The organism is Variovorax boronicumulans (assembly GCF_019352895.1).
GTDB classification, from domain to species: Bacteria; Pseudomonadota; Gammaproteobacteria; order Burkholderiales; family Burkholderiaceae_C; genus Variovorax; species Variovorax boronicumulans_A.
Window position 1 is genome coordinate 1,613,976 of sequence record NZ_JAAAFX010000004.1, and the last position, 53,714, is coordinate 1,667,689.

At 69.2% G+C, this 53,714-nt stretch carries 58 protein-coding genes and 1 riboswitch (2 of these 59 cut by a window edge); of the genes, 10 read left to right on the forward strand and 48 right to left on the reverse strand.

Going from position 1 to position 53,714, the window contains the following annotated elements; all coding sequences use genetic code 11:
* The 11 genes in view from secY to rplN are tightly spaced (at most 24 nt apart) and all read right to left on the reverse strand, a layout consistent with a single transcriptional unit that may run on beyond the window.
* Positions 1 to 1,218 carry the 5' portion of a preprotein translocase subunit SecY gene (gene secY, locus K0H49_RS08970; RefSeq protein WP_140840883.1) on the reverse strand. It extends 93 nt beyond the left edge of the window, so the window shows 1,218 of its 1,311 coding nt (coding positions 1–1,218); it begins with the start codon at positions 1,216 to 1,218; its stop codon lies off the left edge, out of view.
* Between the two features lie 23 nt (positions 1,219 to 1,241).
* Positions 1,242 to 1,673 carry a 50S ribosomal protein L15 gene (gene rplO / locus K0H49_RS08975; RefSeq protein ID WP_219211267.1) on the reverse strand — a complete coding sequence of 144 codons (432 nt, stop codon included), beginning with the start codon at positions 1,671 to 1,673 and terminating at the stop codon, positions 1,242 to 1,244.
* Between the two features lie 11 nt (positions 1,674 to 1,684).
* Positions 1,685 to 1,870: a 50S ribosomal protein L30 gene (rpmD, locus tag K0H49_RS08980; RefSeq protein ID WP_219211270.1), complete on the reverse strand. Its 186-nt coding sequence runs from the start codon at positions 1,868 to 1,870 to the stop codon at positions 1,685 to 1,687.
* 14 nt (positions 1,871 to 1,884) lie between these two features.
* Positions 1,885 to 2,403 carry a 30S ribosomal protein S5 gene (gene rpsE / locus K0H49_RS08985; RefSeq protein ID WP_140840889.1) on the reverse strand — a complete coding sequence of 173 codons (519 nt, stop codon included), beginning with the start codon at positions 2,401 to 2,403 and terminating at the stop codon, positions 1,885 to 1,887.
* Between the two features lie 18 nt (positions 2,404 to 2,421).
* Positions 2,422 to 2,787, reverse strand: a complete 366-nt coding sequence (gene rplR / locus K0H49_RS08990) for a 50S ribosomal protein L18 (RefSeq protein WP_183028380.1) — start codon at positions 2,785 to 2,787, stop codon at positions 2,422 to 2,424.
* Positions 2,788 to 2,801: 14 nt separating this feature from the next.
* Positions 2,802 to 3,335, reverse strand: coding sequence for a 50S ribosomal protein L6 (rplF, locus tag K0H49_RS08995; RefSeq protein WP_219211273.1), 534 nt, complete (start codon positions 3,333 to 3,335; stop codon positions 2,802 to 2,804).
* Between the two features lie 24 nt (positions 3,336 to 3,359).
* Complete coding sequence (gene rpsH / locus K0H49_RS09000) at positions 3,360 to 3,755, reverse strand: 30S ribosomal protein S8 (RefSeq protein ID WP_183028314.1); 396 nt, start codon at positions 3,753 to 3,755, stop codon at positions 3,360 to 3,362.
* Positions 3,756 to 3,775: 20 nt separating this feature from the next.
* Complete coding sequence (gene rpsN, locus K0H49_RS09005; RefSeq protein WP_219211276.1) at positions 3,776 to 4,081, reverse strand: 30S ribosomal protein S14; 306 nt, start codon at positions 4,079 to 4,081, stop codon at positions 3,776 to 3,778.
* Positions 4,082 to 4,089: 8 nt separating this feature from the next.
* Positions 4,090 to 4,629, reverse strand: coding sequence for a 50S ribosomal protein L5 (rplE, locus tag K0H49_RS09010; RefSeq protein WP_219211277.1), 540 nt, complete (start codon positions 4,627 to 4,629; stop codon positions 4,090 to 4,092).
* Positions 4,630 to 4,640: 11 nt separating this feature from the next.
* A complete protein-coding gene (rplX, locus tag K0H49_RS09015; RefSeq protein ID WP_183028311.1) occupies positions 4,641 to 4,958 on the reverse strand; it encodes a 50S ribosomal protein L24 in 318 nt (105 codons plus the stop codon).
* A gap of 12 nt (positions 4,959 to 4,970) precedes the next feature.
* Entirely contained in the window at positions 4,971 to 5,339 is a 369-nt protein-coding gene (gene rplN / locus K0H49_RS09020) for a 50S ribosomal protein L14 (protein ID WP_068630284.1), read from the reverse strand.
* A 269-nt stretch (positions 5,340 to 5,608) separates the two neighbouring features.
* On the opposite strand from rplN, the gene proC reads away from it, so the two are divergent.
* On the forward strand, positions 5,609 to 6,448 hold the full coding sequence (gene proC, locus K0H49_RS09025) for a pyrroline-5-carboxylate reductase (RefSeq protein ID WP_219211292.1): 840 nt from the start codon (positions 5,609 to 5,611) through the stop codon (positions 6,446 to 6,448).
* Here proC and ubiA read toward each other — a convergent pair.
* The 9 genes from ubiA to K0H49_RS09070 form a co-directional block, all read right to left on the reverse strand.
* Positions 6,445 to 7,341 carry a 4-hydroxybenzoate octaprenyltransferase gene (ubiA, locus tag K0H49_RS09030; RefSeq protein WP_219211295.1) on the reverse strand — a complete coding sequence of 299 codons (897 nt, stop codon included), beginning with the start codon at positions 7,339 to 7,341 and terminating at the stop codon, positions 6,445 to 6,447. The genes proC and ubiA overlap by 4 nt on opposite strands.
* Before the next feature lie 68 nt (positions 7,342 to 7,409).
* Entirely contained in the window at positions 7,410 to 8,021 is a 612-nt protein-coding gene (locus K0H49_RS09035; RefSeq protein ID WP_307886031.1) for a Dps family protein, read from the reverse strand.
* Between the two features lie 112 nt (positions 8,022 to 8,133).
* Positions 8,134 to 9,099 (reverse strand): LysR substrate-binding domain-containing protein, encoded by a 966-nt coding sequence (locus K0H49_RS09040; protein ID WP_219211298.1) that lies wholly within the window; start codon positions 9,097 to 9,099, stop codon positions 8,134 to 8,136.
* A gap of 73 nt (positions 9,100 to 9,172) precedes the next feature.
* On the reverse strand, positions 9,173 to 10,900 hold the full coding sequence (locus K0H49_RS09045; RefSeq protein WP_219211300.1) for an acetyl/propionyl/methylcrotonyl-CoA carboxylase subunit alpha: 1,728 nt from the start codon (positions 10,898 to 10,900) through the stop codon (positions 9,173 to 9,175).
* Positions 10,901 to 10,911: 11 nt separating this feature from the next.
* Positions 10,912 to 12,474, reverse strand: coding sequence for a 5-oxoprolinase subunit B/C family protein (locus K0H49_RS09050; RefSeq protein ID WP_219213159.1), 1,563 nt, complete (start codon positions 12,472 to 12,474; stop codon positions 10,912 to 10,914).
* 2 nt (positions 12,475 to 12,476) lie between these two features.
* Positions 12,477 to 13,241 (reverse strand): LamB/YcsF family protein, encoded by a 765-nt coding sequence (locus tag K0H49_RS09055; RefSeq protein ID WP_219211302.1) that lies wholly within the window; start codon positions 13,239 to 13,241, stop codon positions 12,477 to 12,479.
* 45 nt (positions 13,242 to 13,286) lie between these two features.
* Positions 13,287 to 13,958 carry a pyroglutamyl-peptidase I gene (gene pcp / locus K0H49_RS09060; protein ID WP_219211305.1) on the reverse strand — a complete coding sequence of 224 codons (672 nt, stop codon included), beginning with the start codon at positions 13,956 to 13,958 and terminating at the stop codon, positions 13,287 to 13,289.
* A gap of 10 nt (positions 13,959 to 13,968) precedes the next feature.
* Entirely contained in the window at positions 13,969 to 14,925 is a 957-nt protein-coding gene (locus K0H49_RS09065; RefSeq protein ID WP_219211308.1) for a DUF979 domain-containing protein, read from the reverse strand.
* A gap of 2 nt (positions 14,926 to 14,927) precedes the next feature.
* Complete coding sequence (locus K0H49_RS09070; protein ID WP_219211317.1) at positions 14,928 to 15,665, reverse strand: DUF969 domain-containing protein; 738 nt, start codon at positions 15,663 to 15,665, stop codon at positions 14,928 to 14,930.
* Between the two features lie 302 nt (positions 15,666 to 15,967).
* Here K0H49_RS09070 and K0H49_RS09075 point away from each other — a divergent pair, with 302 nt between their 5' ends.
* The gene (locus K0H49_RS09075; protein WP_374122324.1) at positions 15,968 to 16,672 is read left to right on the forward strand and encodes a GntR family transcriptional regulator; all 705 of its coding nucleotides are present in this window, start codon (positions 15,968 to 15,970) and stop codon (positions 16,670 to 16,672) included.
* Between the two features lie 9 nt (positions 16,673 to 16,681).
* Here the strand turns inward: K0H49_RS09075 and K0H49_RS09080 are convergent, their stop codons facing one another.
* The 4 genes from K0H49_RS09080 to K0H49_RS09095 are packed head-to-tail and all read right to left on the reverse strand — an operon-like array spanning position 16,682 to position 20,939.
* Entirely contained in the window at positions 16,682 to 17,137 is a 456-nt protein-coding gene (locus K0H49_RS09080; RefSeq protein ID WP_219211320.1) for a GNAT family N-acetyltransferase, read from the reverse strand.
* A 43-nt stretch (positions 17,138 to 17,180) separates the two neighbouring features.
* Entirely contained in the window at positions 17,181 to 18,161 is a 981-nt protein-coding gene (locus tag K0H49_RS09085) for an ABC transporter substrate-binding protein (RefSeq protein ID WP_219211323.1), read from the reverse strand.
* Between the two features lie 19 nt (positions 18,162 to 18,180).
* Positions 18,181 to 19,827 (reverse strand): ABC transporter permease, encoded by a 1,647-nt coding sequence (locus tag K0H49_RS09090; RefSeq protein WP_219211325.1) that lies wholly within the window; start codon positions 19,825 to 19,827, stop codon positions 18,181 to 18,183.
* A 14-nt stretch (positions 19,828 to 19,841) separates the two neighbouring features.
* Positions 19,842 to 20,939 carry an ABC transporter ATP-binding protein gene (locus K0H49_RS09095; RefSeq protein ID WP_219211327.1) on the reverse strand — a complete coding sequence of 366 codons (1,098 nt, stop codon included), beginning with the start codon at positions 20,937 to 20,939 and terminating at the stop codon, positions 19,842 to 19,844.
* 211 nt (positions 20,940 to 21,150) lie between these two features.
* Between K0H49_RS09095 and K0H49_RS09100 the strand changes: the two genes are divergently transcribed.
* A complete protein-coding gene (locus K0H49_RS09100) occupies positions 21,151 to 22,047 on the forward strand; it encodes a LysR substrate-binding domain-containing protein (RefSeq protein ID WP_219211328.1) in 897 nt (298 codons plus the stop codon).
* Positions 22,044 to 22,736, forward strand: coding sequence for a phosphoserine phosphatase SerB (gene serB / locus K0H49_RS09105; protein WP_219211331.1), 693 nt, complete (start codon positions 22,044 to 22,046; stop codon positions 22,734 to 22,736). The genes K0H49_RS09100 and serB overlap by 4 nt, the downstream gene beginning before the upstream one ends.
* 6 nt (positions 22,737 to 22,742) lie before the next feature.
* Here the strand turns inward: serB and recG are convergent, their stop codons facing one another.
* The 3 genes from recG to K0H49_RS09120 are packed head-to-tail and all read right to left on the reverse strand — an operon-like array spanning position 22,743 to position 27,047.
* Positions 22,743 to 24,872: an ATP-dependent DNA helicase RecG gene (gene recG, locus K0H49_RS09110; protein WP_219211334.1), complete on the reverse strand. Its 2,130-nt coding sequence runs from the start codon at positions 24,870 to 24,872 to the stop codon at positions 22,743 to 22,745.
* 10 nt (positions 24,873 to 24,882) lie between these two features.
* Positions 24,883 to 26,376 carry a TIGR01777 family oxidoreductase gene (locus tag K0H49_RS09115; protein WP_219211336.1) on the reverse strand — a complete coding sequence of 498 codons (1,494 nt, stop codon included), beginning with the start codon at positions 26,374 to 26,376 and terminating at the stop codon, positions 24,883 to 24,885.
* Positions 26,373 to 27,047 carry a DUF4166 domain-containing protein gene (locus tag K0H49_RS09120; protein ID WP_219211337.1) on the reverse strand — a complete coding sequence of 225 codons (675 nt, stop codon included), beginning with the start codon at positions 27,045 to 27,047 and terminating at the stop codon, positions 26,373 to 26,375. The genes K0H49_RS09115 and K0H49_RS09120 overlap by 4 nt, the downstream gene beginning before the upstream one ends.
* A 138-nt stretch (positions 27,048 to 27,185) precedes the next feature.
* Here K0H49_RS09120 and queA point away from each other — a divergent pair, with 138 nt between their 5' ends.
* Positions 27,186 to 28,226 carry a tRNA preQ1(34) S-adenosylmethionine ribosyltransferase-isomerase QueA gene (gene queA / locus K0H49_RS09125; protein ID WP_219211339.1) on the forward strand — a complete coding sequence of 347 codons (1,041 nt, stop codon included), beginning with the start codon at positions 27,186 to 27,188 and terminating at the stop codon, positions 28,224 to 28,226.
* A gap of 2 nt (positions 28,227 to 28,228) precedes the next feature.
* The gene (gene tgt / locus K0H49_RS09130; protein ID WP_219211342.1) at positions 28,229 to 29,401 is read left to right on the forward strand and encodes a tRNA guanosine(34) transglycosylase Tgt; all 1,173 of its coding nucleotides are present in this window, start codon (positions 28,229 to 28,231) and stop codon (positions 29,399 to 29,401) included.
* 18 nt (positions 29,402 to 29,419) lie between these two features.
* Here tgt and K0H49_RS09135 read toward each other — a convergent pair whose 3' ends face one another.
* The 13 genes from K0H49_RS09135 to K0H49_RS09190 form a co-directional block, all read right to left on the reverse strand.
* Positions 29,420 to 31,090 carry an amidohydrolase gene (locus K0H49_RS09135; protein ID WP_219211343.1) on the reverse strand — a complete coding sequence of 557 codons (1,671 nt, stop codon included), beginning with the start codon at positions 31,088 to 31,090 and terminating at the stop codon, positions 29,420 to 29,422.
* On the reverse strand, positions 31,087 to 32,001 hold the full coding sequence (locus K0H49_RS09140; protein WP_219211346.1) for an ABC transporter permease: 915 nt from the start codon (positions 31,999 to 32,001) through the stop codon (positions 31,087 to 31,089). The genes K0H49_RS09135 and K0H49_RS09140 overlap by 4 nt, the downstream gene beginning before the upstream one ends.
* Complete coding sequence (locus K0H49_RS09145; RefSeq protein ID WP_374122325.1) at positions 31,998 to 32,795, reverse strand: ABC transporter ATP-binding protein; 798 nt, start codon at positions 32,793 to 32,795, stop codon at positions 31,998 to 32,000. The genes K0H49_RS09140 and K0H49_RS09145 overlap by 4 nt, the downstream gene beginning before the upstream one ends.
* A complete protein-coding gene (locus tag K0H49_RS30535) occupies positions 32,792 to 33,802 on the reverse strand; it encodes an ABC transporter substrate-binding protein (protein ID WP_257624639.1) in 1,011 nt (336 codons plus the stop codon). The genes K0H49_RS09145 and K0H49_RS30535 overlap by 4 nt, the downstream gene beginning before the upstream one ends.
* Before the next feature lie 46 nt (positions 33,803 to 33,848).
* Entirely contained in the window at positions 33,849 to 34,991 is a 1,143-nt protein-coding gene (locus K0H49_RS09150) for an acyl-CoA dehydrogenase family protein (RefSeq protein WP_374122326.1), read from the reverse strand.
* A 236-nt stretch (positions 34,992 to 35,227) separates the two neighbouring features.
* Positions 35,228 to 35,935, reverse strand: coding sequence for a hypothetical protein (locus K0H49_RS09155; protein ID WP_219211352.1), 708 nt, complete (start codon positions 35,933 to 35,935; stop codon positions 35,228 to 35,230).
* 159 nt (positions 35,936 to 36,094) lie between these two features.
* Positions 36,095 to 36,475, reverse strand: a complete 381-nt coding sequence (locus K0H49_RS09160) for a DUF3597 domain-containing protein (RefSeq protein WP_219211354.1) — start codon at positions 36,473 to 36,475, stop codon at positions 36,095 to 36,097.
* A gap of 66 nt (positions 36,476 to 36,541) precedes the next feature.
* The gene (locus tag K0H49_RS09165) at positions 36,542 to 37,624 is read right to left on the reverse strand and encodes a zinc ribbon domain-containing protein (RefSeq protein ID WP_219211356.1); all 1,083 of its coding nucleotides are present in this window, start codon (positions 37,622 to 37,624) and stop codon (positions 36,542 to 36,544) included.
* Positions 37,625 to 37,660: 36 nt separating this feature from the next.
* Positions 37,661 to 38,464, reverse strand: a complete 804-nt coding sequence (locus tag K0H49_RS09170; protein WP_219213165.1) for a DUF2145 domain-containing protein — start codon at positions 38,462 to 38,464, stop codon at positions 37,661 to 37,663.
* A gap of 71 nt (positions 38,465 to 38,535) precedes the next feature.
* Positions 38,536 to 38,967 (reverse strand): hypothetical protein, encoded by a 432-nt coding sequence (locus tag K0H49_RS09175; RefSeq protein WP_374122353.1) that lies wholly within the window; start codon positions 38,965 to 38,967, stop codon positions 38,536 to 38,538.
* 243 nt (positions 38,968 to 39,210) lie between these two features.
* The gene (locus tag K0H49_RS09180; RefSeq protein ID WP_219211360.1) at positions 39,211 to 39,855 is read right to left on the reverse strand and encodes a phosphatase PAP2 family protein; all 645 of its coding nucleotides are present in this window, start codon (positions 39,853 to 39,855) and stop codon (positions 39,211 to 39,213) included.
* Positions 39,855 to 41,786, reverse strand: coding sequence for an MFS transporter (locus K0H49_RS09185; RefSeq protein WP_219211363.1), 1,932 nt, complete (start codon positions 41,784 to 41,786; stop codon positions 39,855 to 39,857). Before K0H49_RS09185 ends, K0H49_RS09180 begins: the two co-directional genes overlap by 1 nt.
* Positions 41,783 to 42,625, reverse strand: coding sequence for a hypothetical protein (locus K0H49_RS09190; RefSeq protein ID WP_219211364.1), 843 nt, complete (start codon positions 42,623 to 42,625; stop codon positions 41,783 to 41,785). Before K0H49_RS09190 ends, K0H49_RS09185 begins: the two co-directional genes overlap by 4 nt.
* A gap of 101 nt (positions 42,626 to 42,726) precedes the next feature.
* Here K0H49_RS09190 and K0H49_RS09195 point away from each other — a divergent pair, with 101 nt between their 5' ends.
* Both K0H49_RS09195 and K0H49_RS09200 read left to right on the forward strand, forming a co-directional pair.
* Positions 42,727 to 43,461, forward strand: coding sequence for a helix-turn-helix domain-containing protein (locus K0H49_RS09195; RefSeq protein WP_219211366.1), 735 nt, complete (start codon positions 42,727 to 42,729; stop codon positions 43,459 to 43,461).
* Positions 43,462 to 43,654: 193 nt separating this feature from the next.
* Positions 43,655 to 43,762, forward strand: a riboswitch (glycine riboswitch).
* 85 nt (positions 43,763 to 43,847) lie between these two features.
* Entirely contained in the window at positions 43,848 to 45,071 is a 1,224-nt protein-coding gene (locus K0H49_RS09200) for an FAD-dependent oxidoreductase (RefSeq protein ID WP_219211368.1), read from the forward strand.
* A gap of 24 nt (positions 45,072 to 45,095) precedes the next feature.
* Here the strand turns inward: K0H49_RS09200 and K0H49_RS09205 are convergent, their stop codons facing one another.
* The 5 genes from K0H49_RS09205 to K0H49_RS09225 form a co-directional block, all read right to left on the reverse strand.
* Complete coding sequence (locus tag K0H49_RS09205) at positions 45,096 to 46,361, reverse strand: FIST signal transduction protein (RefSeq protein WP_219211370.1); 1,266 nt, start codon at positions 46,359 to 46,361, stop codon at positions 45,096 to 45,098.
* A gap of 42 nt (positions 46,362 to 46,403) precedes the next feature.
* A complete protein-coding gene (locus K0H49_RS09210; protein WP_219211371.1) occupies positions 46,404 to 47,078 on the reverse strand; it encodes a PhaM family polyhydroxyalkanoate granule multifunctional regulatory protein in 675 nt (224 codons plus the stop codon).
* A gap of 83 nt (positions 47,079 to 47,161) precedes the next feature.
* A complete protein-coding gene (locus tag K0H49_RS09215) occupies positions 47,162 to 47,656 on the reverse strand; it encodes a copper chaperone PCu(A)C (protein ID WP_219211374.1) in 495 nt (164 codons plus the stop codon).
* A 113-nt stretch (positions 47,657 to 47,769) separates the two neighbouring features.
* Complete coding sequence (locus K0H49_RS09220; protein ID WP_219211377.1) at positions 47,770 to 48,147, reverse strand: hypothetical protein; 378 nt, start codon at positions 48,145 to 48,147, stop codon at positions 47,770 to 47,772.
* A gap of 11 nt (positions 48,148 to 48,158) precedes the next feature.
* Positions 48,159 to 49,100 (reverse strand): TraB/GumN family protein, encoded by a 942-nt coding sequence (locus K0H49_RS09225; RefSeq protein WP_219211379.1) that lies wholly within the window; start codon positions 49,098 to 49,100, stop codon positions 48,159 to 48,161.
* Between the two features lie 119 nt (positions 49,101 to 49,219).
* Here K0H49_RS09225 and K0H49_RS09230 point away from each other — a divergent pair, with 119 nt between their 5' ends.
* Both K0H49_RS09230 and K0H49_RS09235 read left to right on the forward strand, forming a co-directional pair.
* Positions 49,220 to 49,633: a VOC family protein gene (locus tag K0H49_RS09230; RefSeq protein WP_219211381.1), complete on the forward strand. Its 414-nt coding sequence runs from the start codon at positions 49,220 to 49,222 to the stop codon at positions 49,631 to 49,633.
* A 60-nt stretch (positions 49,634 to 49,693) separates the two neighbouring features.
* A complete protein-coding gene (locus K0H49_RS09235) occupies positions 49,694 to 50,857 on the forward strand; it encodes a toxin-antitoxin system YwqK family antitoxin (RefSeq protein ID WP_219211382.1) in 1,164 nt (387 codons plus the stop codon).
* A 31-nt stretch (positions 50,858 to 50,888) separates the two neighbouring features.
* Here the strand turns inward: K0H49_RS09235 and K0H49_RS09240 are convergent, their stop codons facing one another.
* The 3 genes in view from K0H49_RS09240 to K0H49_RS09250 are tightly spaced (at most 4 nt apart) and all read right to left on the reverse strand, a layout consistent with a single transcriptional unit that may run on beyond the window.
* Positions 50,889 to 51,866 (reverse strand): Bug family tripartite tricarboxylate transporter substrate binding protein, encoded by a 978-nt coding sequence (locus K0H49_RS09240; protein WP_219211384.1) that lies wholly within the window; start codon positions 51,864 to 51,866, stop codon positions 50,889 to 50,891.
* A 4-nt stretch (positions 51,867 to 51,870) separates the two neighbouring features.
* Positions 51,871 to 52,098 carry a hypothetical protein gene (locus K0H49_RS09245; protein WP_219211386.1) on the reverse strand — a complete coding sequence of 76 codons (228 nt, stop codon included), beginning with the start codon at positions 52,096 to 52,098 and terminating at the stop codon, positions 51,871 to 51,873.
* On the reverse strand, positions 52,095 to 53,714 hold the 3' portion of the coding sequence (locus K0H49_RS09250; protein ID WP_219211387.1) for an FAD-dependent monooxygenase. 108 nt of this gene lie beyond the right edge of the window; 1,620 of the gene's 1,728 nt are visible here — the last part of the coding sequence; its start codon lies beyond the right edge, outside the window; the stop codon is at positions 52,095 to 52,097. Before K0H49_RS09250 ends, K0H49_RS09245 begins: the two co-directional genes overlap by 4 nt.

Sequence of the window (53,714 nt, forward strand, 5' to 3'; positions counted from 1 at the left end):
GACCACGATGATCAGCAAGGAGGTGCCGCCAAAATAGAACGGCACGTTGTACTTGAGGATCAGGAACTCCGGCAGCAGGCAGACGAAGGTGATGTACACCGCGCCAGCCAACGTCAGGCGAACCAGGATCTTGTCGATGTAGCGGGCCGTCTGATCACCCGGACGAATGCCCGGGATGAACGCACCGCTCTTCTTGAGGTTGTCGGCCGTTTCCTTGCTGTTGAACACGAGAGCCGTGTAGAAGAAGCAGAAGAAGACGATCGCAGCAGCATAGAGCATCACATAGATCGGCTGACCCGGTGTGAGTGCTCCGGCAATGTCCTTGATCCAGCGCATGCTGTCACCGGTACTGAACCAGCCCACGACGGTGGCCGGCAGCAGGATGATCGACGATGCGAAGATCGGCGGAATCACGCCAGCCATGTTCAGCTTCAGCGGCAGGTGCGACGACTGGCCACCATAGACCTTGTTGCCCACCTGGCGACGCGCATAGTTCACGAGGATCTTGCGCTGGCCGCGTTCGACGAACACCACGAAGTAGGTCACCAGCACCACGACTGCGATGATGAAGATGGCCACGATGGGATTCATCGCGCCGGTCGTCACCAGGGAAGCCAAGCCGCCGACGGCGCTGGGCAGACCGGCTGCGATACCCGAGAAGATCAGGATCGAGATGCCATTGCCCAGACCACGTTCGGTGATCTGCTCGCCGAGCCACATCAGGAACATCGAACCGGCCGTGAGGCTGATCATGGCGGTGAGCCGGAAGCCGAAGCCAGGTGCGATCACCAGGCCGGCCGACGATTCGAGTGCCACTGCGATGCTGAAGGACTGGAACAGCGCGAGGCCCAAAGTGCCATAACGCGTGTACTGCGTGATCTTGCGCCGCCCTGCCTCGCCTTCCTTCTTCAATTGCTCGAAGGTCGGCACCACGTAGGTCATCAGTTGCATGATGATCGACGCGGAGATGTACGGCATGATGCCCAACGCGAACACGGTGAAGCGCGACAGCGCACCGCCCGAGAACATGTTGAACAGGCTCAGGATCCCGCCCTGCTGCCCCTGGAACAACTGCGCCAGCTGGTCCGGGTTGATGCCCGGAACAGGAATGTGCGCGCCGATCCGGTACACCACGAGTGCGAGCAGCAAAAAGACCAGCCGACGACGCAGGTCGCCGAACTTGCCTGTTTTTGCGAGCGTTGCCGCGTTAGTTGCCACGAGGGATCTCTCTCAGTCCGACTTCAGGCGACGCTGCCGCCGGCAGCTTCGATGGCTGCCTTGGCGCCGGCGGTAGCGCCGATGCCCGTCAGCTTGACGGCCTTGGTCAGTTCGCCGGTCTTGATGACCTTGACGACCTTGATCATGTGACCGACGAGGCCAGCCTGCTTGAGTGCCAGCAGGTCGACTTCGGCCAGGCCGAGGGCTTCCAGCGCCGTCAGCGTGACTTCATCGTTGTACTTGAGCGTCTGCGACTTGAAGCCGCGCTTCGGCAGACGGCGCTGCAGAGGCATTTGACCGCCTTCGAAGCCCACCTTGTGGAAGCCACCTGCGCGCGACTTCTGGCCCTTGTGACCGCGACCTGCGGTCTTGCCGATGCCGGAGCCGATACCGCGACCGACGCGACGCTTTGCGTGCTTGGCGCCGGCTGCGGGCTTGATGCCATTGAGTTCCATATCAGTCTCTCTTACAGAACTTTGACCAGATAACTGATCTTGTTGATCATGCCGCGCACTGCGGGCGTGTCTTGCAGCTCGCTCACGCTGTTGATCTTGCGCAGGCCGAGGCCACGCACGGTCGCGCGATGCGATTCCTTGGTGCCGATCGGGCTCTTCACCAGCTGCACCTTGACGGTTTGTTGTTGGGTCGTCATATCGATGCTCCCGTTCAAGCGAACAGCTCTTCGACCGTCAGACCGCGCTTGGCAGCCACGGCCGACGCAGTCGTCGAGTTCTTCAGGCCGTCCAGCGTGGCGCGGACCATGTTGTAGGGGTTCGACGAACCATGGCTCTTGGCCACGATGTCGGTGATGCCCAGCACTTCGAACACGGCGCGCATCGGGCCGCCAGCGATGATGCCGGTACCCTTGGGAGCGGGGATCATGACCACCGAAGCGGCGCCATGGTGACCCGTCACGCGGTGGTGCAGCGTGCCGTTCTTGATCGAGATCTTGAACAGGTTGCGGCGGGCTTCTTCCATGGCCTTCTGCACGGCAGCAGGCACTTCCTTCGACTTGCCCTTGCCCATGCCGACCTTGCCGTCGCCGTCACCGACCACGGTCAATGCTGCGAAACCGAGGATACGACCACCCTTCACCACCTTGGTGACGCGGTTGATCGCGATCATCTTCTCGCGCAGACCGTCCTCGGGTCCTTCGTTCTGCGTTCTTGCTTGAATCTTTGCCATTTTGAATCTCGTGTCCGGTTAGAACTGCAAGCCGGCTTCGCGGGCTGCGTCGGCCAGCGCCTTGACGCGGCCGTGGTACGCGAAACCTGCGCGGTCGAAAGCAACCTTCTCGACGCCGGCAGCCTTCGCCTTTTCAGCGATGCGCTTGCCGATCGCGGTGGCGGCAGCGGCATTGCCGCCCTTGCCGGAACCGCCGAGCGTGCTGCGAACTTCGGCTTCGGCCGTCGATGCAGTCGCGATCACCTTGGTGCCGTCGCCAGAGATGACGGTGGCATAGATGTGCAGGTTGGTGCGGTTCACCGTCAGACGGGCCACGCCTTGCGTCGCGATCCGGATGCGGGTCTGACGCGAGCGGCGCAGACGCTGTGCTTTTTTGGTCAACATCATTTTGCTGCCCCTTACTTCTTCTTGGTCTCTTTGATCACGATCTTCTCGTCCGAATAACGGATGCCCTTGCCCTTGTAAGGCTCAGGCGGACGAACAGCGCGGATCTCAGCGGCGATTTGACCAACGCGCTGACGGTCAGCACCCTTGATCACGATTTCGGTCGGGGTCGCGGTGGCAACGGTGATGCCTTGCGGCATGTCGAAGTTGACCGGGTGCGAATATCCGACTTGCAGGTTCAGCTTGTTGTTCGAAGCTGCAGCCTTGTAGCCGACGCCGACGAGGTTGAGCTTCTTCTCGAAGCCCTTCGTCACACCGACCACCATGTTGTTGACCAGCTGGCGCAGCGTGCCGCTCATCGCATTCGCTTCGCGCGAATCGTTGGCGGGCTCGAAGCTCAGCTTGCCGTCGTTGTTCACGACGTTGACCAGGGGGTTGCGGGCCAGGTTGAGCGAACCGCCCGAACCCTTGACGCTGATCTGGTCTTCCTTGATCGACACATCCACGCCAGCGGGGATGGTGACGGGCATTTTTCCTACTCGGGACATTTCAGTAACTCCTTGATGTCTCGGTTAGGCGACGTAGCACAGGACTTCGCCACCGACACCGGTAGCGCGCGCCTTGCGGTCGGTCATCACGCCCTGGGGGGTCGTGACGATGGCGACGCCGAGGCCGTTCTGGACTTGCGGAATGGCTGCGCTGGCCTTGTAGACACGCAGGCCGGGACGGCTCACGCGCTCGATGCGCTCGATGACCGGGCGGCCAGCGTAGTACTTCAGCGTGATGACGAGTTCGGACTTGCCGTCTTCGGTCTTCACTTCGAAGCTGTCGATGTAGCCTTCGTCCTTGAGGACTTGTGCAATCGCGGCCTTCACCTTGGAAGACGGGATCGACACGGTCGGCTTCGCCACCATTTGCGCGTTACGGATACGCGTCAACAGGTCGGCAATGGGATCACTCATGCTCATGTTTTTTGCTCCTGCCTGGCTTACCAGCTGGCCTTGGTGACACCGGGGATGTCGCCATTGAAAGCCAGTTCGCGGATCTTGGCGCGGGCCAGACCGAATTGACGGAAGGTGCCACGCGGACGGCCGGTGATGGCGCAACGATTGCGCTGGCGCGTCGGGTTGGCGTTGCGCGGGAGCTTTTGCAGGCCCAGGCGTGCAGCAGCGCGCTCTTCGTCGCTCTTCTTGGTGTCGTTGGAAGTCGCCTTCAGTTCGGCGTGCTTCGCTGCGTACTTGGCGACCAGCTTGTCGCGCTTGATTTCGCGCTGGATCAGGGATTGTTTAGCCACGGTTCGCCTCAGTTCTTGAACGGGAAACGGAAGCCGGCGAGAAGCGCCTTGGCCTCTTCGTCGTTCTTTGCCGTCGTCGTGATGCTGATGTTGAGACCGCGCAGGGCATCGACCTTGTCGTATTCGATCTCGGGGAAAATGATCTGCTCTTTCACGCCGATGTTGTAGTTGCCACGGCCATCGAACGCACGGCCGGAGATGCCGCGGAAGTCGCGAACACGCGGCAGCGCGATGGTCACGAAACGGTCCAGGAACTCATACATCTGCACGCCGCGCAGCGTGACCATGCAGCCGATCGGTTGCATTTCGCGGATCTTGAAGCCGGCGATGGCCTTCTTCGACTTGGTCACGACAGGCTTTTGGCCAGCGATCTTGGTCAGGTCGCCGACAGCGTTGTCGAGAACCTTCTTGTCGGCAACGGCTTCACCGACACCCATGTTCAGGGTGATCTTGGTGATGCGCGGAACCTGCATCGGCGACTTGTAGCCGAACTTTTCGGTCAGGTCTTTCGCGATCTTTTCGCGGTAGATTTGTTGGAGACGTGCCATCTGAATGCTCCTTAGGCGGTCTTGATTTCGTCGCCGCTGGACTTGAAGATCCGCACGCGCTTGCCGTCGGCGATCTTGATGCCCACGCGATCGGCCTTGCCGGTCGCAGCATTGAAGATGGCCACGTTGGATTGATGGATCGGCATGGTCTTTTCGGTGATGCCACCGGTCGTACCCTTGAGGGGGTTCGGCTTGGTGTGCTTCTTGACGATGTTGATGCCGTCGACGATCAGATGCGAGTCGTCCTTGCGCAGCGAGACGGTGCCGCGCTTGCCCTTGTCACGACCGGCCAACACGATGACCTGGTCGCCTTTGCGAATCTTGTTCATGGCGTTGTGTCCTTACAGAACTTCGGGAGCCAGCGAGACGATCTTCATGAACTTCTCGGTGCGCAGTTCGCGCGTGACCGGTCCGAAGATGCGGGTGCCGATCGGCTCCAGCTTGGCGTTGAGCAAAACGGCGGCATTGCCGTCGAACTTGACGAGCGAACCGTCTGCACGACGGATGCCCTTGGCGGTACGCACCACGACGGCGCTGTAGATTTCGCCCTTCTTGACGCGACCACGGGGGGCGCATTCCTTGATGCTGACCTTGATGACGTCGCCCACGCTGGCATAACGCCGCTTGGAGCCACCGAGCACCTTGATGCACAGGACGGATTTCGCGCCCGTGTTGTCGGCCACTTCGAGCCGGGATTCAGTTTGGATCATTTCGATTGGTTCCCAACTTGTACCGAGAAACCGCCTCATGGCAGCACCGCAGTCAGTCTTGGGCCCGTCGTCAACGCCCCAAACCACTTGGAGCGCCTTCGTATGGGCGGAAAGCTTCGCCTTTTTGAAGCGAAGCCCGCGATTGTCACATGCCGAACCCCGCATGTCAACGACCTGTTTTCCAAAGCTTTGAGCGGGCCGTGGCGTCGGGGCGACAATCGGCCCGTGCCCCGCGCACGCTTCCCTCCACCTTGCCACGTCGACCTCCCATGCCCCAGCAAGACCACGCCGCCGCCCTGCCCCCCATCGCCTTCATCGGGGGCGGCAACATGGCCAGCGCCATCCTGGGCGGGCTGATCCGCCAGGGCCTGCCGCCCGAAACCTTCGAGGTGGTCGAACCTTTCGAAGCAGCCCGCGCGCGCCTGGCCGCGCAGTTCGGCCTCGCCGCCCAGGCCGAGGCCGGCGCCGCCTTGGCCCGCTGCAAGATTGTGGTCTGGGCGGTCAAGCCCCAGACCTTCGCCGAGGCCGCCCGGGCGGTCCAGCCCTGGACGCCCGACGCGCTGCACCTGAGCGTGGCCGCGGGCATCCCCTCGGACAGCATCGCCCGCTGGCTGGGCGGCGAGCGCATCGTGCGCGCGATGCCCAACACGCCCGCGCTGGTCGGCCAGGGCATGACCGGCCTGTTCGCCCGCCCGGCCGTGAGCGCCGAGGAACGGGTGCAGGTCGAGCAGCTGCTGGCCCCGACCGGCGACCTGCTGTGGGTCGACGGCGAGGCCGCGCTCGACGCGGTCACGGCCGTCTCGGGCTCGGGCCCGGCCTACGTCTTCTATTTCATCGAGGCCATGACCGAAGCCGGCATCGAGATGGGATTGCCGCCGGAACAGGCCCAGCGCCTGGCCGTCGGCACCTTCACCGGTGCCTCGGCGCTGGCCCGCGCCTCGGAAGACCCGCCGGCAGTGCTGCGCGAGCGCGTCACGTCCAAGGGCGGCACCACCTACGCCGCCCTCAGCGCGCTCGAGGCGGCCGGCGTCAAGGCGCAGTTCAAGCGCGCCATCCGCGCGGCCGAGCAGCGGGCGCGCGAACTGGCGAAGGAATTCGGCGGCGCCTAAAGACCGCGCAGTGCGAAGTCGGCCACGATGCCGGCAAAGACCGCGAAGCCCAGCCAGTGGTTCAGGCGGAAGGCCTTGAAGCAGCCTTCACGCGTGCGATCGCGGATCAGCACCCCGTGCCACAGCGCCTGCGCGGCCGCGGCGGCCAGGCCGACGAAGAAGGGCAGGCCCAGCCCCGCCCGCACGCCGACCACGCCCCAGACGACCAGAAAGACCGCGTAGCAGAGCATCACTGCCGCCACGTCGAAGCGGCCGAAGGTGATGGCCGAGGTCTTCATGCCGATCTTCAGGTCGTCGTCGCGGTCGACCATCGCGTACTCGGTGTCGTAGGCCAGCACCCAGCACAGGTTGCCGATCAGCAGCGCCCAGCCGTGGCCCGGCACACGGGAGAACGCCTCGGCGGCGGGCACATCGGCCCCGCCGGCGGCACAGAAGGCCATCGGGATGCCGATCGAGAAGGCAATGCCCAGCACCGCCTGCGGCAGCGAGACGAAGCGCTTGGCGAAGGGATAGAACAGGGTCACGCCCAGCCCGACGAAGGACCAGACGATCACCGCCGCATTGGTGGTGAGCGCCAGGCCGAAAGCCACCAGCGCCAGCACGCCGCCCAGCGCCAGCGCCTGCTTGACCGAGATCGCGCCGCTGGTGACCGGCCGCTGGGCCGTGCGCTTGACGTGGCGATCGAAGTCGCGGTCGGCCACGTCGTTGACGCAGCAGCCGGCGCTGCGCATGAGGATGGTGCCGAGCACGAACACCGCGAGCAGGTGCCAGCCCGGCCACCCGCCGGCCGCGAACCACAGCGCCCCCAGCGTGGGCCACAGCAGCAGCAGCCAGCCGGCGGGCCGGTTCCAGCGGATCAGGTCGAGGTACAGGGAGAGACGGCTGGCAGGCATGCGGCGGACAAAAAAAGAGCGGCCATTGTGCCGCTCTCGTGCGCAGGCCCCGCGGGGCCGGGGGCCGCTTACTCTTCGAGCAGCGAGCGCAGCATCCACGCGGTCTGGTCGTGCACCGTGCAGCGCGCGGTCAGCATGTCGGCGGTCGGATCGTCGCCGGCCTCTTCGGCCACGGGGATGAACTCGCGCGCGATGCGCGACACGGTTTCGTGGCCCTTGACCAGGATGCGCACCATCTCCATGGCCTTGGGCGGCGTCTGCGGCACGTCGGGCACGGTGGCGATCTTGCTGAACTCGGCATACGAGCCCGGCGCGTAGTGGCCCAGCGCGCGGATGCGCTCGGCCAGCACGTCGGTCGAGTTCCAGAGTTCGGTGTACTGGCCCATGAACATCGCGTGCAGCGAGTTGAAGTGCGGGCCGGTCACGTTCCAGTGGAAGTTGTGGGTCGTGAGGTAGAGCGTGTAGGTGTCGGCCAGCACGCGGCTCAGGCCTTCGGCGATGGCCGCGCGGTCCTGGCGTTCGATGCCGATGTTGATGATCGGTGCGTTGCGGCTGCCCGATTCCTGCGCGACCTGCGTGCCGCCCTTGGTCGGCACCTTGCCGACGCCGCTCGGCGCAGCGGCGGTGCTCAGCGGCTTGGCTTTCTTGGGGGACTTGTTGTTGCTCGGGGCTTTGGCCATGACGACTCCTCGTTGATGGTGGGATGGTGGATGCCAGCACGACTGTAGAGGCCGGTGGGCCCAGTCGCAACAGCGAGACTCTATCGCAGCCATTGGCCGCACCGCCGCGCGCTCAGGAGAGCCGCTTCACGCCGGGCAGTTCACAGGCATAGATCGCATTGCGCAAGGCCGCGATCGCCTCGTAGCGCGTGAAGCTGCGGCGCCAGGCCAGCACCACGCGGCGCGTCGGCGGCTCGCGCCCGTCGCCGTCGCGCACCGGCAGGTAGCGCACGATCTGCTCGGGCTCCTTGCGGCCCTTGGCCTTGGGCTTGAGCGCCTCGGCCGGCACCGACAGCCGCGGCACCAGCGTCACGCCCATGCCCGAGGCCACCATGTGCTTGATGGTCTCGAGCGACGAGCCCTCGAAGCTCTTGCGGATGCCTTCGGCATTGCTCGAGAAGCGCGCGAACTCGGGGCAGACCTCGAGCACGTGGTCGCGGAAGCAGTGGCCCGCGCCCAGCAGCAGCATGGTCTCGTTCTTGAGCTCGTCCGAACTGATCGACTCGTTGGCGGCCAGCGGATGGTGGACCGGCAGCACCGCGACGAAGGGCTCGTCGTAGAGCGCCGCGATGGCCAGGCCGGTGTCGGGAAAGGGCTCGGCCATGATGGCGCAGTCGATCTCGCCGGCGCGCAGCATCTCCAGCAGCTTGACGGTGAAGTTCTCCTGCAGCATCAGCGGCATCTGCGGCGTGCGCGCGATGTTCTGGCGCACCAGGTCGGGCAGCAGGTAGGGGCCGATGGTGTAGATGATGCCGAGGTTCAGCGCGCCCGCCAGCGGGTCCTTGCCGCGCTTGGCGATCTCCTTGATGCTGGCGGCCTGGTCGAGCACGCTCTGCGCCTGCTGCACGATCTGCTCGCCCAGCGGCGTGACCGTGACCTCGCCCGCGCTGCGCTCGAACAGCTTCACCTCGAGTTCGTCCTCGAGCTTCTTGATCGCGACCGACAGCGTCGGCTGGGAAACGTAGCAGGCCTCTGCCGCCTTGCCGAAGTGCCGCTCACGGGCCACTGCGACGATGTATTTGAGTTCGGTGAGAGTCATAGCTTGCGTCAATTATGCGCAAGGGGCCCGACCCGATCGGGCCGGGGGTTTCCGCGAACCCTTCGCCAGCCGCTCAGCCGATGGTCGCGAGCACCGCGCCCGCCGCCACGTAGCCCCCCGCCGCGGCCGCGAAGGCGATGCGCCCGGCGCGGTGCGCGACCACCTGCATCTCCATCTTCATCGCCTCCATCACGGCCACGATCGCGCCCTGCGCCACCGTCTCGCCGTCGGCCACCTTCCAGCCCTGCAGCGTGCCCGACACCGGCGCGGCCAGCGCCGCGGCGTCGGCCACGCGCGCCTCGGCCGGCGCGATGCCCGGCCCGCCCGCCACCGCGGCCAGGCCGCTCAGCAGCACCGCCGGCAGGCCGAGCGCCAGGCGCCGGCCGTCCACCTCGATCGCGGTGCGCAGCAGCGCGGTGTCGGGCAGCGGGTCGGGGCGCACGGCCGCGGCCTCGCCGTTGGCGAAGTCGGTCTCGATCCAGCGCGTGTGCACCTTGAAGGCGTCGGCCGACACGAAGTCCGGATGCACCATCGCCGCGCGGTGGAAAGGCAGCACCGTAGGCAGGCCCTCGATGCGGAATTCCTTGAGCGCACGGCGGGCGCGCGCAATGGCCTGTTCGCGCGTGGCGCCGCTGACGATCAACTTGGCCATCAGCGAGTCGAAGCTGCCCGGCACCTGCGAGCCGGCATCGACGCCGGTGTCCACGCGCACGCCCGGACCCGAGGGCGCATCGAAGACCTTGACCGGGCCTGGCGAGGGCAGGAAGCCGCGGCCCACGTCTTCCGCGTTGATGCGGAACTCGAAGGCATGGCCGCGCGGCACCGGCGTCTCGGTGATCGACAGCGGCAGGCCGTCGGCGATGCGCAGCTGCTCGATCACCAGGTCGATGCCCGTGGTTTCCTCGGTCACCGGATGCTCGACCTGCAGCCGTGTGTTGACCTCGAGGAAGGAGATCGCACCGCTCGCGCTCAGCATGAACTCGACCGTGCCCGCGCCGGTGTAGCCGGCCGCGGCGCAGATGTCGCGCGCCGACTGATGGATGCGCGCGCGCTGTTCGTCGCTCAGGAAGGGCGCGGGCGCCTCCTCCACCAGCTTCTGGTTGCGCCGCTGCAGCGAGCAGTCGCGCGTGCCGACCACCACCACGTGGCCGTGCATGTCGGCCAGCACCTGGGCCTCGACATGGCGTGGGCGGTCGAGGAACTGCTCGACGTAGCACTCGCCGCGGCCGAAGGCCGTCACGGCCTCGCGCACCGCCGACTCGTAGAGGCCCTCGACCTCGTCGAGCCGCCAGGCCACCTTGATGCCACGCCCGCCGCCGCCGAAGGCCGCCTTGATCGCGACCGGCAGGCCGTGCTGCTCGGCGAAGGCCAGCACCTCGGCGGCACTCGTCACCGGGTCGGCCGTGCCCGCCACCAGCGGCGCGCCGACCTGGAGCGCGAGCTTGCGCGCCTGCACCTTGTCGCCCAGCATCGCGATCGCGGCCGGCGAGGGGCCGACCCAGGTCAGGCCGGCGTCGATCACGGCCTGCGCGAAGGCCGCGCTTTCCGACAGGAAGCCGTAGCCCGGATGCACCGCATCGGCACCGCTGCGCTTCGCGACCGCCAGCAGCTTGGCGATGTTCAGGTAGGTGTCGGCGGGCTTGTCACCCTCGAGCCCGTAGGCCTCGTCGGCCATGCGCGCATGCATCGCGTTCAGGTCGGCATCGGCGTAGACCGCGACCGACTGGACGCCGTGGTCGACACAGGCGCGCACGATGCGCACCGCGATTTCGCCGCGGTTGGCGATCAGGAGTTTTTTCATCTGGAGGGCTCTCAGGAGGCGATCGGATTGAAGCGGATGCGCGCGTTCACCGGGATCTGGCCCGCGCGATCGAGGTGGTGGGTGGCGACACAGGCGATCACGGGATAGCCGCCGGTCAGCGGGTGGTCGGCCAGGAACAGCACCGGCTGGCCGCTGGGCGGTACCTGGAGCGCGCCGTAGGCCGTGCCCTCGCTGGGCAGCTCGGCGTGGTTGGCGCGTGCCAGCGGCACCTCGCCCGCGAGCCGGATGCCGACCCGGTTCGACTGCGGCGTGACGGCCCATGACTGGCTGCACAGCAGCGCGACCGCGTCGGGCGTGAACCAGTCGGTGCGCGGGCCCAGCACGATGTCGAGCACGACCTCTTCCTGCACCTTGGGCAGATCGGCGGGCGGTGCCTCGGGGGCGCCGACCAGCGCACCCGCGGCCACCGCGCGCACCGGCAGCCGATCGCCCGCGGCCACGGCCGGCGGGCCGATGCGCGCCAGCGTGTCGGTCGAGAGGCTGCCGAGCACCGGCACCAGGTCGAAGCCGCCGCGCACGGCCAGGTAGCAGCGGATGCCGGCGCGCGGCTCGCCCAGCGCGAGCACGTCGCCGTCGGCCAGGGCGATCGGCTGCCAGCGCGGCAGCGGCCCGCTGCCACCGTCGGCACGCGTCAGCGTGACGGGGCCCTCGGCACCGGTGATGGCGATCACCGCATCGCCGTGGCACGCGAGCTGGAAGCCGCCATAGGCGATCTCCAGGCAGGCTGCGTCCGATGCATTGCCCACCAGCCGGTTGGCGGCCTGCAGCGAGCGCTGGTCCATGGCGCCCGACGCGGACACGCCCTGCCCGGCCTGGCCATGGCGGCCGCGATCCTGCAGCAGGGTTTGCAGGCCGGCGGCGCGGACCTCGAGGGCGTTGCCCTTCGACGCCACAGGGCGGGCAGGCGCGGCGGCCACGGCCACAGTCGCCGCGCGCGGCTGCGCCGTGACATCCACGAAGCGCACCGTGTCGCCCGGCTGCAGCAGGGCCGGCTGCGCGCGCGACAGGTCCCACATCGGCGCATCGGTGATGCCGAGGATCTGCCAGCCGCCCGGGCTGGCCTGCGGATAGACGCCGCTGAAGCGGCCCGCCAGGCCGACCGCGCCGGCCGGGATGCGCGTGCGCGGCACCTGGCGGCGCGGCACGTCCAGGCTCGGATCGCCGCCCGAGAGGTAGGCGAAGCCGGGCGCGAAGCCGGTGAAGGCCACGGTGTAGTCGCTGCCGGTGTGGCGGCGCACCACGTCCTCGGGCGTGGTGCCCAGCAGCGCGGCGACTTCGGCGAGGTCCTCGCCGTCGTAGCGCACCGGGATCTCGATGCGCTTGTCGACGCGCGTCTCGCGGGCGTCGAGCCGGCGCTGGCCGATGCGCCGCCGGAGCTCGTCGGCCGCGATCGCCGCCGGCCGGAAGCTGACCAGCAGCGTGCGCGCCGCGGGCACCAGCTCCTCGATGCCCGCGATGGGTTCGGCGCGCAGCGAGGCCAGCAGCGCCAGCGTCTGCGGCAGGTCGTCCAGCTCGACCAGCAGCGCGTTCAGGTTGACCGGCAGGAAGCGCATCGTCATGTCGCGTCCACGAAGGATCGGATCGTCACGCCCGCCTGCGCGAGCCGCGCGCGCACCTGGCGCGCCATCTCGACCGCACCCGGGCTGTCGCCGTGCACGCAGACCGACTCGGCCTCGATGCGCACCGTGCTGCCGTCGATGGCCGTGACCACGCCCTCGGTGACCAGGCGCAGCATGCGTTCGGCCACTTCGTCGGCGTCGTGCAGCACTGCGCCGGGTTCGCGCCGCGACACCAGCGTGCCCTGCGGCGTGTAGGCCCGGTCGGCGAAGGCCTCGGCCACGGCGCGCAGGCCTTCGCCGCGCGCCCAGCCCAGCAGCGGCGAGCCCGCGAGCGCCACCAGGCACAGCGTGGGGTCGGCTTCGCGGAGGGCGGCGATCACGTCGCGCGCCTGGCGCTCGTCGTGGGCGATGGTGTTGTAGAGCGCGCCGTGCGGCTTCACGTAGCGCACGGTGGTGCCGGCCGCGGCGGCCAGGCCCTTCAACGCGCCGATCTGGTAGATCACGTCGGCGCGCAGGTCGGCGCTGTCCACGTCCATGTTGCGGCGACCGAAGCCCACGAGGTCGCGGTAGGCCACGTGCGCGCCGACCGCGACGCCGCGCGCCTTGGCCTCGCGCAGTGTGCGCAGGATGCCGGCGGGGTCGCCGGCATGGAAGCCGCAGGCCACGTTGGCGCTGCTCACCAGCGACAGCATGGCGGCGTCGTCGCCCATGCGCCACACACCCAGGCTCTCGCCCAGGTCACTGTTCAGGTCGATGTTCATCGTGTTCTCTTTTTCTCCGGCACGCACGACGCGTACCTCAGGGAATCAATGCAGACGGCCGGCGGTCTCGCGCACGTCGTTGCGCACCGTGAGTGCGGTGCGGATCGCCACGCGGAAGGCCTCGACCTGGGTGGCCAGCGCCATGCTCGCCACGCCCGGCCTGGACGCGGCCTGCTCGGGCAGGTAGGGCACATGCACGAAGCCGCCGCGCGTGTGCGCGAGCGCGGGCTGCGTCGCTAGCCGGTGCATCAGCGCATAGAAGATGTGGTTGCAGACGAAGGTGCCGGCGGTGTTGGACACCGCGGCCGGCAGGCCTGCGGCGCGCATGTCGCGCACCATGGCCTTGATCGGCAAGGTCGAGAAGTAGGCGGCCGGTCCGCCGGCCACCACCTCGACGTCGATCGGCTGCTGGCCCGCGTTGTCGGGGATGCGCGCATCGTCGACGTTCAGCGCCGCGCGCTCGAGCGAGATCTCGGTGCGCCCGCCGGCCGCGCCGAGGCACAGCACCAGGGTCGGCGCGGGGCCGGCCAGCGCCGAGTCGAGCGTGTCGATCGCGCGGCCGAACACGCAAGGCAGCTGCAGTGCCTGCACCACCGCGCCCTCGCAGGCCCAGCCGTCGAGCGCGCGGGCGATCTCCCAGGCCGGGTTGACGGGATCGTTCTCGAAGGGCTCGAAGCCCGCGACGAGCACGCGGGGTGGCGTGGCAACCGGGGTCATGGGCGGCACCTCAGCGGAACATCAGGAAGTAGAGCAGGAAGATGTTGACCACCAGCAAGGCCGCCGCGGTCGGTATCTGCACCTTGATCACCGCGTTCTTGTCGGGCAGCTCCAGCAGCGCGGCCGGCACGATGTTGAAGTTGGCGGCCATCGGCGTCATCAGCGTGCCGCAGTAGCCCGAGAACATGCCGATGGCCGCCATCACGGCCGGGTCGCCGTGGTACACGCCCACCAGCACCGGCACGCCCACGCCGCCGGTCATCACCGGGAAGGCCGCGAAGCCGTTGCCCATGATGATGGTGAACAGCGCCATGCCCAACACATACACCACCACCGCCACGAAGCGGATGTCCATGTTGATGTAGCTGGTGGTGATGTGCGCCACGGCCTTGCCCACGCCCGCGTCGGAGAACACCAGGCCCAGCATGCCGAGCATCTGCGGCAGCACCACGGCCCATCCCAGCGCGTCGGTCAGGCGGCGCGACTCGCGCAGGCCCTGCACCGGCGTCTCGCGCGTCAGCCAGCAGGCCAGCGCCAACGCGATGACGCAGCCCACGCCCAGGCTCACCAGCGTGGTGTTCTTGGGGTCGAGCAGGAAGGCGTCGCCGATCTTCACCTTGCTCATCAGCACCGTGCCGATCACGGTGACCAGCGGGATCGCCAGTGCCGGCATGAACAGCTTGTTGCCCAGGCGCGCGGCGCTGGCCTTGTATTGGGCCGGCGTGGGTTCGCGGTGCTTGCCCGCGCCGACGCCGCGCAGGCCGGCGATCACGGCCATCGCGATGGCGCCGACGCCGACCACGGCCGGCGGCAGCTTGTCGCCGATCAGGAACACGAGGGCATAGAGCGCCCAGAACAGGCCGCTGGTGTAGCGCTTGGGGTGCTGCCTGTCGGTCAGCGTCATGATGGCCGTGACCGCGAGGATCAGGCCGACCAGGATGTAGAGATGCTGGATCGAGAGAATCATGATCAGCGGCCCTCCGGCATGGCGACGGCGGGCACCACCGGTTGCGGCTCGCTCGCCATCTCGCGTGCGATCGACTGGTCGAGGCGGCGCAGACGCCATGAATGGATGACGAAGGCGGCGATCGCGGTCGGGATGCCCCACAGCGCGATGTGCAGCGGCTCCACGTCGATGCCGGCCTCATGCAGGAAGGTGCTCATCAGCACGATCGCGCCGAAGGCCACGAAGATGTCCTCGCCGAAGAACAGGCCCACGTTGTCGGTGGCCGCGGCATAGGCGCGCAGCTTGTGGCGCAGGCGGTCGGGCAGCTTGCCGTAGCGGGTCTCGGTGGCGCCCTCGGCCATCGGCGCGAGCAGCGGTCGCACCATCTGCGGGTGGCCGCCAAGGCTGGTGAGGCCGATGGCGGCGGTGAGTTCGCGCGCCGCCAGATAGACGATCAGCAGGCGCCCGGCGGTGGCCGACTTGATGCTGCTGATCCAGTTCTGCGCGTGCTGGCGCAGGCCGTGGCGCTCGAGCAGGCCGATCACCGCCAGCGGCAGAAGAATGATCAGCGGCAGGTTGCGGGTCTTGATGAAGCCGGTGCCGATGGCCGTGAGGATGGCCATCGGGCCGAAGCCCGCGGCGGCCGCCGTCACGATGGCCGTGACGATCACCACCAGCATCGGATTGAAGCGCAGGATGAAGCCCGCAATGATCACGGCCACGCCGATCAGCGGCCACAGGTGAGGGATGTCAGGGGTCATGTTGGTCTTTCGTTTTGGATTCAGCGACACCTGGCGCGGGAGCGCCGGCCACTCGGTTGATGCAAACCTCGTGCCAATGAATGAGCAATCAAATTTCTTTGATTCACTCATTTATATAAGATTGTTGAACAATTCCATGGAGTGTGCCCAACAACAGTGCCCAAGATGCCCCAGGAAAACCCTGAGTTCTTCCGCCTTTGGTGCATCGCCCGGCCGGATCGAAAGGCCACGTTCCGGGGGGCTGAAAGTGCTGCAAACTCGCGGGTCCCGCTGCGCACCCTTCTCTTCCTTCGACTCCCGGCATGACTTCAATGGCTTCCCCGACCTCCCCTGCGGCGCCCGCCGCCGGCACCCAGACGCTGAACGACCGGGTGGCCGAACGCATCCGCCAGCAGATCGTGAAGGGCGAGTTCTCGCCCGGGCAGCGGCTGTCGGAGGCCGCGCTGGCCGACAGCTTCGAGATCTCGCGCAACACCCTGCGCGAGGTGTTCCGCACACTGACCAAGGAGGGGCTGCTCAAGCACGCGCCGAACCGCGGCGTGTTCGTGGCGGTGCCGAGCATCGCGTCGATCATCGACATCTACCGCGTGCGCCGGCTCATCGAGTGCCAGGCGCTGGCGCAGGCCTATCCGCGGCACCCGGCCAAGAAGCACATGCGCGAGGCGGTCGAAATGGCCCTGCGCTGCCGCGACGCCGGCGACTGGCTGGGCGTGGGCACGGCCAACATGGAGTTCCACCAGGGCATCGTGGAACTGGCCGACAGCGAGCGGCTGAACGTGCTCTTCGCGCACATCCTGGTCGAGCTGCGGCTGGCCTTCGGCCTGCTGAAAGATCCGGAATTCCTGCACGCGCCCTACGTGGACATGAACACCAAGCTGCTCGAGCTCATCGAGGCCGGCAAGTTCGCCGAGGGCGCGGCGGCGCTCAACGACTACCTGATCCACTCCGAGCGCATCGTGCTCGCGGTGTACGCGCGGCAGATGCCCGAGAGCGGCATCGACGGCTGATCCGTCGCTTCAGTCCAGCTCGAGCTTCATGCCTTCGTGCGTGGCCTCGAAGCCCAGCCGCGCATAGAAGCGGTGCGCGTCGGTGCGGCGCTTGTCGGTCGTGAGCTGCACCAGCCGGCAGCCCGCCGCGCGCGCGGTCCCGATGGCGTGGGCGAACAGTCGCTCGCCGATCTCCTGCCCGCGGTGGGTGGAGGCCACGCGCACGCCCTCGATCTGCGCCCGCAGCGCGCCCTGGCGGGCCAGCCCCGGGATCACGATCAGCTGCAGGCAGCCGACCACGCCCTCGGGCAGCACCGCCACCCAGATGTCGTTGCCCGGCTGCGCTGAGATCTGGCGCCAGGCGGTGTCGTAGAGCGAGGCATCGCCCGGGCGCTCGCGCTGGGCGCCGAGCACGTCGTCGGCCAGCAGCGCGGCGATGGCGGGGAGGTCCGCCTGCACGGCCGGGCGGATCTGGAGAGCGGTCATGGGGCGTGTGGCGTCGGTGGAAGGCCGATCATGCCCCCATCGCTCAGCGCCCCTTCACCGCCAGGTTCCACAGCGCCACCAGCTGCTCGTACTCGGCCGAGGCCGCTTCCTGGTCGAGCGGGAAGATCTTGATCGCGCCCAGGTCGGGCAGCGAGGTCAGCTTGGACACCGGGATGTCGGTGCGCACCGGGCGGCGGAAGTTCTTGACCAGCAGTTCCTGCTGCGTCTCCTTGCTCAGCAGGCCGTTGTAGAGCGCGACGGCCGCATCCATGTTCTTCGCGCCCTTGACGATGAACATGCCTTCGGGCGCGAGGTAGCTGCCCTCGGTGGGATAGACCAGCTTGATTTCCTTCTGGCCGCCGGCCACATACTCCTGCGCCGCGTACTCGATGGTCAGGCCCACCGGGTACTCGCCCGCGGCCACGCCCTTGTAGGTGCTGCCCGAGGAGGCGGTGACGACCGCGTTGGCCGCCAGCTTGTCGAGGCCGTCGCGGCCGAACTGCTTGAGCAGGCCGTAGACCAGCATGTAGGCCGTGGCGCTCTTGCTCGGGTCGGTGATGGCGAACTTGCCCTTCCACTCGGGACGCATCAGGTCCGACCAGGTCTTGGGCGCGGGCAGGCCCTTGAGCTGGCGCTCGTTGACCATCATCACCATCACGTGCACGTTGGTGCCGACCCACAGGTCGTTCGGGCCGCGGAAGATCGCGGGCACGGCCGCCAGCTCGGGCGACTTGTAGGGCGCCATCAGGTCCTTGTAGGCGCCCAGCGTGCCGAAGCCGCCGCTCCAGAGCACGTCGCCGCGCGGGCTCTTGGCCTCGGCCTGGATGCGCTTCATCAGCGTGCCGGTGCCGCCCGTGACCTGCTGCACCGTCAGCGCAGGCGTCTTCTTCTTGACCACGCCCAGCGCGGTCTCGACGGTCTCGGTGTTGTTGGACGAATAGAGCACCACGGTCTGCGCATTCGCAGCACCCACCGTGAGGGCCAGGGCCGCGATCGCGTATTTCGCCAGGGACTTGAAGGACATGAAAACCTCGCAGGTTGAGTTATTTGCTGGAAAAGAGATTGATGCGGAAGACCTTGATCGACACGACGATGGGCAACAGGATCACGCTGACCAGCGCCGCGCCGTAAGCCGAGGCCAGGCCCAGCCGGCCGCCGTCGACCTGGCGGAAGATGGCGATGGGCATGGTCTCGAGGCCGCCCGTGTAGACCACGATGGAAGCGGACAGCTCCGAGATCGTCGTCACCCACATCAGGATGGCGGCCGAGATGATCGAGGCCTGCATCGCCGGCAGCAGCACCTTGAAGAAGGTCATCAGCGGCGACACGCCCAGGCTGATCGAGGCCTCCTCGATCGAGTCCGGGATGTTGAACAGCGTCGACGAGGCGTTGCGCACCGCGAAGGGCAGCCGGCGCACCGTGTAGCACAGCACCATGATCCCCGACGAGCCCGCGAGCACCAGCCAGCCGGTGTTGAAGGTCTGCACGAGCGCGATGCCCAGCACCGTGCCGGAGATGGTCAGCGGCAGCACCACGATGTAGTCCAGCAGCTGGGTGAAGGGATTGCGCTTCTTGATCGTCAGGTAGCTCACCAGCACCGCGAAGGCCACGCCCGTCACCGTCGCCATCGAGGCGAACTTGAGCGAGTTGAAGATCGGCTCGGGGGCGCCGCGCAGCGCGCGCTCCAGGCTCGACAGCGACCACTGGCCCCAGCGCATCACCGGCCCGCTGGTCTCGGTGAACGCGCCCACGAAGACGATCAGCAGCGGCAGCATCGACAGCACGATGATCACGCCCACGCTGAGCGTGTAGAAGAGCGCCGCGCCCGAGCGCACACGCAGCACGGCCGGTGCGCGGCCCTGCGTCATGGTGTAGACCTTGCGCTCGACCACGCGCTTCTGGAAGAACAGCACCACCGCCACGATGCCGATGGAGATCACCGACATCGCGCTCTGCAGCGCCGGACTGCCGCCCATCTCGCCGACGAAGGCGTTGTAGGTCATGACCGAGAGCAGCGGCACGCGGCTGCCCAGCACCACCGAGAGCGCGAAGTTTCCGACCACCAGCGTGAACACCACCAGCGCGTTGACCAGCACCGCCGGCAGGATCACCGGCACCAGCACGCGCAGCTTGGTCACGAAGGGCGAGGTGCCCAGGCTCAGGCCGGCTTCCTCCAGCTGGCCGTCGAAGCCGCGCAATGCGGCCAGCACGCCCAGGTAGATGTAGGTGTAGTAGACCAGCGTCATGGAGAAGACCATGCCGGTCCAGCCGTAGAAGGTCGGCAGTTCGATGCCGATGCCCGCGAACAGGTTGGTCACCAGCCCGTTGTTGCCCAGCAGCAGCAGCCACGACTGGCCCACGATGATCTCGGGGATCACGATGGTCATGATCGGCAGCACCGCCACCAGGTTCTTCAGCGGGAAGTCGTAGCGCGCAACCATGTAGGCGAAGGGCACGCCCACCGCCACCGTGCAGGCCGTGACCGACACGCCCAGCACCAGCGTGTTGCGGAAGGCCTGCAGGTACTCGCTGTCTTCGAGCAGCGTGACGAAGCCGGCCAGCGAAAACGCGCCCGACTCGTCGCGCACGCTGTTCACGAACAGCGTGCCCAAGGGATAGAACACGAAGAACAGCAGCAGGACCAGGCTCAGCAGGGTCAGGAAGCCCCAGGGCCACCATTTGATTTTCATGGCGTGCGTCCCGATCAGGCGCCGAGCGCGCGGCTGACGACCCGGCTGTCGGCCGGCACCAGCACCTGCACCGCGTCACCGGCCTGGAAGTCGGCCACCATGTTGCCCGCGTGCAGCTCGACCCGGATCTCCGAGTCGTCGTGCAGCCGGATGCGGTAGGCGGTCTTGAAGCCCAGGTACTGGCGCCGCAGCACCACGCCCGCGATCGCGTTGGGCACATGGGGCGCGGGCGCCATCAGCGACAGCGCCTCGGGGCGCGCGATCAGCGTGCCTTGCGCGCCCAGCGTGGGGCTGCCCTGGACGCCGTCGAGCTGCTGGCCGCACAGGCGGTAGCGCACGTGCGGCGGCGCGTCGCCCGCGGGCAACGCGCCCACGCGCTCGGCCGCCACGGGAATCACGTTGGCCGAGCCGATGAAGTCCGCCACGTAGGCGTTGACCGGCGTGCCGTAGAGCTCCTCGGGCGTGCCCAGTTGCGCGATGCTGCCGCGGTCCATGATGGCGATGCGGTCCGACATCGCCAGCGCCTCCTCCTGGTCGTGGGTGACGAAGACGGTGGTGATGCCGGCCTCGCGCACCAGGTCGAGGATCACGTCGCGCATCTGCAGCCGCATCTTGGCGTCGAGGTTCGACAGCGGCTCGTCCATCAGCAGCACGCGCGGGCGGATCACCAGCGCGCGGGCCAGCGCCACGCGCTGCCGCTGGCCGCCGCTCATCTGCGCCGGGTAGCGGTCGGCCAGCGGCAGCAGGCTCACCTTGTCCAGCGCCTCGTTGACGCGGCGCGTGATCTCGGCCTTGGGCACCTTGCGCGCACGCAGCCCGTAGGCCAGGTTGTCGAAGGCGGTCTTGTCGGGGAACAGCGCGTAGTCCTGGAACACCATGCCGATGTCGCGGTGGTGGGTCGACACGCGCGTCACGTCGTCCTGGTCGAACAGGATGCGGCCGCCATCGGGTTCGTTGAAGCCCGCGATGCAGCGCAGCAAGGTCGTCTTGCCGCAGCCGCTCGGGCCCAGCAGGGTGTAGAAGGCGCCATCCGGCACATGCAGCGACAGGTTCTGCAGCACCGTCTGGTTGGCGAACTGCTTCACGACGTTGTCGATGGTGATGGAAGCCATGTCTCTTGTTCAGGGTGGAAGAAGGCGCGATGCTAGGGGCGCCCCGGCCCCGCCACCAGCCGTATTTTTTGGGGCCGGCGGTTAGTTTTTCTGCAGGCTTCCCGGTCTACGATGCGCGCCGAGCCCCCGCCGAAGGCGGCAAGCAACCCCAGAACACAAGAAAACGCATCGAACGCATGAGGAAGAGCAGCCCGTCCGCCAAGGCACGCCGGTGGTGACCCGACGCCTGCCCCCGTTGAAGGCGCTGCGCGCCTTCGAGGCGGCGGCGCGCCATGCCAACTTCACCGCGGCCGCCGACGAACTCAGCATCACCCACAGTGCCGTCAGCCAGCAGATCCGCCTGCTGGAGGACTACCTGGGTCAGCCGCTGTTCGCGCGCGAAGCCCGCGGCGCGAGCCTGCTGCCGCATGCGCGCGACTACTTCAACGAGGTGCAGGCCAGCCTGGACCGCATCGCCAGCGCCACCGCCGCGCTGAAGTCGCCCCACCAGCGCAGCACCCTGCGCGTGTGCACCACGCCCTCGCTGGCCATGAAGTGGCTGATCCCGCGCCTGGCCGGCTTCCAGGCGCTGGCGCCGCAGGCCGACGTGCAGCTGTCGACGCTGGGGCGCCAGTTCTTCGACCAGGCCGAGTCCGGCAGCGACGTACTGGTGCGCCGCATGCCCATGCAGCGCCCCGACCACACCTGCGTGCGCTGCCTCGACGACCACCTGGTGCCCGTGGCCTCGCCGCGCTTCATCGAACGCCATCGCATCGCGGGCGTGGCCGACTGCCTGGGCCACCCGCTGCTGCAGGCGGCCGGCAGCCAGGAGAACTGGCCGCGCTGGTTCGAGCTGGCCGGCGTGCGCGTGCCGGCCCAGTTGCCGGGCCCGGTGTTCGACCACCATTTCCTCTGCATGCAGGCCGCCATGAACGACCTCGGCCTGGCGCTCGCGCCCTGGTGCCTGCTGCAGGAAGACATCCAGGCCGACCGGCTGCGCCTGGTGTTCCCCGAACCGCGCCTGCCGGCCTCCGGCGTCTACGCGCTGTACCGCAGCGAGGGACCGACGGCCGCACTGTCGAGGCAGTTCGTCGACTGGCTGAGCACGCAACACTGGACCGCGCCATGAACCTCCGCACGCCCCTCCCCGCCACGCTGCGCCTGTCGGACTTCCGGCTGATCGCCTTCGACATGGACTCGACGCTGATCGATATCGAGACGGTCGACGCGCTGGCCGAGATCGCGGGCTGCGGCGCCGAGGTCGCGGCCCTCACCGAGGCCGCGATGCGCGGCGAGATCGCCGACTACAAGACGAGTCTGCGCGAGCGCGTGGCCCTGTTGCGCGGCCTGCCGCTGTCGGCCCTGCAGGCCGTCTACGACCGCCTGCGCCTGAACCCCGGCGCCGAGACCCTGATCGCCACCTGCCAGCGCGCCGGCCTGCGGGTGATCCTGCTGAGCGGCGGCTTCACCTTCTTCACCGATCGCCTGCGCGACCGGCTGAAGCTCGACGACACGCGCTCCAACGTGCTCGAGATCGAGGACGGAAAGCTCACCGGCCGCATGCTGGCCCAGCCCTGGGGCGAGGTCTGCGACGGCGAGGCCAAGAAAGACAAGCTGCTCGAATGCTGCCGCGCGCTGGGCATCGCGCCGGCCCAGGCCATCGCCGTGGGCGACGGCGCCAACGACCTGCCGATGCTGGGCGCGGCTGGGCTGTCGGTGGCCTACCACGCCAAGCCCGCGGTGCGCGCCCAGGCCATGGTGCGCATCGACGAAGGCGGACTCGACCGGCTGCTCGATCTGTTCGAACACACCGACTGAGTTCGCTCAGGCTTTCAGGTATTCGGCCTTGGTCCCCAGCCATCGGTCGATGTGGCGTTGCGCCAGTTCAGGGTGCTTCTCGAGCATCACCGGCGCCAGTTCGCGCGCCCAGTCGAGCAGCAGCACGTCGGTCGTGAGGTCGGCGAAGCGCAGCAGCGGCGCACCCGACTGGCGCGCGCCGAGGAATTCGCCCGGCCCGCGGATCTCGAGGTCGCGCCGCGCGATCTCGAAGCCGTCGCTGGTCTCGGCCATGGCCTTGAGCCGCGCGCGCGCGGTCTCGCCCACGCGGCCGCTGTCGCCCGGCGCGTAGAGCAGCACGCAGGCCGAAGCCGCGGCGCCGCGCCCCACGCGGCCGCGCAGCTGGTGCAGCTGCGACAGGCCGAAGCGCTCGGCATGCTCGATCACCATCAGCGAAGCGTTGGGCACGTCGACCCCCACCTCGATCACGGTGGTGCTCACCAGCACCTGGATCTCGTTGGCGGTGAACGCCGCCATCACCGCCGCCTTCTCGGCCGTGGGCATGCGCGAATGCAGCAGGCCGACCTGGACGGCGTCGCCCAGCGTGCCGGCCAGCTCGTCGCGCGTCTCGGTGGCGTTGCGCAAGTCGACCGCCTCGCTCTCCTCGATCAGCGGACAGACCCAGTAGACCTGCCGGCCCTGCGAAATCTGCGACTGGATGCGGTCGATGACCTCGTCGCGCCGATGCTCGGCCACCAGCTTGGTCACGATGGGCGTGCGGCCCGGCGGCAGTTCGTCGAGCGTGGAGACGTCGAGGTCGGCGTAATAGCTCATCGCCAGGGTGCGCGGGATGGGCGTGGCGCTCATCATCAGCAGGTGGGGCTCGAGCTCGCCGCCGGCCTTGCCGCGCAGCGCAAGCCGCTGCGCCACGCCGAAGCGGTGCTGCTCGTCGATCAGCGCGAGCGCGAGGTTCTTGAAGCGCACCTTCTCCGAGATCACGGCATGGGTGCCGATCACCAGCGCGGCCTCGCCGCTCTCGACGGCGGCCGACATCTGGTCGCGTTCCTTCTTCTTCTGGCTGCCCGTGAGCCAGGCCACGCGCAGGCCGCGCGCGGCCAGCAGCGGATCGAGCCAGCCCACCAGCTTGCCGAAGTGCTGGGCCGCGAGGATCTCGGTGGGCGCCATCAGCGCGCACTGGAAGCCCGCGTCGATCGCGCGCGCCGCCGCCAGCGCGGCCACCACGGTCTTGCCCGAGCCCACGTCGCCCTGCAGCAGCCGGTGCATCGGGATCTCGCGGCCGAGGTCGTGCGTGATCTCCTGGCCCACGCGCTGCTGGGCGCCGGTCAGGCCAAAGGGCAGCACCGCGAGCAGCTGCGCATGCAGCGAACTCGCCAATGGTTCGGGCGAAGAAGGGAGCCTCGGCGCGCGCTGCGCCGCGCGCTCCAGCCGGGCCTGCATCTGCGAGAGCTGCTGCGCCAGCAGTTCCTCGGCCTTGATGCGCTGCCAGGCCGGGTGGCTGTGGTCCTCGAGCGCGGCCATCGACACGTCGGGCGTCGGGTAGTGCAGGAAGCTCAGCGAGGCGCGCAGGTCCCAGGCGCCGCGCAGGCCGATCTGCACCGGAATGGTCTCGTCGAGCACCGCGCGGGCCAGGCCCGAACGCACCTCGCGTCGCAACACCGGCTGCGCGAGGCCGGCCACGGTCGGGTAGACGGGTGTGAGCGCGTTGGGCAGCGCGGTGCCCGCGGCCTTGATCGTGGGATGCAGCATCTGTCGCCCGATGAAGCCGCCGCGCATCTCGCCGCGCACGCGCACCCTGGCGCCGACCGCGAGCTGCTTCTGCTGCGAGGGATAGAAGTTGAAAAAGCGCAGCTGGCAGGTGTCGCTGCCATCGTCGACCGTCACCACCAGCTGGCGGCGCGGCCTGTAGCTCACCTCGCTCTCGGTCACGACGGCCTCGAACTGGCCGAGGTCGCCCTCGCGCAGGTCGGCGATGCGCACAATGCGCGTCTCGTCCTCGTAGCGCATCGGCAGGTAGAGCGCGAAGTCGATGTCACGCACCAGGCCGAGCTTGCGCAAGGCACGCTGCACCAGGCTCAGACCGGTGCCGGGCGGACCTGCGGGCGCAGGCGCAGGCGCGCTTGCGGCGGTGGCGGGGGATGGAACTTTCTTGGCGGGCACGGAGGGGCTTCTAGCGCGGGCGGCAAAGGTCCGTCAAGGCACTGCGCGCATCGGGAAAGGTGAAGCGGAAGCCGGTCTGCATCAGGTGCGCAGGCACCACGCGCTGGCCCTCGAGCAGCAGGTCGGCCTGCTCGCCCAACAGCAGCCTGACCGGCGCGGCGGGCGTCGGCATCCAGCAGGGACGGTGCATCACGCTGGCGGCCGTGCGGGTGAACTCTTCCTGCGTGAGCGCGCCGGGCGCGGTGAAGTTGAAGGCCTGCGCGGCCGCACCGTCGCCGGCCCGTTCGGTCAGCGTCCACACGTGGGCCATGGCGCGGATCAGGTCGTGCACGTGCACCCACGACAGCCACTGCCGTCCGCTGCCCAGGCGCCCGCCCATGCCGAGCGCCACCGGCAGCAGCAGTTGCGGCAGCGAACCCTTGTGGCCCAGCACGAAGCCGAAGCGCATGCAGGCCACGTGCACGCCATGCGCCACGGCACCCCGCGCCGCCTGCTCCCATCCCTGGCACAGCGTCGACATGAAGACGGCCTGCGGCGGTGCCTCTTCGGCCAGTTCGGTGGCGTCGCCCTGCGGCTGCACGCCGTAGTAACCGATGGCCGAGCCCGACAGCAGCAGCCAGGGCTTGCGCGGGCGCGTGGCGATCCACGCGACCAGCGTGTTCGTCAGGCCGGCGCGGCTTTGCATCAGCTGGCGCTGGCGCCGCTGGCTCCAGCGCTGGCCGAGGATGCGCGCACCGGCCAGGTTGATGACCACATCGACATCGTCGGTCGCCGGGATCTGCTCGAGCGCCTGCACGCAGCGCACCGCGCCGCCGAAGCCCCAGGCGGCCGCGCGCGCATCGCGCGTCCAGACCGTCACCGCGTGGCCGTCGGCCAGCAGGTGGCGCACCAGGATCTGGCCGATGAAACCGGTGCCGCCGGTCACCAGCACGCGCTGCGCTTGGGTGCCGAAGCGCACCGGTGCGTCGACCGTGCGCTGTTCTTCCTGCGCGGTGCGGCGAAACAGCGCGCGCGCCGCCAACCCGTCGCGCAGCCCCGAAATGCCGACACCCACGCCGCACAGCGCGAGGAAGGCGCCGAGCCAGCCCTGCGGCTGCCACACCAGCGCCGTCGGCTGCGCCGCCCAGTCCACCGCGTTCATGGCCAGCAGCGCGATGAACGCGCCGGCATTGATGGCCAGCACCGTGTGCGTGACGCGCTCGGTCGGCGGCAGCAGCCGGCTGCCGTCTTCGACCACGAAGTCCCACAGCGTGAGCCCGATCTCGACGCCGAACACCGCGAGCAGCACCCCGGCCCACGCGCCGTGCCAGGCCCACGACGACAGCCCGATGAACATCGCGCAGTAGATGGCCGAGCGCAGCGCATGGATGGACAGCTCGCGCCGCGCGCTGTTGCGCTGCGCCAGCGCTTCGGTGCCTTCGTGGTGATAGAGCGTGTCGAAGGCGCCCATCACACCCTGGGCGGCCATGAGCTGCAGCGCCAGCAGGTGGGTATCGATGCTCATGCGGCCACCGCCTGCGGCGCGGCCACTTCCTCGAACACGCCGACCTGGGTGAAGGTGGTGCCCATCAGCCAGTGCCGGATCTCGATGCGGATGTTGAAGCGCTCCGGCGTCTCGTTGTGGTGCCACAAAAAGGTCTTGCCGGGCGTGAGCAGGCCGGGCAGCGGAATGCGCCAGCCGAACACGTCCCAGAAGTAGCCGTCGCTCTGGAAATGCAGGCTGCCGTTGTCTTCCACGCTCAGGACCAGCTTCATGCCCAGGCCCATGCCCACGTACTCCAGCACCTCGCCGCGCGCGCTCTCGCGCATGAAGCTGGTGAACTGGATCGGCTTGCGGCCATGGAGGCGGTAGGTGCGCTGCTTGTAGATGGCCGGGTCCTGCGGCCTGGCGTAGACCTGGATCTCGACCGGAAAGTCGGCGTCGCTGTAGGGAATCAGTGCGCCCTGGATCAGCGGCTGCGTCAGGTGGCCCAGCAGCCTGCCGAAACGCGAGCAGCGCAGCTCGCTGAGTGCGCCCCGGTAATGCAGCGCCTGACCCGGCGACGGGTTCTTGTCGAAGCGCCGCCGGATGTCGGGATGCAGGCCCTGCCACTTGCGCCCGAGGATCTTCTTGAAGAGTTCACCTTCGGAGGGGCCGGGCTGGTGTGAGAGGCGCGCGGCAAGGGAATCAGGCATGCGTCGATTCTGCCTCGGCCACCGGGCGCCATGCCCCCGTTTCGATGCCCTGTTTCCTGGCATGGGACAATTCCAGCCGCCTTCCCCTTTCCTCTCCCCATGCCTCCTTGGCACGGGCCCGTCCGGCCCTCAAGCACCATGCGCGCCTTCACGCTCTCCGATTTCGATTTCGACCTGCCGCCCGACCTGGTGGCACAACACCCGGCCACCGAACGCACCTCCTCCCGTCTGCTCGACGGCACGGACGATGCACCGGTCGACCGCATCTTCCGCGACCTGCCCGGCCTGCTGCGCAGCGGCGACCTGCTGGTCTTCAACGACACCCGCGTGGTCAAGGCCCGGCTGTTCGGCGAGAAGCCAACCGGCGGCAAGCTCGAGCTGCTGGTCGAGCGCGTGCTGACCGGCCAGGAAGTCGTGGCCCACATGAAGGTCAGCAAGAAACCGCCCGTGGGCACCGTGCTGCAGATGGTCGGCGGCTTCACCGCCACCCTGCTCGGCCGCTGGCCCGAGGAAGACGGCGCGCTGTTCCGCTTCGCCTTCGAGAGCCCGGCCGGCGAAGACCCGTATGCGCTGATGGCCCGCTGCGGCCACGTGCCGCTGCCGCCCTACATCGAACACAGCGATTCGGCCGAGGACGAGAGCCGCTACCAGACCGTGTTCGCGCGCGTGCCCGGCGCGGTGGCCGCGCCGACCGCCGCGCTGCACTTCGACGAAGGCCTGCTGGCCCAGCTCGAAGCGCGCGGCGTGCAGCGCGCCAACGTGACGCTGCATGTGGGCGCCGGCACCTTCCAGCCGGTCAAGACCGAGAACATCGCCGAGCACACGATGCACGCCGAGCGCTACGACGTGCCCGAAGCCACGCAGCGCGCCATTGCCGAATGCAAGGCCCGCGGCGGCCGCGTGGTCGCGGTCGGCACGACCACCGTGCGCACACTCGAATCGTGGGCCAAGAGCGGCGAAGCCTCGGGCGACACCCGCATCTTCATCACGCCGGGCTTCGCCTTCGCGCACGTGGACCTGCTGCTGACCAACTTCCACCTGCCCAAGAGCACGCTGATGATGCTGGTGAGCGCGCTGGCCGGCTACGAGCGCGTGATGGCGCTCTATGCGCACGCGATCGAGAACCGCTACCGCTTCTTCAGCTATGGCGATGCCATGCTGCTGGCACGACAGGACTGAACATGCTGAACTTCGACCTCCTCACCACCGACCCCGACAGCCACGCACGCCGCGGCACGCTCACGCTCAACCACGGCAAGGTGCAGACGCCGATCTTCATGCCCGTGGGCACCTACGGCACCGTCAAGGGCGTGATGCCGCGCAGCCTCGAGGAGATGGGCGCGCAGATCATCCTGGGCAACACCTTCCACCTGTGGATGCGGCCCGGCCTGGACGTGATGGCCAGCTTCGGCGGGCTGCACGGCTTCGAGAAATGGGACAAGCCCATCCTCACCGACTCGGGCGGCTTCCAGGTCTGGTCGCTGGGCGCGATGCGCAAGATCAGCGAGGAAGGCGTGAAGTTCGCCTCGCCCGTCAATGGCGACAAGCTGTTCCTCACGCCCGAGGTCTCGATGCAGATCCAGACGGTGCTCAACAGCGACATCGTCATGCAGTTCGACGAGTGCACGCCCTACGACACCAACGGCCACATCACGACCGAGGCCGAGGCCCGCACCTCGATGGAGCTCAGCCTGCGCTGGGCCAAGCGCTGCCAGGCCGAGTTCGAGAAGCTGGAGAACCCGAACGCGCTGTTCGGCATCGTGCAGGGTGGCATGTTCGAGAACCTGCGCGAGGAGTCGCTGGCCGCGCTGGTCGAGATGGACTTCCCCGGCTATGCCATCGGCGGCGTGAGCGTGGGCGAGCCCAAGGCCGAAATGCTGCACATCATGGCCCACACGCCGCACCGGCTGCCGGCCCACAAGCCGCGCTACCTGATGGGCGTGGGCACGCCCGAGGACCTGGTGCAGGGCGTGGCCGACGGCGTCGACATGTTCGACTGCGTGATGCCCACGCGCAATGCGCGCAACGGCACGATGTTCACCCGCTTCGGCGACCTCAAGATGCGCAACGCGCGCCACAAGAGCGACCCGCAGCCGGTCGACCCGAGCTGCACCTGCCATGCCTGCGCGGGAACCTCGGGCGTGTCGTGGAACGACGGTGGCCGCGAGGGCTTCAGCCGCGCCTACCTGCACCACCTCGACCGCTGCGGTGAAATGCTCGGGCCGATGCTGTGCACCATCCACAACCTGCACTACTACCTGAACCTGATGCGCGAGATCCGCGAGGCGCTCGACGCCGGGCGCTTCACCGAGTTCCGCGCGCAGTTCAAGGCCGAACGGGCGCGCGGCGTCTGAGGCGCACGGCCGCCCGGCTCAGGGCTTGACGTAGACCTCGCGCCCGGCGACGAAGGTCCGCTCGGCCTGCAGAAGGGCCAGCGCATCGTCGGTCACGGTCAACGGGTCGGCATCGAGCACGGCGAGGTCGGCCCACTTGCCCGCCTCCAGCGTGCCCTTGCGGTCTTCCTCGAAGCTCAGGAAGGCGCCATTGCGCGTGACCGTCTGCAGCGCCTGAAGGCGATCGAGCCGCTGCCCCGCGCCGAGGATGCGGCCCGTGGTGCGCTCCTGCCGCACCACCGATGCCCACACCGCGCTGAACGGACTCACCGGGATGTTGTCGCTGCCGGCCGCCACGTCGATGCCGGCCTCGAGCAGCGCGCGCTGCGGCAGGAAGCCATCGCCGTCCGTCGCTTCGTCGAGCCGCGACGCACCGTTCTTCCACAGCATGTAGAACGGGATGGTCGTGACCTGCAGACCCAGGCGCAGCAGCCGCGGAATGTCCGCCGGCTGCACGCGGCCGATGTGCTCGACCACCCAGCGCCGCCCGGCCAGCGGGAAGCGCGCGTCGATGGCATCGAAGACGTCGAGCACCTCCGAGAGGCGGTCGACCACCACGCAGTGCACGCGCAGGTCGTGCTCGGCCGCGAGCCAGGCGTAGTCGCTGAAATCCTCGATGCGGTTGGCCCACTCCACGAAGCCAGCCCAGCCGGTGTTGGGCAAGGCGCGCCGCACCGCGCGCGCGGTCGCCGGCTGGCCGCCCAGGCCGATGAAGACGCCGCCGATGGCAAGCCACGGATCGCCCGTGCCGCGGCCGCGCGCGAACGCGAGCCAGTCACGCATGGCGCGCTGCGCCTCGGCGGCGTTGTCCCAGGTCGGACTGACGCACAGGCGGGTGCGCATGCTGAGCCCGCCCTCTTCCCACAGTGCGCGATAGACCGCAATGGTCTCGGGCGCGGAGCCATGGCCTTCGTAGACGCTGGTGGTGCCGAAGGCGTGGTACAGCGGCAGCGAACGGCGCAGGCCCTCGAGCCGGTCGGCGAAGCCGAAGGCCGGCACCTGTGTGAGGATCGAGAACTCGACCAGCGGCCGCTTGTTGGTCTCGACGATCACGCCGCTGGGCGCACCGTCGGCACCCCGTTCGATGCTCAGGCCGCCGCAGTCGGGGCAGGTGTCGGCCGTGATGTGGTTGCGCTGCAGCGCCAGCGAATTGAGCGCGCTGTGGCCCGGCGGCACGCCCCAGTTGCCGAACAGGCCCGGGATGTACACGGGATGGTCGGGTGCGACCGCGTCGAGTTCGTGCCGGTCGGGCATGCGCTTCTCGGCCAGCGTCTCGGGGCCGCCGAAATAGAAGGGTGGCTGGCCGACCGGCATGGTGAGGATCCACTGCCCCTTGGGCAGCCGCTCTACTTCCTGCCGCACCACCGCGAGCACGTCGGCGATGCAGCGCGCATGCGCCAGGCTCGGGCGCAGGGTCTTGAGGCCTTCACGCTCCATGTGGGCATGCGCGTCGATCAGGCCCGGCAGCACGGTGCGCCCGGCCAGCGCGATGTGTCGCGTGTGCGGCCTCTGCCAGCGCGCGATGTCGACATCGCTGCCCACCGCCACGATGTGCTCGCCCGCGATGGCCACGGCCTGCGCCGGCGCGGCACCCGGCACCATCGTAAGCACCTGGCCGCCAGTGAGCACCAGATCGGCTGCCGCGCTCATCGGCGCCGCTCCGCGCCGTACCAGGGGAACAGCTTCTGCAGCAGCAGCGCAAACAGCTGGTCGGCCAGGAATCCGACGGCGCCCAGGTAGATCAGCCCGACGAACATGATGTCGACGCGGAACACCAGGTGCGCGAACGAGATCAGGAAGCCCAGCCCCTTCTCCGCACCTACCAGTTCGGCTGCCACCAGCACCACGAAAGCCACCGCGGTGGCCTGCCGCAGACCGGCGAAGACAAAGGGCAGTGCCGCAGGCAGTGCCACCTGGAGCAGGGCCGCCACCGGCCGCGCGCCCAGCGTGGCGGCCGAACGCAGGTACACCGGCGGGATGTCGCGCACGCCGATGAAGGTGTTGACCCAGACCGGGAAGAAGGCGCCCCAGGCGATCAGCATGACCTTCGACACATCGCCCAGGCCGAACCAGACGATGGCCAGGGGCACGATGGCGATCGCCGGGATCGCGCGCAGGCCGTGCAGCACCGGGTCGCTGAGCTGGCGCAGCACGGTGAAGCGCCCGGTCAGCACACCCGCCAGCACGCCGGTCGAGGCGCCCAGCAGGAAGCCCCAGAGCGCGCGCTGCAGGCTGGCGCCGAGGTGCGGCCAGATCTCGCCCGTGCCCCAGGTCATCTCGGCGAACACGCCCGCCACCTGCGAGGGCGGCGGGAACATCTTGGTGTTGATGCCAGGCACCACGCGCGGGGCGATCTCCCAGACCGCCAGGAAGACCAGGAAGCCCAGCACGCCGAGCACGAACTGGCGACCGAGCGCGCCGCGCTGGCGCGTCTGGCGCTTCTGCAGGAACTCGCGTTCGATCGCGGCGCGCCGGCCGGCGGCGTCGCGTGCCAAGGGCGGCCCGGCGGGCGCAGGACGCGCAGCCGGGGTCGCATGGGGGAAAGGTCCGATCGCGCTCATGCCGCGGCCTCCTCTTGCGTCCCGTGCAGTTGCGCGAAGGCTTGGCCGATGCGCGCATAGATCGCGCCGAAGGCCGGGTCGCTGCGCTCGCGCGGGTACGGCAGCGGCACTTCGATGATCTCGTGGATGCGGCCCGGATGCGGGCTCATCACGACCACGCGCTGCGCGAGGAACACTGCCTCCTCGATGTTGTGCGTGATGAAGAAGATCGACAGCTGCAGCGCCTCCCAGATGCGCAGCAGCTCGCGCTGCAGCGTGGCGCGCGTGAGCGCATCGATGGCGGCGAAGGGCTCGTCCATCAGCAGCACCTGCGGCTGCGTGGCGAGCGCGCGCGCCACCGCCACGCGCTGGCGCATGCCGCCCGAGAGTTCGAAGGGATAGCGGTCGGCGGCGTGCGCCAGCCCGGTGAGGGCCAGCAGTTCCTCGGCGCGGGCGCGCCGCTCGGGCCGGGCCAGCCCTTGCTGCTTGAGCCCGAACTCGACGTTGCGCCGCGCGGTCAGCCAGGGAAACAGTGCGTACTCCTGGAACACCACCCCGCGGTCCGGGCCGGGCCCGGTCACCGGCTGGCCCTGCACCGTCACGCGGCCCAGCGTCGGCTGCAGGAAGCCCGCGATCATGTTGAGCAGCGTGGTCTTGCCGCAGCCGCTCGGACCGATGGCGCAGACGAACTCGCCGGCGCCGATGTCGAGGTCGACGTCGGTCAAGGCCCAATGCAATTCGCCGCCGGCCGAGGCATAGAGCTGCGACACCTCGCGCAGGCTCACCGCCGGGGCCGGCGTCAGCTCGGCGCTCACGACAGCGTCACGCGGTCGGGCGCCGCGGCCCGCAGCGCGTCGGGATAGATCAGCTTGCGGTAGAGCGTGCGCAGGTCTTCCTTCGGGCGTTGCGCCAGGCCGGCCTCGATCGCCCATTCGCCGTTGAGCACCAGGTCGTCGAGCAGCCGGTTGTCCAGCCGCACGCCGACCTGGATCGTGTCGAGCCCGGCCTTGGTGGTCTCGACCGAGGTCTTGGTGCGCTCGGCCACCAGCGCGACGGCCTCGGCATGGCTGCCGCGGTAGAACTTCTCGGCATCGATCAACGCGCGCACCGCGGACTCGACCAGCTTGGGCTGGCGCTGAACCAGTTCTTCCGCGGCCGTCAACACGTAATGGCTCAGGAACACCTTGTCCAGACCGGTGTCGGGCAGGATGCGCACCTTGCCGCCGCTGTCGTCGACGGCCTTCTGGCCCGAGTCGAAGCCCCAGGCGAAGGCATCGATGCCGCCCTGATTGATGGCGGTGATGGCGTCCGGTCCGCGCAGGTTGACCAGCGTCACGTCCTTGGGCGTGAGGCCGTACAGCGACAGGTAGCGTGCGAGAAAGTAATGGCCGCTGGTGCCCAGCGGCGTGGCCACGCGCTTGCCCTTGAGCTGCGCCGGGGTGTCGATGCCGCGGTCGGTGCGCGCGGCCACCACCATGCCGCTGGACAGGCGCGTGAACTCGGCCACGATCACCGCGCGCACGCCGTTGGCACCGGCCAGCCCGACCACGCTGTCGGTTGCAGTGGCGAACTGCGCCTTGCTCGAAACCGCGGCATCGAAGGCCAGCCGGCCCGAGGTGAACTGCAGCGTGCTGGCCTCGATGCCGTAGTTCTTCCAGTAGTTCCTGCTGGACACGAGGTAGGGCACGGCCCAGCTGAAGCCCTGGCTCTCGGCCACGACGATCTTCTCGGCCGCGGCGGCACGCGCGAAGGGAGAGGCGGCCAGGGCCAGGCCGGCGGCGCCGAGGCCGAACTGGCGGCGGTTGATCAGGAGATCGGTCATGCGGGAATCCAGGAAAGAAGGGACGAAGGAAGGAAAGCGAGAAGGCTCAGCCGTAACCGTAGGGCTCCGGCGCCTGTCCGGTGAGAAGCCAGCGACCGAGGCCTTTCTGGCGCTGGTCGAGCGGGTCATGCAGCGTGTGGACGCGCACGTTGCGCCAGTAGCGGTCGAAGCCGTGGCGGCGCGTGGTCGCGCGCGCCCCCATGAGCTCGAAGATCTGCGCGGTCACATGCAGGGCCGTGCGTCCGGCCTGCAGGCGCGCTGCTGCGATCGACATCGCGAGCTGCCCGCGCTGCACGAAGTCGAGCGCACCGCCCAGGTCCCAGGCGCGCTGGAAGTCGCGCAGCGCCTCGTCGGCCAGCGCCGTGGCAGCGCGCAGCTGGCCCCAGAGTTCGCCGGCGCGCAGTTGCAGCAGGCCGTCGTCCTGCGCGCGCGCCACGCCGGCGCCGGGCCAGGGCTCGGCCTGCTCGCGCACGTAGCCGATCGCTTCGGCCAGTGCGCCCTGCGCGTTGCCCAGGTAGATCTCGGTGAGCACCAGCTGGCCGATCAGGTTGCGCAGCGAGGCCCGCGCGCTCGAGGCCGCACCGGGCGGCCCGAGCACCTCGCCGGCCGCGACCTCGACCCGGTCGAAGCGCACGCTGCCGCTGTCGGTCTGGCGCTGGCCGAGGTTGTCCCAGTCGTCGTTGACGGTGATGCCGCTGCGCCGCGTGGGCACGACGGCGAAGATCCGCTCGGTCGGCTCCGGGCCCAGTGCGACCGAGACGTTGAGCAGGTCGGAATCGCTGGCGCCCGAGCAGAAGCTCTTGACGCCGTTCAGTTCATAACCGGAGGCCGTGCGGCGCACGCTGAGCCGCGTGTCGCGGGCGTTCACGGCATTGCCCCAGAACCACTTCTGCGAGACGGTGGCGCCCAGGTAGCGGTCGTGCTGCACAGGCGACCCGAAGAGCAGCACGCTGGCCACCTGCAGGTGCTGGAAACCGACGAGATGTGCCAGCGAGCTGTCGGCTGCGGCCAGGCGCCGGACGATCCGCAGGATCAAGGGCCAGTCCGCTTCCTGGCCACCGTAGGCGCGTGGCACCGCAAGCGTGAGGAGGCCGCTGTCGCGCAGCAGTTGCCGCTCGGTCAGCGCCGTGCCGCCGGCCCGGTCGCGCTCGGCCGCCGTGGCAGCCAGCGCGCTTGCCGTGTGCTCCACGACCGCCTCGAAGGGGCCGAGGTCGGTCGAATGAACCGAGGGGTATGCCGAGGAAGATGCCGAGGGCAGTGGCGAGGAAAGCAGAGAGGTCACACGCAGCCTGGAGGGTCGAGGGCCGCCGTCGGGCGGCCACGCGGGGACCTCAATCTAGGCGTGTGCGCCTTGTCCGCCAACGATTCTTAGCGGCCATGCTCATGCGAAAAACGTCTATGCAGCGGGCGGCGCAGCGCCTCGGATCAGCGGCTGTCGCGCTTGCCCTGTGCGCGCCGGGTCTGCGAGCCGGCATGCGCATGCAGCGCGATGCCCGCGGCGCTTTCCTTCAAGGGGTTGCGGCGCGCGGCACGCGCGGGGATGTCGAGCGGCGCGGTCAGCGGCGGCACGCCGGCGGCGGCCGCACCCAGTGGCGATTGCGCAGCGGGTGCCTTGGCCGAGCGCGTGTCCGAAGAGCCATTGCCCACGGCCGCCTGCTTGAGCTTCAGCGCCTTCTTGACCGCAGTCTTGAGGCGAATGGGCTTGGCCTTCGTGGCGACGGCTTTCTTCGCGACGACCTTCTTGGCGGGGGTCTTGGGCGCTGCCACGGCCTTCGCTCGTGCGGTCTTCTTCGCCGGCGCGGCCTTGCCGGACTCGCGCTCGGCACGGCCCTCGAGCAGCGTCAGCCGATCCTCGAAACGCCCGAGCACCTCGGCGAAGACCTCGGCCTTGCGGCCGGTGCGCTGGTTGTCGCCGCCGACGGCCGAGCGCTTGCTGGTGGCCGCGCCGCGCGTGGCCACGGTCTGGCGGCGATACAGGTCCCGGTACTTGTCGCGCAAGGCGCGTGCGCGTGTCACCTTCCCGCGCAGACGCGCCGCGGTCAGATCCTTGATCGGGGCGGCGCGGCTTTGGTCGAACAGACTCAGTTCGGCTGCGGTGAGCAAGCCGCGGGCTTGGGTCAAGGTGTAGGCCATGGATGAATCTCCTTCTGTCTGATTGCGATGCCGGGCGACACCGTGGCTTCACCTTAGACGCCATCGCTGGCCAGCGATGTCGGACCAGACCTTCCATTCGGGCAGCGCGAAAAAAAGCCCGGCATGGCCGGGCTTCGGAGGGGCGCGCAGCCGAGGCGATCAGTCGCGCAGTTCGGCCGGCACGGTGCCGCCGTTGGCCGCCAGTTTGGTCATCACCTGGCGATGCAGCCAGACGTTCATCTTGGCGCTGTCGCTGGTGTCCTGGCCGTAGCTCAGCTCGGCCGCCAGTTCCTTGCGCGCGGCCAGGCTGCTGTCGAGGCCGAGCAACTTCATGAGGTCGACGATGGAGGTGCGCCAGTTGAGGCTGGCGGCGCCGGGCATCGCATCGAGGACGGCGGCCACGTCGCCCAGCGGAATGGCCGGGGGTGGCGCCGCGACTGCGGGTGCGCCGGCAGCGGCCGGTGCGGGCGCGGGGGCCGGCGCAGGAGCGGCCTGGGCCGACGGGAAGATCTTGGAGAGGATGCTGCCGAAGATGCTCATGGAAATTCCTTGGTGGTGGTTGAACAGGCGATGGAACGCGCGCGCAAGGCGCCGCCCCAGCTTCTATCACGCAGGTGCCGCACCGGCCAGCGGTTCCCCTTGCGATCGCGCGGTGGGATGTGCGGAAGTCCCGCAGGCATGGCAGAACTTCGAGAAGGCGCTCTTGCGCGCATCGCAGGTGCCGCAGTGGTCGAACAGGCCGATGCCGCAGTGCGGGCAGAAGTCGATCTCGGCGTTCTTCAGGTCGACCGGCCGCTCGCAGCCCGGGCACACGCTCTTGGCCAGCCGGGTCAGCGCGGTGTCGTAGCTCAGCTCCTCGCGGCGCACGATGTCGGGCTGGGCCTCGGCCAGCTTCTGGCGCGCGAGGTAGCGGTTGAGCCCGACGATCGCATAGCGCCCCACCAGCACGGTGATCACGATGCCCACGATGTAGCGCACGTAGCCGCCGTAGCTGGGCAGGTAGGGCACCAGCTCGACGAAGAAGGCGAACAGCGCGAAGAAGATGAAGCCCCAGACGAAGGGCCAGTAGGTGCTCTTGCGCTTCTTCACGAACAGCCAGCCCGCGATCAGCAGCAGCGGCAGCGTCAGCGCGAGCCGGTAGCCGAACACGCGCAGCTCGACGCGGCGGTACTCGGCCTGCAGCCGCTGCTCGGCGTCGTACTCGAGCACCGACAGCTTGCGCTGCGCGGCCTCCTGCGCCTGGCGCGCGTCGAGCGCCACCTGCTGCTGCGCCTCGACCTTCTGCTGCGCCGCGTCCTCCCGGGCCTTGAGCGCGTCCAGTGCACGGGTGCGGGCGATGAGTTCGGTGTCCTGGTCGGGTTGCGCCGTGGCGTGGCGCGTGGCGATCCAGTTGTCGAAGGTCTCGCGCGCGCTGCGGCTGCTCTGCGCGGCGGCGCTGCGCTTGAGCTCGGCCTGCTCCAGCGCGTTGGCGGCCTCCTGTTCGATGCGCTCGGCCTCGCGCACGCCGTCGCGCAGCGGATCGGCCGCGGCGCGATCGATGAAGTCGTCGGTCTGCAGCGTGCGCTCGACCCGCGGCAGGTCGTTGACCAGCGTGCCGCCGAGCCCGGTCAGGAAGCCGGCGAACACCAGCGCCACGACCCACAGGCCGCGACGAAACCATTTCTCCGAGAGACGCAGTGATTTGCTCATTCTTTTTTTCCTTCAGGAGGGTTGGAAGGCAGACGCCTAGAGCGCCAGTGTGACCGGAGCCGCGCCCAGCCCGCTGCGCTGCAGCCAGGCGAACACCGAATCGGCCGTGATGGTCTCGATGCGGTCCGAGAAGCGCTTGTCGTTGGGATGGTCGTCGAAGGCCACGTTGGCCTTGCTCACCCGCCCCCCGAGCCGCGTGAGCGGCCCGAGCGCCAGCACGCCCGGCTCGTAGCCCTTGAACTGCAGCCAGGCCTGGGCCTGGGCACGGGTGCGGATGGTGCCGGGCTCCATCGCGGCGGCCAGCGTCTCGAGCGCCCACTGGTTGGACTGCTGGTACTTCTGCGCCCAGGCATAGCTCACGATGCTGTAGGCCGGGGTGTGCAGCCGCACGAGGCTGTCGGTCGGCGCTTCCAGCAGCGCCAGCAGTTGCGCCTGCACGGCCGGCGTCGGCACCGACCACGCGGCCTGGTAGCGCCAGGGGTCGTCGAGGAAGAACTCGCCCAGGCCCTGGCGGTACACGCCGGCGACCGCGGTGCCGCACTGGTTGAGCTTGTGCGCCACGCGCCAGGGTCCAGCCTCGGTCTTGTAGGCCAGGCCCAGGTGCGACCACTGCAGGCCGTAGCGCGTCAGGTCCTGGCCGGCACGCGCCAGCAGCACGACACGGGCACCGCTCGCATCGAGCGCCTGCGAGGTGCGCTCGGCCAACTGCATGCCCTTGACCACGTTGTCCGGCGTCGGCCGCACCTGTTCGCAGGAGCGTCCCGCGTGCGCCTGCATGGGAAAAAGGAGGGCGCCTGCCAGGCACACCACCAGGACCAGCGCCAGGATGCGCAGCGCCATCTGCAGGTTGCGCCGCCAGCGCGGCACCCGGACCTCCTCGTCGAGGTTGAAAGAAGCGCTCATCTGCGAACTCACACCAGCCTCTCGTTGTGCAGCAGTGCGCGGCCGATGGCGTTGGGCACGAAGGCCAGCACCTCGCCGGCGGCCGAGAGCACCACGCCCGAAGCGATCACGCTGACCGTCACCGCCGTGCCGACCGCCGTCGACACGCCGCCCACTGCGCGGCCCGCCACCCGCACGCTCGCACGCGCGCCGTCGGAGGCCCGCGCCAGCACGTAGGTGACGCCGTCGACCGAGGCTTCGACCGCCACCACGGTGAGCACCGAGCCGCCGACCGACAGCGCGGCGGGCACTGCGACCGAGGCGCCGACCGCGCCGCCGGCGGCCGATGCGGCACCCACCACCGAGGCCACGGGCATCAGCGACAACGCAGCCGAGGTTTCGCTTTGCGCACGAACCGACAGCGGAGAGAGCAGCGACGCCGCGATGGCGGCAGCGCTCATCCAGGCCAGGATCCGTTGTTTTTTCATGAGGAACTTTCGAAGAAAAGAAGAGGAAAAGAAGACGAAGGAAAAGCGGATGCCGTATCGGTCAGACAAGGGCTTGCATGCGCTGCCTCGCGGCCATGTAAAGAAGCCCGGATGATGGCGGCCCGACGGGCAAAAGGGCGCGACTGAATGCACCAGTTCCTCCCAAAGAGGCCGGAAGTATCTGGATTCGATACTTCTCGGAGGCCGCTTGGCGCCTCAGAGGGAGCGCAGATCGGCGCGCGTGAAGGGCCGTTCGATGCCGGCCAGCCGCACGGCCACCGTCTCGAGCAGGCCCTGCGTCGGGGCCGGCTGGCCCGGCGTCTGGAACAGCAGCGGCACCAGCAACGCACCCAGCCATACGAACCAGGGCGGGCGTGGCGGCGCACGGCGACGCGCCAGCCACAGGAAGCCGAGGCTGACGACCACGCCGAGCAGGAAGCCTGCGAGCACCTCGGAGACCGAGTGCGCATCCAGGGCCAGCCGCGACACGCCGATGGCCGCGCCCAGGCACCAGCCGGCGCCCCACGCGATGCCACGCACACGCCGCGAGGCCCGCGCCGACGCCAGCCACAACAGCACCGGCCACACGCTGGTGCCGATGGCCGTGTGACCGCTGAAGCCGGTGAAGTCCCAGCGAGCACTGCCGATGCCCCAGCCCATGAAGGCCAGCTTGCTCAGCAGGATCAGGCCGCTGCCCGCGCCGAAGGCCAGGCACCACGCCAGCGCGGTGCCGCGCCCGTCGCGGGAGATCCACAGCATCACGGCGATCAGCAAGGCGACAGGCAGCATCAGGGCGCTGTCGCCCAGCCAGGTGAAGGCGTGCCAGGCGTCTGCAGGAACGATGGCGAGCAACCCCGCCATCAAGCCGAAAGCAGCCCGCTCACGCGCGACTGGAGCAGTTCCGGCGTCACCTGCGCCGGCGGCACCACCGCCCCCACCTGGAGGCCGACCCGGCTGAACAGGCCGCGGCGGAAGGGCTGCACCATCGCCACGTTCTTGCCCTCGCGCACCTCGACGCGGCTGAAGAAGGAACCCCAGAGGTTGGTCAGTGCCATCGGGATCACCGGCGGCTCGACGCCCACGGCGCGCGCGCCGGCAAGGATCTTCATGACGCCGCCCTTGAAGGGCTGCAGCGAGCCGTCGCTGGTGATCGCACCCTCGGGGAAGATGGCCAGCAGATCGCCTTCGCGCAGCACCTCGACGGCCTGCGCGAACGCGCGCTCGTAGGCCGCGGGGTTGTCCTTCTGCGGCGCGATCGGGATCGCCTTGGCCAGCCGGAACAGCCAGCCCAGCACCGGCACGCGGAAGATCCGGTGGTCCATGATGAAGCGGATCGGACGCGGGCTGGCGGCCATCAGCAGCACCGCGTCGATGAAGCTCACGTGGTTGCACACCAGCACGGCCGGGCCTTCGGTCGGGATGTGCTCGTCGCCTTCGATCTTGAAGCGGTAGACGAAGCGCGACAGCACCCAGGCCACGAAGCGCAGCAGGTACTCGGGCACCAGCAGGAAGATGTAGAAGGCCACCAGCGCGTTGGCGATGCCGGTGAACAGGAAGATCTGCGGGATGGTGAAGCCGGCCCCGAGCAAGGCGCCGGCGATCACCGAGCTCGCGATCATGAACAGCGCGTTGAGGATGTTGTTGGCGGCGATGATGCGCGCGCGGTGCGTGGGCTGGCTGCGCAGCTGGATCAGCGCGTACATCGGCACGCTGTAGAGCCCGGCGAACAGCGACAGCAGGCCGAGGTCGGCCATCACGCGCCAGTGCGCCGACTGCGCGAGGAAGGCGCCCAGGCCCATCTCGGGCCCGGCCGGCAGGCCGCGCGAGGCGAAGTACAGGTCGATCGCGAACACGCTCATGCCGATCGCGCCCAGCGGCACCAGGCCGATCTCCACCTGGCGCCGGCTCAGCGTTTCGCACAGCAGCGAGCCGATGCCGATGCCGACCGAGAACACCACCAGCAGCAGCGAGGCGACCTGCTCGTTGCCGTGCAGCACTTCCTTGGCGAAGCTGGGGAACTGGCTCAGGAACACCGCGCCGAAGAACCACATCCACGAGATGCCCAGCAGCGAGCGGAACACCACGATGTTGCCGCGCGCGAGCTTGAGGTTGCGCCAGGTCTCGCTGAAGGGGTTCCAGTTGACGACCAGCTGCGGGTCGGTGGCCGGGGCCGTCGGAATGGCCTGCGCGACGCCACGGCCGACCAGCGCCAGCAGCACGCAGGCCACGGCCACGCTCGTGTGGCCGATCTGAGGCAGCGCCACCAGCAGGCCGCCCGCCACCTGGCCCAGCAGGATGGCGACGAAGGTGCCCATCTCGACCATGCCGTTGCCGCCGGTGAGCTCGCGCGCCGCCAGCACCTGCGGCAGGTAGGCGAACTTGACCGGGCCGAAGAGCGTGGAGTGCAGCCCCATCAGGAACACGCAGGCCAGCAGCACCACCGCATCGGCACGGAAGAAGCCCCAGGCCGCGAGCACCATGATCGCGATCTCGAGGTTCTTGACGAAACGGATGATCCTGGTCTTGTCGTACTTGTCGGTGAGCTGGCCGGCCGTGGCCGAGAACAGCAGGAAGGGCAGGATGAACAGCGCCCCGATCACCAGACCCGCCATGGCCGGCGGCATCCAGCTGAGCTGCAGCTGGTAGGTCACCATCACGGTGAAGGCGAACTTGAACAGGTTGTCGTTGGCCGCGCCGGCGAACTGCGTCCAGAAGAAGGGCGCGAAGCGGCGCTGCTTCAGCAGGGCGAACTGGTTGGCGTGGGCATCGGATGCCATGGCGGATGTTGTCATTCGAATGTCCCGGTGGGGCTCCTCAGGCCGGCGAGGCGGCTGCGCGTGGATTGTGCCGCAGGGGCCGGCGGCCGAAGGGCCCGCAGCATCTGCAATGCGGGCCAGCCTGCGCAGGCCGCGGCCAGATGCTTGAGGCTGTGGCCCGACACCAGTTGCCCGGTCGCCTGGTAGATCGCGTCATCGCCCAGCCCCAGCAGCTTGGCCACGCCGTAGCAGCAGATGACCACGCCGAGCTTCAGGCCGAGCGCGCCCGGCACCGGCCGAAGCAGCGCCAGGCCGAGCACCAGCGCCATCCCGCCGAACTGCAGCACGGCCCAGGGCAGCACGTTGCCGCGCAGATGGCAGGCTGCCAGCGCCAGCAACCCGGCCACCAGCATGCCGCAGGCCACCGGCCAGGCGACCCGGCGGCCGATGCGCTCGCTGACCGCCAGCCCGACCATGCCGGCGAAGGCGACGGCCATGCCCAGGCGGTCGGCCGTCAGCCGCAGCGCATCGGGATGCAGGTGGTAGAAGGCCGAGCCGAACGCGGTCAGGACCAGGCCCCCGAAGAAAAGCCCGGCACAGTGCCGCACCGCGGCCGTGCCGGCCGCCGCCCCGTCGAGGCGGCGCAGCCGGAGCAGCCCCCAGACGCCCAGCACCGCGAACGGCAGGTTGCTCAGCACGTCCATCGCATGGGGCAGGCCCCCCCAACCGCGGCCGTCGGCAAAGCCGGTGCCGGCCATCGGATCGGGCAGCGCGGGGCCCAGGCAGGCGGCGAGCACGCCGAGCAGCAGGGCGGCCAGAAGCTCGCGCTCGCGCGGGTCGAGCGTGGCCGGGAAACGGGGAGGCGTTCGGTTCATGGCGCGAATCTAGGCGCCAGCACCCATGCATTGGCATCGAAAATCGATACGGTCCGCCGGTCGCATCCGATCGGTATCGTCTTGCAATACCCTCCTCCCTCATGAGCACCACTGTCGATCTGGTTCAGGCCCTGAAGAACGAACTCAAGAACGCCCGCATGACCTACGCCGACCTGGCCCGCGCGCTGGGCATGGCGGAGTCCAGCGTCAAGCGCATGCTGGCCAAGTCCGACATGCCGCTGAGCCGGGTCGATGCGATCTGCCGCGCGCTCAAGATGGACTTCGCCGAGCTCGCGCGCCGCGTGGCCGACGCCCAGCCGCTGCTGCGCGAGCTCACGCTCGAGCAGGAAAAGGCCGTGGTGCGCGACAAGAAGCTGATCCTGGTCGCGATCAGCGTGCTGAGCCAGTGGACGCTGGAGCAGATCGTCGGCGCCTACCGCCTGAGCGAAGCCGAGTGCATCACCTGCTTCGCCCAGCTCGACCGCATCGGCATCATCGAACTGCGGCCGCTCAACCGCTACCGGCTCAAGCTGGCCAAGACCTTCCGCTGGCGCCCGCACGGGCCGGTGATGAACTTCTTCCGCGACAACGTGGTGCTCGACTACTACAGCGGCGGCTTCGACGGCCCGGCCGAGGGCTTGCTGCTGGTGCACGGCTCGATCAGCCGGGCGCTGGCGCCGTCCTTCCTCGAACGGCTGCAACGCGTGGCGCAGGACTTCGCGCAGCAGCACCAGACCGACCAGAAACTCTCGCCCGACGACCGCGAGGGCTACACGCTGCTGCTGGGCATGCGGAACTGGGAATTCGAGGCCTTTACCCGGCTTCGCCGCAACTGAACAGAGGCTGTGGCGCCGATGCCGCATATTTCGGCGCATATCCGACGAATATCGATTACACGTTTCTCTAGTTTGTCAAGACGGGTAAACTCCTATTTCTGCAGAAAAGAGGGCCTCCGGGCCCCACCGCAAGCGCAAACTCCCATGAACGCCGAGGTGAACCGCCCTGCCGGTTCGACGACTGCCTCATTTCGATTCGCCGTCTGAAGAGCCATCGCCTCCGTGCGATGCACCGAAGGAGCAAACCCGTTGCAAGGCGCAGCGGGTGAATCTCTCAGGTACCCAGGACAGAGGGAGCGGCAACCTGAACCTCGGGCCCGGCCCGCACGCCCTATCTGCCGCGTGCGCCGGTCCGCCGTTTGTGCCTTCCCAAAAGGAATCGGACCATGCGCGTGATTGTTCTGGGCGGCGGCCTGCTCGGCGTCGCTTCGGCTTACTACCTCCAGCAGCTGGGCCACGAGGTCACTGTGATCGACCGCCATGCGGCACCCGCGGCCAAGGCTCGCGGCATGGCGAGTGCGCCCGCCCGGCTGCCCCCTTCGGCGACGCCCGAACGCAGCCTGTGCAGCACGGCGATCGACGGGCTGCGGCGCCGGCTGCGCCGTGTGTCCGGCTACCTCACCGGCACGCGCCACCGGCCTGCCGCCCGGCTGGAGCACATGGTCCGCCTGGCCACCTACAGCCGCGAAACCGTGCATGAGCTGCGCCAGGAGGCCGGCGTGTCGCAGGACCTCCGAAGCGCCGGCTGGATGCGCATCTACACCGACGCCAAGGCTTTCGAGTCCTTTTCGCACAACGTGCGCCGGCTGCAGGCGCTGGGCTGCTCGCTGCAGCTGCTGTCGCCCGAAGAGGCCCTCGGCATCGAACCCGCGCTCGGGCATCTGCGCGGCCAGATCGCCGGCGCCGCCTTCACGCCCGAGGACACCTCGCGCGACCCCGCGGCCTTCGCGGCCAGCCTGGCCTTCATGTGCCGCGCTGCCGGCGTGCGCTTCCTGATGAACCACTCGGTCGTCCGGCTGCATGCGCGCGACGGCCGGATCGATCACGTGGAACTCGCCAACGTCGACGGCGAGCGCAGCATGCTGCGCGCCGATGCCTACGTGCTGGCGCTGGGCACCGGCAGCGTGCCGCATGCGCAGGCGCTGGGCATCGCCATGCCGCTGCGGCGGGTGCGCGAATACCGCATCGAGCTGCCGATCCAGAACGCGGCGCGCGCGCCGCAGGTGATGCTCAACGATCGCACGGAGCGCCTGCGCATCCACCGCATCGAAACGCCGCAGGGCGAGCGGCTGCGGGTGTGCTGCACCGTGCGCCTGGCCACCGATGCGCAGGACCTGCCCGACTCCACGCACTACGCCCGCATGCTGGCGCGGGTCGAGACGCTGCTGCCGGGCGTGGTCGACCCGACGCACGCGGAGTTCTCGAGCACGCTGCACGCGCGCAGCGCCAGCGGCATGCCGCTGATCGGCCGCACGCCGCTGCGCAACCTGTTCCTCAACACCGCGCCGGGGGCGCAGGGCTGGGTCAACGCCTGCGGCGCGGGCAAGTCGATCGCACGCATCGTGAGCGGGCTCTCGCCCGAGGTGGAATTCGCCTTCGCGAAGGGCTGAGCGCCCGACGCGCGCAGTCGCGCCTCAGTCCGTGACGAACACCGTGAGCACGCCGGTGTAGCCGTACACATGGTGGCGCGCGATCTCGCCGGCCGCGAAGAAGCCGGTCAGCGGCACGTCGCCCAGCGCGTGGCGCACGATCTGCATCTCGGCACCCGGCGCGCCGAAATGCGCACCGCCGCGCCCTGAACAGCTCACATACACCGCACCCGCGATGCGGCGCGCCGGATGCGGCGCGGCCTCGGCTTCACCCGCCGCCACGGCGCATGCCGTGGCCAGCGTCTGCTCCTCGGGCTCGAGCTCTTCGCGGATCTCGGCGCAGATGCGCATCAGGTCGGCACGCGCGGCCTGGGGGCTGCGCCGGCAGAAGCTCATGCGCATACCGGCTTCGGCGGTGTCGGCGATCGCGATGCCGCGGCGCGTCGGGTCCAGGCCGATGATGTGACGCACCAGCACGTCGGCCCCCAGATCGCCGGTGCGTCGGATGCCGTCGCTGCCCGCATCCGCGAGCCCAACCAGCGTGGCGCGCACCACCTCGATCGCTTCCTGCGGCGCATCGAGCGAGATCTGCAGGTCGCTCAACAGCACGTCGAGCGCGGGCTCGCCGTCGAGGCGGAGCAGCAGGTTGCCGTCGACCTCGGTGATCTCGCGCTCGCGCGACACCGGCTGGCAGCCCTGCGTGACGCGCGACACCAGCCGCACGCCCTCGCCGAACACCACGCCCGACATCCCGCCCGAGAACACGCCGCGCGCCGCGCCGTGGCCCCGGATGTTGCCGTTGCCGCCCAGCGCGAACTGCAGCGCCCCGCGACGCCCGGACGACAGGCCGCCGAACAGGTAGCCGGTGTCGGTGCGCCCGGCCATCTCGCCGACCAGTTCGGCCAGTTCCGGCGTGCTCGGGTCGGCATGCACCAGCGCGGTGTGCGCCTCGAAGCCGCTCATCTCGGAACTGCCCAGCGGCGCCACGCCGGAGAACACGCGGTACTGGTCGCTGGGCAGCGCGCACAGCATCACGCTCAGGGCCGGCTCGTCGAAGTATTCGGCGTTGTTGGCCGCGACGCCGAAGCCCACAGTGCCCGACCAGTCGGTGATCTCGGGCAGTTCGGCCCCGAGGTGGTCGAGGATGTCCTGCGCCTCGGCCGCATAGTGGTCGGTGATGTAGAGCAGGCCCAGCGTGGGCGCGGCGGCGTAGTCGGGCAAGGCCATCTGCGCGCGCAACTGCGCCAGCGCAAGGCCCGCCGCCATCCGCCATTGCGGATGGGTGGCGTGGCCGGTGGGAAAGAGCTTCATGCGCGCGGTCCGGGATCCTGGTGGAGAGAAAAGAAAAAGAGCTCAGCCGCGCGCGCGCCGGGGCGCGGCTGCGGCGGAAGGCTTGGCCGCGCTCTTGCGCGGGGCGGTCTTCCGGCTGGCGGTCTTGGCGGCGGTGCGCGCGGCGGGCTTTGCCGCGGACTTCTGCACGGGCATCGCGCCCGGCATCTTGGCGTGGGCCGCATCCTGCATCGCCGTGCTGGCGATCTGCTGGAACTGCTGGGTCAGCGCATTCCACCACTGGAGAGGGTCGACCACCCCGGGCGCCGCGGCCGGTGCCGGCTTTGCGCCGTCGGCATCGGCGGACGACGCCAATGGCGCAGCAGCCGGTTCAGGCGCGGGCGCGGGTGCCGGCGCTTCGACCGGCTCCGCCGCCGGACGGGTGAACACCTTGGCCAGGTCTTCCATCTGCACGTTCATGCCGCGCAGCGTCGACAAGGTCATCTTCTGCACTTCGAGCGCCTGGATGGTGGCCTTCAACGCATGGCCGTTCTGCTCGAGCCAGTACTGCACCGTCTTGAGTTCCTGGATGCGCTTTTCGAGCTCTTCGACGCTGAGCGTCGGCGCCACCCAACTCGACAGGCTGGGCATGCCGTGGGCAGCGCCGCCACCGGTGGCCGTGCCGCCGGCCAAGCCCTTGAGAAAATCGAAGCCGGGAACGAACTGACTGAAGGCAAAAGGGGAATTCGCGTCGCTCATGGCTGTCTCCGGCAGTGGTGTGCGCCAGCTTACTCCACGCCGCCGGCGTGGCGTGCCAGACGCCGCGCCGCCACGGCGGCAGGTCAGTGACGGTGCGCAGGCGCGGCGGCCCCGGTGGCGGCCCCCGGGGCCACGCTGCGCACCGGCACGTTCAGCGCCAGCGAACTCTTGGCGCCCTTGGCATCCTCGAACTGCAGCGTGAGGGGCAGGGTCGCGTCCTTGACGATGGGTTGCTTCAGGTCCATCAGCATGAGGTGGTAGCCGCCCGGCTTGAGTTCGACCGTGCGATGCGCGGGCAGCTCGACGCTGGACACCCCGCGCATGCGCATGGTGTCGCCTTCCATCTTCATTTCATGGACCTCGGCCACCCCGGCGGCCGGCGTGCTGGCGCCGACCAGCTTGAGGCCTTCGTGGGCCGTGAGCTTCATGAAGGCGCCGGTGCCGCTCTGGCCGGGCACGGCGGCGCGGACCCAGGCGTCCTGCACGTCGACCGGCGCGGCGGTCTGAGCCCAGGCCGAAGCGCAGGCGGCAAAGGCCATGCAGGTCGCCGCGCGGCGAAAGGTGGTGGTGAAGGTCATGCAAAACTCCTCGAAGACAGAAAACGTCAGGGATCGAATGGGCGGCGCAGGCCTGCGGCCTGGTCCGTGTGGCGCGGCCGGCAGGTGCACGGCGCGGCCAGACAAGCTGGGGCTCAGGCGCGAAGCGGCGGGCCGCGGGCCGGCAGCGGCGCGGCGGCCAGCGCCACGCGCGTGGCCTCGAGCGATCGCACGAGGCGGCCGAGCGGCCGCACGGTCGGCCCCGGCCGCCCGGCCGCGGCCTGCGGCGGCGCGCCCCCCGGCAGGCACAGCGGGCAGTCGAGGTGGCCCGCGCCGATCTCCTGCACGCCGTCGGCCGTGTGAAGCACCATCTTCACCGCACCGACGCTGGAGCAGACCAGCTCCAGCGCCTGCGACCGCACCAGCGGCGATGCCGCGGCCACCCCGAGCGACAGCACGAAACTCCACAGCACGAAGCGGCCGAGCAGGCTGAAACGGCGGAGGCAGAGGACGTGGCGCAGGGCGGCAGGCATGGGAGCGCCGATTATGGCGCCGGCACCTGGCGCGTCACGCGGAAGCCCCGGGCCGCCAGCAGGGCCGGCAGGCCCTTGGGGCCGACCATGTGCAGCGCACCGACCGCCGCGAAAACGCGGTGCCCCTGGCCATGCACGCGCGCGATGCCGTCGGCCAGGCCGGGATTGCGGTCGTCCAGCAGGCGCTGCAGCGCACTTTCGTCGGCCGGCGTCTTCACGCAGTCGCACCATCGGCGGTAGTCGCTGAGCTTCTTCCAGTCGCTGGTCGCCCAGACGGCGGCGAGCTCGGCACCCATCGCGCGGGCCTGGCCGGACTCGAGCTCGTCGAGCGTCTCGTCGACCTGCGCGATCTCGTCGGCCTCGCTGTCACCCGTCAAGGCCCGCAGCTGCGTGCGCGCATCCTCGAGCGCGACGACCGGCTTGGCGTGGCTGCGCGCATGGAGCGCCAGAAATTGTTCGCTGCCCCACTCCGAGAACATCCCATCGTGGCGCACCGCGAGCCCTGCCAGGGTGGTGGCTTGCAGGATCGGCCGCAGGCGCCCCAGCGCATGGGCCGGCAGGCAGGCCAGCGCGATCTGCCGGTCGAGCCGGCGCTGGCGATCGGGCGTGAGGATGCGCGCCATGACAGCCGCGTCGAGCGGTTCGGTGAACACCGCCAGCGTGGCCGGGTCCGTCAGGTCGAGCTCCAGCGCGAGGATGTCGCTCTGACGCAGCGCGGCGCGCACCCGTGCGCCGGGCGACATCCAGGCCGGCTTGCCCACATGCATGGTGCCGTAGAGCCAGGAGCTGCGGCCGTCCTTCTCGAGGCGCCACAGGAAGCCACGGTCCAGCGCCGGCCCGGAGGCCTTCTGCACCGCGTCCCCGGACGGCGTGACGGTGGGCACGCAGACGGCCGGCGCGTCGGCCGCCAGCGCCGCGCCCGCCATGCCGAAGGCCAGCACGGCCGCCGCCATGCGCCGGAAAAAGCGGCCCGGGCGCGGGCATCGAAACGACAGCCAATGGCGCTGCAGGCGCATGGTCTTCCCCGTAGACAGAAGTATGGATTTGGTTACAAGGCAGCTATGCTGATCGCATGCAGAGCATATTTCACCTCGCCATCCACGTTCGCGACCTCGACGGTGCGCGCCGCTTCTACGGCGACGTGCTCGGCTGCGCCGAAGGCCGCAGCACCGAGACCTGGGTCGACTTCGATTTCTTCGGCCACCAGCTCTCGCTGCACCTGGGCGAGCCCTTCGCCACCACGCGCACCGGGCGCGTCGGCGACGCGATGGTGCCGATGCCGCACTTCGGCATCGTGCTCGAGTTGCCCGACTGGCGCGCGCTCGCCGAACGCCTCGAGGCCGCCGGCACCGACTTCGTGCTGAAGCCGCAGGTGCGCTTCGAAGGCCAACCCGGCGAACAATGGACCATGTTCTTCTGCGACCCCTTCGGCAACCCGATCGAGGTCAAGGGCTTCCGCTCCTTCGCCGCGCTCTACGACAAGTAGCCGTGGCGCCCGAGACGACGATTCGCGACCTCGCCTCGCCGGCGCTGGAGAAATGAACCCATGAACGCACGCACGCACATGGCCTGGATGTCGGTCCTGATGGGACTGACAGGCGCCGCGCATGCGGTGCAGGACTGCGAGCTCAACGGCGAGCCCGTGAATCCCGCCAATGGCTACACCACGCAGGGCAAGACCGGCCTGATGCGCTGCAAGGACCGCGACAGCGGCGAGCTGCAGCGCGAGCAGGAACTGCGCAACGGCGTCTTCATGGGCATCGTGCGCTACTACGACAAGGGCAAGCTGGCCAAGGAGCAGAGCGTCAACGCCAAGGGCAACCTGCACGGACGCGCACGCGAGCTCTACCCCGATGGCCAGGTGCTGCGTGAAGCCACCTACGACGACGGCCACGAACTCGGGCTGGTGCGCAGCTTCCACCCCAATGGCCAGTTGCGCCGCCTGGCCTTCTACGCCGACCCCGGCGGCGAGCGCGCGGCGGCCGAATTCACCCCCAGCGGCCAGCTCTCGGCCCTGCGCTGCGCCGATCGGCCGGTGCTGGCGCCGGCGCTCGACGACGCGCGCCTGTGCGGCTTCGTCGGGCCCCAGCCCTCGCAGGTCGAGCTGTTCGACGGCAAGGGCGGACTGCGCGCGCGGCTGTCCTTCACGACCGGCAAGCGGGTGCGCAGCGAACGTCTCTACGACAACGGCAAGCCCGAGTCGGTGGACGAACTCAGCGGCAGCCAGCGCACCGAGCGCCGCTTCTCCTCCGAAGGCATCAAGCGCTACGAACTGGTCTCGCTGATCGCCGAGCGCAGTGCGCTCAAGCAGCACGAGAGCGAGTACTCGGAGAAGGGTTCGCTGGTGCGCGAGCAGCGCTGGACGCCCGCCGGCCTGCCCCTGAGCGACGACAGCTACTACCTCAACAGCCAGCCGCGCAGCAAGACCGTCTACAGCGGCGAGGGCCTGGCGCGCGTCGCCGACATCACCGAGTTCCACGACAACGGCCAGCGCGCCGCGCAGGGCCGTTTCGGCGCCCCCGCGCCGCGCGGGCGTCTGATCGCGGTGGGCCTGCACCGACGCTTCGATCTGCAGGGCCGGCTGATCAGCGAATCCAACTACGACGACAAGGGGCGCGTCACGCGCGAGCGCACCTGGGACGCCAACGGCCTGCCCGACCGCGACGACGAGGTCTTCGAGGACGGCTCGCGCAAGGCCTACGCCAAGTAGCCCTGGCGGCTCGGCGCGGGCCGACGTCGGATCAATCCAGCTTGACGCCCGCGGCCTGGATCACCGGGCCCCAGCGTTTGGCTTCCGCCCGCGCCAGGCCGAAGAACTGCTCGGGCGTGCCGGGCATGGCTTCCATGCCGATGTCGGCAAAGCGCTTCTGCACCGCGGCCGTGGTGAAGGCCTTGTTGAGGTCGCCGTTGAGCTTGCTCACCACGTTGGCCGGCAGGCCGGCCGGGCCCAGCAGGCCCTGGAACGCGAACACCTCGCTGTCGCGCACACCCACTTCGGCCAGCGTCGGCACGTTGGGCAGCAGCTTGCTGCGCACGCCCGAGCCGATGGCCAGCACGCGCACCTTGTGGCTCTGCATGATGGTCAGGCCCGAGGCCAGGTCCAGGAACATGCACGGCACCTGGCCGCCCATCACGTCGGCCATGGCCGGTGCCGCGCCGCGGTAGGGGATGTGCGTGATGAAGGTGCCGGTGCGGTTCTTGAACAGCTCCATCGCCAGATGGTGCGGCGAGCCGTTGCCCGGCGACGCGTAGTTCACCTTGCCGGGGTTGGCCTTCACGTAGGCCAGGAACTCCTTGAAGTCCTTGGCCGGGAAATCGGGATGCACCACCAGCGCCAGCGGGAACTTGCCGATCGCGCCGATGTAGCTGAAGTCCTTCTGCGGATTGAAGGGCAGCTTGCCGAACAGGTGCTCGTTGAAGGCCAGCACCGCGTTGTCGGCCGACAGGATGGTATAGCCGTCGGGCTTGCTCTTGGCCACCAGGTCGGCGCCGATGTTGGTGGCCGCGCCGGGGCGGTTGTCGATCACGATCTGCTGGCCCAGCGTCTGGCGCATGGCTTCGGCCAGCGTGCGCGCGATGACGTCGGTGCCGCCGCCTGCCGGGTACGGCACGACCCACTTGATGATCTGTTCGGGATAGGCCGACTGTGCGCGGGCAAAGGGTGCGGCAGCGACGGCGGCGCCCGATGCGAGCGTGGCCAGGAGGGTACGACGGTCCATGGATTCAATCTCCGTTTGTGGTTATGAGGGCAGACAGGGATGGTACGGGCAGGTCCTGCAGCGCGTGCGCCAGCGCTTCGCTGCAGCGCGCCTCGTCGCCGACCTGTTCGAACAGCAGCAGCGCGAGCCGCGCCAGGAACAGCGACTCGCGCTCAGGCCCGGCTTCGGTGATGGCGCGCGCGCAGGCGGCGTAGAGGCGGTCGCGGGCTTCGGGAGGCAGGGCAGTGCTCATGGCTGGCTTTCGGTTGGGATGGCGCACAGGGCGCGGCGCAGCGCGGCCGCGAGCGCACCGGGCGGCACGCGGCGCCAGCGCGCGGCGACATGGCCGTCGGGACGCAACAGGTAGGCAGCGCCCTCCTGCGCGCCCAGGGCCGCGAACAGCGCGGCATCGGCTTCGAGGCGGCGCAGTTGCAGCCGGCCAGCCGCGACCTGCCGTGCCTGCGCGAGTTCGGCTTCGTCGACCGGCTCGGCCACGTTCTCGGGCGCCAGCACCAGCAGCGTGAACGCCGGCAGGTTCACGTCCACGTAGCCCGGCATCGCCTCGCCCGGCAACGGGCACGCGGGCAAGGCATCGCCCGCGCTCGACAGCGCCGACGCCGCATAGCGCACCGCTTCGGTCTGACGCGGGTTCACGAGCTGCGCGATGTCGCGGTGCGCGCCGGCCAGCGACAGCGCGGCCTCGCGCATCAGGTCGAAGCCGCGCGAGGGCGGCGACATGAACTCGGTGCTGCGCATCGCGTTCTCGGCGTTGATGTGGAAGGCTTCGATGCGCTCCTGCGAGTAGCTGTCGAGCAGCGCCTCGCCCGCGAAGCCCTCCGCCACCGCCGCCAGTTTCCAGGCCAGGTTGTCGGCATCGTCGAAGCCCGAGTTGAGCCCGCGCACACCGAAGATCGGCATCGCATGGGCCGCGTTGCCCGCGAACAGGATCCGGCCATGGCGGTAGTCGGCCAGCGTCATCGCGCCCGCGCGGTAGACCGAGGACCACACGGTCTTCCACGGCAGGTGGCCTTCGCCGATGGCGTCGAGGTGGCGCTGCACGAACACGCGGATCGCCTCGGGCGTCATCGCGTCCTCGGTGCGCTGGCCGGCGCGCAGTTGGTAGTCGATGCGCCAGATGTCGTCGGGCTGGCGGTGCATCAGCACGGTCGCGCCGCGGTGCCAGGGCGGATCGAACCAGGCGCGCCGCTCGGTCGGGTAGGCGCTCGGCAGTTCGATGTCGATGATCACGTAGCGGCCCTCGTAGGCCGCGCCTTCGAGCGACAGGCCGAGCGTCTTGCGCACGAAGCTCTGGCCGCCGTCGCAGGCCGCGAGCCAGCGGCCCTGCAGCGTGTAGGCCGCGTCATGGTTGCGCACCTCGAGCGTCACGCCCTCGGCATCCTGCGCGAGCGCCGTCACCTCGGTGGCCCAGCGGATGTCGATGAGTCCGGGCTGCTGGGCATTGCGACGATGGATCGCGTCGAGCAGGCTCTGCTCGATGTCGTACTGCGCGAGGTTGACCATCGGCGGCAGTGGCTGGCGCGGGTCCTGCGGCATCTCGAAGCGGAACACCTCGTCGGTCCTGTAGAAGCTGCGCCCCACCGACCACGGCAGGCCCTTGGCCAGGAAGCCCGGCAGCGCGCCCAGCCGTTCCATGATCTGCAGGCTGCGGCGCGACACGCAGATCGCGCGGCTGCCCACGCACACCGTGTCGTCGGCCTCGATCAGCACGCTGCGCACCCCATGGTTGGCCAGCCCGAGCGCCAGCGCCATGCCGACCGGCCCGCCGCCAGCGAGCAGCACCGGATGCACGCCGGGTTCGCGGCCATCGACCAGCGCCGGCGTGCGCGGCGCGTAGCGCGTGTAGTGGAA

What these genes read in the sequence shown, in the direction of transcription:
- K0H49_RS09175 (WP_374122353.1), bottom strand. Translation starts at nt 38,967, where the DNA reads ATGAGCGCTGCCGCCATCGCGGCGTCGCTGCTCTCTCCGCTGTCGGTT.
- rplE (WP_219211277.1), bottom strand. Translation starts at nt 4,629, where the DNA reads ATGGCACGTCTCCAACAAATCTACCGCGAAAAGATCGCGAAAGACCTG.
- K0H49_RS09180 (WP_219211360.1), bottom strand. Translation starts at nt 39,855, where the DNA reads ATGGCGGGGTTGCTCGCCATCGTTCCTGCAGACGCCTGGCACGCCTTC.
- K0H49_RS09205 (WP_219211370.1), bottom strand. Translation starts at nt 46,361, where the DNA reads ATGAAGCTCTTTCCCACCGGCCACGCCACCCATCCGCAATGGCGGATG.
- K0H49_RS09215 (WP_219211374.1), bottom strand. Translation starts at nt 47,656, where the DNA reads ATGACCTTCACCACCACCTTTCGCCGCGCGGCGACCTGCATGGCCTTT.
- K0H49_RS09140 (WP_219211346.1), bottom strand. Translation starts at nt 32,001, where the DNA reads ATGAGCGCGATCGGACCTTTCCCCCATGCGACCCCGGCTGCGCGTCCT.
- K0H49_RS09085 (WP_219211323.1), bottom strand. Translation starts at nt 18,161, where the DNA reads ATGTCCTTCAAGTCCCTGGCGAAATACGCGATCGCGGCCCTGGCCCTC.
- K0H49_RS09055 (WP_219211302.1), bottom strand. Translation starts at nt 13,241, where the DNA reads ATGAACATCGACCTGAACAGTGACCTGGGCGAGAGCCTGGGTGTGTGG.
- ubiA (WP_219211295.1), bottom strand. Translation starts at nt 7,341, where the DNA reads ATGCCTGCCAGCCGTCTCTCCCTGTACCTCGACCTGATCCGCTGGAAC.
- K0H49_RS09185 (WP_219211363.1), bottom strand. Translation starts at nt 41,786, where the DNA reads ATGACAACATCCGCCATGGCATCCGATGCCCACGCCAACCAGTTCGCC.
- tgt (WP_219211342.1), top strand. Translation starts at nt 28,229, where the DNA reads ATGCTGAACTTCGACCTCCTCACCACCGACCCCGACAGCCACGCACGC.
- rpsE (WP_140840889.1), bottom strand. Translation starts at nt 2,403, where the DNA reads ATGGCAAAGATTCAAGCAAGAACGCAGAACGAAGGACCCGAGGACGGT.
- K0H49_RS09080 (WP_219211320.1), bottom strand. Translation starts at nt 17,137, where the DNA reads ATGACCGCTCTCCAGATCCGCCCGGCCGTGCAGGCGGACCTCCCCGCC.
- K0H49_RS09115 (WP_219211336.1), bottom strand. Translation starts at nt 26,376, where the DNA reads ATGAGCATCGATACCCACCTGCTGGCGCTGCAGCTCATGGCCGCCCAG.
- K0H49_RS09045 (WP_219211300.1), bottom strand. Translation starts at nt 10,900, where the DNA reads ATGAAAAAACTCCTGATCGCCAACCGCGGCGAAATCGCGGTGCGCATC.
- K0H49_RS09220 (WP_219211377.1), bottom strand. Translation starts at nt 48,147, where the DNA reads ATGCCTGCCGCCCTGCGCCACGTCCTCTGCCTCCGCCGTTTCAGCCTG.
- K0H49_RS09065 (WP_219211308.1), bottom strand. Translation starts at nt 14,925, where the DNA reads ATGATTCTCTCGATCCAGCATCTCTACATCCTGGTCGGCCTGATCCTC.
- K0H49_RS09165 (WP_219211356.1), bottom strand. Translation starts at nt 37,624, where the DNA reads ATGAGCAAATCACTGCGTCTCTCGGAGAAATGGTTTCGTCGCGGCCTG.
- K0H49_RS09200 (WP_219211368.1), top strand. Translation starts at nt 43,848, where the DNA reads ATGCGCGTGATTGTTCTGGGCGGCGGCCTGCTCGGCGTCGCTTCGGCT.
- rplF (WP_219211273.1), bottom strand. Translation starts at nt 3,335, where the DNA reads ATGTCCCGAGTAGGAAAAATGCCCGTCACCATCCCCGCTGGCGTGGAT.
- K0H49_RS09195 (WP_219211366.1), top strand. Translation starts at nt 42,727, where the DNA reads ATGAGCACCACTGTCGATCTGGTTCAGGCCCTGAAGAACGAACTCAAG.
- rplX (WP_183028311.1), bottom strand. Translation starts at nt 4,958, where the DNA reads ATGAACAAGATTCGCAAAGGCGACCAGGTCATCGTGTTGGCCGGTCGT.
- rplR (WP_183028380.1), bottom strand. Translation starts at nt 2,787, where the DNA reads ATGTTGACCAAAAAAGCACAGCGTCTGCGCCGCTCGCGTCAGACCCGC.
- K0H49_RS30535 (WP_257624639.1), bottom strand. Translation starts at nt 33,802, where the DNA reads ATGACCGATCTCCTGATCAACCGCCGCCAGTTCGGCCTCGGCGCCGCC.
- K0H49_RS09245 (WP_219211386.1), bottom strand. Translation starts at nt 52,098, where the DNA reads ATGAGCACTGCCCTGCCTCCCGAAGCCCGCGACCGCCTCTACGCCGCC.
- K0H49_RS09230 (WP_219211381.1), top strand. Translation starts at nt 49,220, where the DNA reads ATGCAGAGCATATTTCACCTCGCCATCCACGTTCGCGACCTCGACGGT.
- K0H49_RS09190 (WP_219211364.1), bottom strand. Translation starts at nt 42,625, where the DNA reads ATGAACCGAACGCCTCCCCGTTTCCCGGCCACGCTCGACCCGCGCGAG.
- serB (WP_219211331.1), top strand. Translation starts at nt 22,044, where the DNA reads ATGAACCTCCGCACGCCCCTCCCCGCCACGCTGCGCCTGTCGGACTTC.
- K0H49_RS09075 (WP_374122324.1), top strand. Translation starts at nt 15,968, where the DNA reads ATGACTTCAATGGCTTCCCCGACCTCCCCTGCGGCGCCCGCCGCCGGC.
- rpmD (WP_219211270.1), bottom strand. Translation starts at nt 1,870, where the DNA reads ATGACGACCCAACAACAAACCGTCAAGGTGCAGCTGGTGAAGAGCCCG.
- queA (WP_219211339.1), top strand. Translation starts at nt 27,186, where the DNA reads ATGCGCGCCTTCACGCTCTCCGATTTCGATTTCGACCTGCCGCCCGAC.
- K0H49_RS09120 (WP_219211337.1), bottom strand. Translation starts at nt 27,047, where the DNA reads ATGCCTGATTCCCTTGCCGCGCGCCTCTCACACCAGCCCGGCCCCTCC.
- K0H49_RS09040 (WP_219211298.1), bottom strand. Translation starts at nt 9,099, where the DNA reads ATGACTCTCACCGAACTCAAATACATCGTCGCAGTGGCCCGTGAGCGG.
- K0H49_RS09095 (WP_219211327.1), bottom strand. Translation starts at nt 20,939, where the DNA reads ATGGCTTCCATCACCATCGACAACGTCGTGAAGCAGTTCGCCAACCAG.
- rpsH (WP_183028314.1), bottom strand. Translation starts at nt 3,755, where the DNA reads ATGAGCATGAGTGATCCCATTGCCGACCTGTTGACGCGTATCCGTAAC.
- K0H49_RS09090 (WP_219211325.1), bottom strand. Translation starts at nt 19,827, where the DNA reads ATGAAAATCAAATGGTGGCCCTGGGGCTTCCTGACCCTGCTGAGCCTG.
- K0H49_RS09035 (WP_307886031.1), bottom strand. Translation starts at nt 8,021, where the DNA reads ATGGCCAAAGCCCCGAGCAACAACAAGTCCCCCAAGAAAGCCAAGCCG.
- K0H49_RS09160 (WP_219211354.1), bottom strand. Translation starts at nt 36,475, where the DNA reads ATGAGCATCTTCGGCAGCATCCTCTCCAAGATCTTCCCGTCGGCCCAG.
- K0H49_RS09225 (WP_219211379.1), bottom strand. Translation starts at nt 49,100, where the DNA reads ATGGCGGCGGCCGTGCTGGCCTTCGGCATGGCGGGCGCGGCGCTGGCG.
- K0H49_RS09240 (WP_219211384.1), bottom strand. Translation starts at nt 51,866, where the DNA reads ATGGACCGTCGTACCCTCCTGGCCACGCTCGCATCGGGCGCCGCCGTC.
- rplN (WP_068630284.1), bottom strand. Translation starts at nt 5,339, where the DNA reads ATGATCCAAACTGAATCCCGGCTCGAAGTGGCCGACAACACGGGCGCG.
- K0H49_RS09070 (WP_219211317.1), bottom strand. Translation starts at nt 15,665, where the DNA reads ATGACCCCTGACATCCCTCACCTGTGGCCGCTGATCGGCGTGGCCGTG.
- K0H49_RS09135 (WP_219211343.1), bottom strand. Translation starts at nt 31,090, where the DNA reads ATGAGCGCGGCAGCCGATCTGGTGCTCACTGGCGGCCAGGTGCTTACG.
- rplO (WP_219211267.1), bottom strand. Translation starts at nt 1,673, where the DNA reads ATGGAACTCAATGGCATCAAGCCCGCAGCCGGCGCCAAGCACGCAAAG.
- K0H49_RS09235 (WP_219211382.1), top strand. Translation starts at nt 49,694, where the DNA reads ATGAACGCACGCACGCACATGGCCTGGATGTCGGTCCTGATGGGACTG.
- K0H49_RS09170 (WP_219213165.1), bottom strand. Translation starts at nt 38,464, where the DNA reads ATGGCGCTGCGCATCCTGGCGCTGGTCCTGGTGGTGTGCCTGGCAGGC.
- pcp (WP_219211305.1), bottom strand. Translation starts at nt 13,958, where the DNA reads ATGACCCCGGTTGCCACGCCACCCCGCGTGCTCGTCGCGGGCTTCGAG.
- K0H49_RS09050 (WP_219213159.1), bottom strand. Translation starts at nt 12,474, where the DNA reads ATGCGCTTCCTGCCGGTCAACCTGAACGCGCTGCTGGTCGAGCTGGAC.
- proC (WP_219211292.1), top strand. Translation starts at nt 5,609, where the DNA reads ATGCCCCAGCAAGACCACGCCGCCGCCCTGCCCCCCATCGCCTTCATC.
- K0H49_RS09210 (WP_219211371.1), bottom strand. Translation starts at nt 47,078, where the DNA reads ATGAGCGACGCGAATTCCCCTTTTGCCTTCAGTCAGTTCGTTCCCGGC.
- K0H49_RS09155 (WP_219211352.1), bottom strand. Translation starts at nt 35,935, where the DNA reads ATGGCCTACACCTTGACCCAAGCCCGCGGCTTGCTCACCGCAGCCGAA.